Genomic DNA, 57,671 nt, shown 5'->3' on the forward strand with positions numbered 1-57,671 from the left:
GCCTATGACAAGACGCTGTATCGGCAACGGCACAAGGTTGAGAACATGTTCGCCAAGCTCAAGGACTGGCGCCGGATTGCAACCCGCTATGACCGCTGCGCCCACACCTTCTTCTCGGCCATCTGCATCGCAGCGGCCGTCGCCTTCTACCTCAATTAACGAGTCCTGAGCCTAGGTCATCGATGAGGACCACGAGCTTCTTGATCCCAGCTTCCTTGAGGAGACTCTCAAACTCCTTCTGGAAAGCGCGGATGTGAGTGACCGCGGTTTCCTTCTCCTCCTCAGGGTCGTCGAGGAAACCCTTCGCTTCTTCGACCGTCTCCTTCAGCTTCTCAACGTCGACCAAGTCGCCTGGACTGGAAACAAGGTCCGAGAGCTTGCCGAGCACCTCGGTCACTTGGTCCGGACTGGGCAGTCCCGCGCCGAAATTCCAGGCCAATTGCGCGCCACGGCGAGCAACCTTCATCCAGCGGACGCGCTTCAGCAGCTTTGTTGCGCCCTTCTTGATCTTCGACCCGTAAGTTTCCGAGTCCCGTAGCTCCTCGACGATGGTTTCCAAAAGGGCCGTCTTGGCGTCGTCAAAGCCTTGGAACCGCCAGCCGTCGAAATGCAGGCACAGCACACCGGATTGCTTCTTGAGCTGTGCTTCAGCCATCCGAAGGACGCTCGACTTCCCAGCGCCCCAGTCGCCATGAACGCCAACGGTAAGAGCTTTATTTGGCGTGGCTTCGATGAGGCGCACCACCGTCTGTGCGATGGCCTCAAAGTAGAGCAGATCGACCACAGTCTCATGATCAGGCACGACCACGAGTGCGGCCTCCACGGCACCACTGCTCGACATGGGATCCCCCCGGATACGGCACAGACGTCGGCAGGTCGCCAAGCTATGCTCAAGATTCATGGTTTGTTCGGATTACCAGACGGGCGGCCCAATCAGGGCCGCCCGCTAGGTATTGCATTATACTAGGACTTTATGCCGCGTTCTCAAGTCCGATTTGCGGAAGGCGAACCTCAATTGCGGAAGAACATCGCCTCACACTTCAGCCACACTGGTCTCAACGCGGAACGCTTCGTCTCAGTTGTACTCCCTCAGGCCTGGCATTCAGTGCACCTGCCTATGTGCACTGCTGAACCCTCGGTCTGACCTCGTTGTGGTCGAGGTCCTGAGAGGATCTGACCCATCGCCAGCTCAATAAGGAGTTCAGTTAGATCGAGAGCGAGGTGACAAACTTTTCGCGCTGCGCTGCCACTTTACGGGCTGAGGTGCCAAACTCAGCCCGTCTTCACACTCAACAACCACGGTCGGCATACTCAGCTGCACCCGGTTGTCGATCCGCACGTATCGCACTTCAAGCATGTCCCATTCCGCACCAGCGTGAAGTTCGCGCATTCGGGGCAGGATTCGCCCACATAGCCCTTCATCTTGGCCTCGGCGCGCTTGTCCGCGATGGACGGGGCGGCGGGCGAGAAGGCGAGCTTGGACATTTCGGCTTCGCCGACCTGCTGCTCGGCCGGAGCGGACTGCGCGAGTTCGCCCTTGAGGGCGGTCGCCCCCATGGTGAGGCCGGTGGTGCCGGTGCGTTGTCCGCCGCCCGTGCTTCCGCCGCCGCCGGGGATCAGCATGAGGCGGTCGGAGTTGCCGCGGGTGAAGCCGCGGGACACGACGGCGGTGGCGGGGGCGGGCTCCGGGGCCTTCGACTGGGCTTCGCCCGAGCCGATGGTGGTGGGGCCGGCTTCCGACGGGTCCACATGGGCGAGGTCGTTGCGGGCGAGATAGGAGACCGCAAGCTCCCGGAACACGTAGTCGAGGATCGACGTCGCGCTCTTGATGCGCTCGTTGCCCTGGACGAAGCCCGCAGGTTCGAAGCGCGTGAAGGTGAAGGCCTCCACGTATTCCTCCAGCGGCACGCCGTATTGCAGGCCGAGCGAGATCGCGATGGCGAAGTTGTTCATCATCGCCCGGAAGGCCGCGCCTTCCTTGTGCATGTCGATGAAGATCTCGCCGAGGCGTCCGTCGTCGTACTCGCCGGTGCGCAGGTACACCTTGTGTCCGCCGACCACGGCCTTTTGGGTGTAGCCCTTGCGGCGGTCGGGCATCTTCTCCCGGTCGCGGATGGCGACGACGCGCTCCACGATCTTCTCGACGATCTTCTCCGACAGGTTCGCGGCTTTCGCGGCGGCGGGCAGGGCGGTGAGCGCTTCCACCGCGTCCTCCGCGTCGTCCTCCTCATCGGCGATGAGGGCGGAGTTGAGCGGCTGCGAGAGCTTGGAGCCGTCGCGGTAGAGGGCGTTGGCCTTCAGCGCCAGCTTCCACGAGAGCATGTAGGCGTTCTTGCAATCCTCGACGGTGGCGTCGTTGGGCATGTTGATGGTCTTGGAGATCGCCCCCGAGATGAAGGGCTGCGCCGCCGCCATCATGCGGATGTGGCTTTCCACCGAGAGATAGCGCTTGCCGATCTTGCCGCAGGGATTGGCGCAATCGAACACCGCGTAGTGCTCGGGCTTCAGGAACGGCGCGCCTTCCAGGGTCATCGCGCCGCAGATGTGGATGTTGGCGGCCTCGATGTCGGCCTTCGAGTAGCCGAGGAACTGCAGCAGGTCAAAGGACAGATCGCTGAGCTTTTCCGCCGGGACCTTCAGGGTGTTGACCAGGAAGTCCTCGCCCACGGTCCACTTGTTGAACACGAACTTGATGTCGAAGGCCGATTTCAGGCCTTTCTCAATCGAGTCGATCTTCTCGTCCGTGAAGCCCTTCGTGCGCAGGGAGCCCGGGTTGACGGCGGGAGCCTGCTTCATGGAGCCGTGGCCCACCGCATAGGCCTCGATCTCGGCGATCTCGGATTCGCGGTAGCCGAGGACGCGCAGGGCATCCGGCACGGCGCGGTTGATGATCTTCCAATAGCCGCCGCCCGCGAGCTTCTTGAACTTCACCAGGGCGAAGTCGGGCTCGATGCCGGTGGTGTCGCAATCCATCACGAGGCCAATGGTGCCGGTGGGCGCGATGACGGTGGCCTGCGCGTTGCGGTAGCCGTGCTGCTCGCCCAGCTCCAGCGCCTGGTCCCAGGCCCGCTTGGCGTGCGCCACGAGGCTCTGGTCGGGGCAGGAGGCGTGATCGAGCGGAACCGGGTTGTTGGACAGGCCCTCATAGCCTTCCGCCACACCGTGCGCCGCGCGGCGATGGTTGCGGATCACGCGCAGCATGTGCTTCGCGTTGGCCTTGTAGTTCGGGAACGGCCCGAGCTCGCCCGCCATCTCGGCGGAGGTCGCATAGGACACGCCGGTCATGATGGCCGTGAGAGCGCCGCCGAGCGCGCGGCCGGCATCGGAGTCGTAAGGCAGGCCCATGGTCATGAGCAGGCCGCCGATATTGGCGTAGCCGAGGCCGAGGGTGCGGTACTCGTAGGAGAGCTGCGCGATCTCCTTGGACGGGAACTGCGCCATCATGACGGAGATTTCGAGCACCACCGTCCAGAGGCGGCAGGCATGCTCGAAAGAGTCCGCGTCGAAGGTCTTGGTGGCGCGGTCATAGAACTGCAGCAGGTTGGCGGAAGCCAGGTTGCAGGCGGTGTCGTCCAGGAACATGTATTCCGAGCAGGGGTTCGACGCCCGGATGCGGCCACCGGCGGGGCTGGTGTGCCAGTCGTTCATGGTGGTGTTGAAGTGCAGGCCGGGATCCGCCGACGCCCAAGCGGCGTGGCCGATCTGCTCCCACAGGTCGCGGGCCTTCAGGGTCTTGAGAACCTTGCCGTCCTTGCGGGCCTTGAGGTGCCAGTCGGCATCGTTCTCCACCGCGCGCAAAAAGTCGTCGGTGAGCGAGACCGAGTTGTTGGAGTTCTGGCCGGAGACCGTGAGGTAGGCGTCCGAATCCCAATCGGTGTCGTAGATCGGGAAGTCGATATCCGTGTAGCCCTGACGCGCGAACTGGATGACGCGCTTGATGTAGTTGTCCGGGATCATGACCCGGCGGGCCATCTTGATCTCTTTCTTCAGGGCCGGGTTTTTCTCCGGATCGAAGCAGGCGTCGCCCTCGGCCTCGCAGTTCACGCAGGCCTTCATGATGGCCTTGAGGTGCTTGTTGCCGAGCTTGGAGCCGGTCACGAGCGCGGCGACCTTCTGCTCCTCCTTCACCTTCCAGTCGATGTAGGATTCGATATCCGGATGATCGACATCGACCACCACCATCTTGGCGGCGCGGCGCGTGGTGCCGCCCGACTTGATGGCGCCGGCGGCGCGGTCGCCGATCTTGAGGAACGACATGAGGCCGGACGAGCGGCCGCCGCCGGAGAGCTTTTCGCCCTCGCCGCGCAGCTTGGAGAAGTTGGAGCCGGTGCCGGAGCCGTACTTGAACAGGCGCGCCTCGCGGACCCACAGGTCCATGATGCCGCCCTCGTTCACCAGATCGTCCTCGACGCCCTGGATGAAGCAGGCATGGGGCTGCGGATGCTCGTAGGCGGACTTGGACTTGGTGAGCTTGCCGGTCTTGTAGTCCACGTAGAAGTGGCCCTGGCTCGGCCCGTCGATGCCGTAGGCCCAGTGTAGGCCGGTGTTGAACCATTGCGGCGAGTTCGGCGCGACCATCTGGTTGGCCAGCATGAAGCGCAGCTCGTCGAAGAACGCCTGCGCGTCTTCCTCGGACGAGAAATAGCCGCCCTTCCAGCCCCAATAGGTCCAGCAGCCGGCGAGCCGGTCGAAGACCTGCTTGGAGGTCATCTCGGAGCCGAAGCGCTGATCCTCGGGCAGCTCACCGAGCGCCGCGTCGTCGGGCACGGAGCGCCACAGCCAGGAGGGAACGTCGTTCTCCTCGACCTTCTTCAGGCGCGCGGGCACGCCCGCCTTGCGGAAATACTTCTGGGCCAGAACGTCGGAAGCCACCTGGCTCCAGGTCTCCGGCACTTCGATGTTCTCAAGCTTGAAGACCACCGACCCGTCCGGATTGCGGATCTCGCTGGTGGCGAGCCGGAAACCCAGAGAGGAGTAGGGCGACTGCCCTGACTTGGTGTAACGCCGCTCAATCCGCATCGGTCTATTCCTTTAACTCGGGACAACAAGCCCCCTGCCGCGATTGTTGCCTCGCAGCGCCCCAGCCCACATTGTTCGACACGCCTCGCGATCCGTTTCTTAAGATCGCCTACGCGACTCGTCCGAGTTTCGGCTGCCTCCTCGGACGCCATGAAGCCCGCGGCGCAATCTTGCCGCGTGGCTCAAACGCAAGTCCCTTGGAGGTACTCAACCGGCCTTTTCAAACCGGCCGCCGGTCTCGGATCGGCACCTGGCCAAGCTAGTCGCGTTGTAAGCCCTACGTCAAGAACTAGTGTCAGGCGGCGTTGTTCCGAACTAGATGTTGTGTGTGGCTGTGAGAATTGTGGATAACCACGACCCCTCCAGCTAAGCCTCGGAGACTCCTTTCAGAATCCATTTCGACTTTTTGCAGCGGCCAAGCTTGTCCGGCTAAGATTCGAGGCTTCGGTGCCACTAGTGGCTGACAAATTTGTCGAGCCGGCTCCAATCGGCGGAACTGGTCTTGACGTTGCGGCGGATGCGGAGTCGCACACGTGAAAGCGAGGAAAACATGGGAAAAACGTCCCCCTGACGCCTTACGCTGAGGCATGAGGGAATCAGACGGAATCACTTGCATCGCGAGACTGGACTTCGGACAGGCGGGAAGCCATATTCCGCGCAACTTTCGAGAACCCCCGCAGCGGCAGCATCGATGAAACAGTTTTTGACGCAGTTCTTCACTTGGTGGAACGGCCAGACCCTCGGCACCCGATTCTACACCTGGCGTCAGGGCCAGTTCGTCGGCTCCGACGAGTTCGGCAACAACTACTACCGGGCTCAAGGGCATCGCGTTGACCCGAATGTGGGTTCCGAGCGTCGCTGGGTCATCTACAATGGCGAGGCCGACGCCTCCAAGGTTCCGCCTGGCTGGCGCGCCTGGCTCACCCATAATGCGGAACTGGCTCCGAGCGAGGAGACCTATATACCGCATCCGTGGGAAAGGCCGTACGTTCCCAACACGACCGGGACAACCGAGGCCTATCGCCCATCCGGCTCGCAGTTGTCGGAAGGCCGTCGTCCGGCTGCGACTGGCGATTACGTGCCGTGGTCGCCAGGGGAGTGAGGCGCGAAGCGTCTCGCACGACTCCATGCTGAACAGACCGCAAAAGCGGACCTGCGTCGAATGCGGTCTGGCCTACGGACACCCCGATTTTACCTACCACGCAGGCCAGGTGCAGAACGGTCCCGCCTACTGGTCGGACCGGGGCCTCCTGTGTTCGCACACCTGCTCCGTGGCTCACTTCATCCGCCGGGAGAAGGACGGGACGCCCATGACGGAGCCGGCGCCAGATCCATTCGGAAGAAACCGGTCTTAAGAGCGATCGTTCAGGAAACGCGCGAGATCCTTCGCCGATGAAAGGCCGCGCGTGCGCCTGCAACTCGCCGGGGCACTAGACGTTCGAGGGAACCTGCTCCCTGTGGTCGATCCAGCCCTGCCATGGGATCAGCGACCAGCCTTCGGGTGGAAATAGGATTGAAACCGGACCGCGCCGTCGGCGAACAGGCCGAAGGCTTGGATGACCTGCCCTTGATCAAGCTCGATGCCGCGCGCGACGCCAGCGCCTTTCAGAACGGCTCCGCGTTCGTCGGGCTCCGGATGCCGGTGGGAGCCGCCGTCCCCCAGCCGGCAGTTCTGGCACCGGATGGGGCCGAGGATCTGAGCGCCCCGACCGATCCGGTTCGATGAGGAAAGGGATCCGCCACCTAGAAGCCGTGCCTCGTCGCCGATCTCGATTCGCGAACCGGCCTCTGCCTTGACGGTAAACCCGCCTTCCTCCCCGATCTCGACGCCCGATCCCACCATCACGTCTGCGCCCGAAGCGACGATCCGCACGCCCGGGAACAGGATGGTTCCGGCTCCGATGCTCAAGCGTCCGCCATTCGAGGCTTCAAGGATGACGTTAGGCCACAGGATCACGTCCTCAGCCAGGGCCACTCCGGGCGAGATGAGAACCGAGGCGGGATCCGGCATCCTGATGCTTCCGCCCGCCAGGATCAAAGTCTCCTCGATGCTGAGGAACCCCATGGCCCGGCGCATGGAATCGATCTTGGACAGGGCTTCCGTCATGAACGTCCTCGCATGGCGCAGGCCACCAGGAGAGCGCATTTTTATCACCCGTGAAAGGCTACGCTTGTTCGTCTTGCCCTTTTTCCAACATGGTTCGCGTGTTATCGCGTTGCCAGGACGCGAAGACGGCCATGTCTGGCCAAACCGATAGGGCGTGGACGAGCGATATGAATTTCGGATGGACACGAGCCGCCTTGGTGCTAGCATCTTTCATCGGCGGCGTTGGAGCGGCTCAGGCGGACAGGATCAAGAATCCCACCGCGGTCTTTTCAGGCCTCGACAAGATCACCGGCCGCATCGTGTCGTTCGAGGTCGCGGTGGATGAAACCGTCCAGTTCGGCGCCCTTCAGATGCGCGCGCGCGTCTGCTTCACCAAGCCGGCGACGGAAAGCCCGAACACGACGTCGTTCGTGGAGGTCGAGGAGGTCGGTCAGCAGGGCAAGAACAACCGGGTTTTCTCCGGTTGGATGTTTGCCGCAAGCCCTGGCCTGCACGGGCTCGAGCACCCGGTCTACGATATCTGGCTGGTGGACTGCAAAGGCGGCACGGAGGTCATCGCCGAACCCAAGGAAGTGATCGAGGAGCCGCCTCCGGTGCAGGATGCAGCCCAGCGTCCGGGAGGCCCTGCGCAGCCGGGCAGCATCATCAGCCCCACGGGGGCTCAGGCCGCGCCGCCGCCGCCTCCGATCGAAACCGCGCCCCTTCAGCAGCAGCCAGCGCGCCGCGCCGCTCCCCAGAGGCAGACGGCGCCGATCATCAACAACGACCGCACCAACGATCGATAGCGGCGGCCGTTCGCGGCTGAGCGCCGAAGGGCTCTAGGCTGTGGCTGGTGTAAGGGCGGCCATTACCTGCTCGCCTGTCACCGTGGTTTCCCGCGGCCAGACATACCAGTCGCCTTCATGGTCCATGGAGGCTCTCAGCATCTGCTTGTAGTTCCGCCTGGAAACCTCGATCGCGCCGAACTGGGCCAGGTGAGGGGTCACGAACTGCGTGTCGAGAAGCGTAAAACCGCCGCGACGCAGGCGCGCCACGAGATGAACCAGGGCGACCTTCGAGGCGTCGCGCTCGGTATGGAACATGCTCTCGCCGAAGAACGCGCCCCGCAGGCGCACGCCATAGAGCCCGCCGACCAGACGCCCGCCCTGATAGACTTCGACCGTATGGCAGTAACCGGCGTCGAAGAGCTGACCGTAGAGGGTCTTGATCCGGCGGCTGATCCAGGTTTTCTCGCGGTCGAAGCCGGGCATGGCGCACCCGGCGATCACGCCGTCGAAATCCTCGTCTACCCGAACCTCGAAAAGGTCGGAGCGCACCGTGCGCGCGAGGCGCTTCCCCACATGGAAGCTGTCGAGAGGAATGATGCCCCTCTCGCGCGGCTCGACCCAGAACAAGGACGGATCATTCGCATCTTCCGCCATGGGAAAGATGCCGGCAGCATAGGCCTTGAGCAGGATCTCAGGCGTGATGTCGATCTGGTCTGCCCTCATTCCCCTATAGGTAGCACGGCTTTAAGCTTCCTCAATGCCACCCGTCTTCAGGAAATTCTCGAGCCAGTGAATGTCGTACTGGCCGTTCTGAATCTCCGGGTTGCGCACGAGGGTGCGGAACAGGGGCAGGGTGGTCTCGATCCCGTCCACGACGAACTCGTCGAGGGCCCGGCGCAGGCGCATGAGGCACTCGTTGCGGGTCCGTCCGTGCACGATAAGCTTTGCGACGAGCGAGTCGTAATGGGGTGGGATGCGGTAGCCCTGGTAGGCGGCCGAATCCACCCGCACTCCGAGGCCGCCCGGGGGATGGAAGTAGCTGATCGTGCCGGGGGATGGGCGGAAGGTGGAGGGATGCTCCGCATTCACGCGGCACTCAATGGCATGCCCGTCGATCTTGATGTCGCTCTGCTGCACGGAGAGCGGCGCGCCCGCTGCGACGCGGATCTGCTCGTTCACCAGGTCGATGCCGGTGATCATCTCGGTCACCGGATGCTCCACCTGGATGCGGGTGTTCATCTCGATGAAGTAGAACTCGCCGTCCTCGTAGAGGAACTCGATGGTGCCGGCGCCGGCATATTGCAGCTCCTGCATGGCCCTGGCGACGACCCCGCCGATCCGCTCGCGCATCTCGACGTTGAGGGCGGGCGAGGGGCCTTCTTCCCAGACCTTCTGGTGGCGGCGCTGGAGCGAGCAGTCACGCTCGCCGAGATGGATGGCGTTGCCCTTGCCGTCGCCCAGGACCTGGATCTCGATATGCCGGGGCTTCTCGAGGTACTTCTCGATATAGACGGCGTCGTCGCCGAAGGCGGCCTTGGCCTCCGTCCGGGCGGTCTGGAGCGCGTGGACGAGGTCGTCCTCCGTGCGCGCCACCTTCATGCCGCGTCCGCCGCCGCCGGCAGCGGCCTTGATGATGACCGGGTAGCCGATGTCGCGGGCGATGCGCTTGGCTTCGCCCTCGTCAGTCACGCCGCCCTCCGAACCCGGAACGCAAGGGATGCCGAGGCGCTTTGCGGTGCGCTTCGCCTCGATCTTGTCGCCCATGATGCGGATATGCTCGGCCTTGGGGCCGATGAACGCGATGCGGTGATGCTCGAGGACTTCAGCGAAGCGGGCGTTTTCTGACAGGAAGCCGTAGCCCGGATGAATCGCATCCGCGCCGGTGATCTCGCAGGCGGCGATGAGGGCCGGGATGTTGAGATAGCTGTCGCGGGCGGCAGGTGGGCCGATGCAGACGCTCTCGTCAGCGAGGCGCACGTGCATGGCGTCCGCGTCGGCGGTCGAATGCACCGCGACGGTGGCGATCCCGAGCTCCTTGGCGGCGCGCAGGATGCGAAGGGCGATCTCGCCTCGGTTGGCGATGAGGATCTTGTCGAACATCGCGATCACTCGATGACAAGCAAGGGTTCGCCGTACTCGACCGGCGTTCCGTCCTCGACAAAGATGGCCGTTACGGTTCCAGCGCGGGGAGCCACGATCTCGTTGAAGGTCTTCATGGCCTCGACCAGCAGCACCTTTTCGCCGGCCTGAACCTTGGAGCCGATCTCCACGAAGGATTTCGCGTCCGGCGACGGCTTGCGGTAAGCGGTGCCCACCATCGGCGACAGAACCGTGCCGGGATGGGTTCCGGCAGCCTTCGCGCCGGCTGCGGCCTCCGAGACCGCCGGCGGCGGCGCAACGACAGGGGCGGGGGCTGCGGCGGCAGGGGCCGAAACGGGAACCGTCACGGTCGCCGTTACGGTCCGGGCGACGCGGATGCGAAGGTCGCCTTTCTCCACTTCGATCTCCGTGAGATCGGTGTCGGCGATCAGGGTCGCCAGCTCACGCACGAGATCGGGATCGAAAGGGGTATCCTTGGCCATGGGGCTCACCTCTTATTCTTGAGGAACTAGTGTTTGGAGGGATTCGTTTGCTTTGCCCGCTCGACCATCGCGCGATGGACCGCATCCAGGCCGAGAAGGTAGCTCATGGGCCCGAAACCACAGATCACGCCGAGGGACACGGGGGCAATGAGCGAGCGATGACGAAAGCCCTCGCGGGAATGAACATTCGATAGATGCACCTCGACCGTCGGGACGCCGCTTCCGGCGATAGCGTCCCTGAGAGCAATCGAGGTGTGGGTATAGGCGCCGGCATTCATGACGACGCCCGCCCCTTGAGCTCCTGCCTCCTGAATCCAGTCGACCAGATGTCCTTCGTGGTTCGACTGGCGGAAGGTGATGGCCGCGCCCATGCTTCCTGCCTTCTCGCGCACGAGCCGTTCGATCTCGACAAGCGTGGTGCTGCCGTAGACCGTGGATTCTCGCTGCCCGAGCAGGTTGAGGTTCGGTCCGTTGAGGACGTGGACGGTGATCATTGCGAAAGGAGCGTTCCGGAAAGCTCCGTGGAAACGGAGCCGAAAGGCCCTCTTAGCCAAAAGGCGACCGGACGGAAAGGGGAAAACCAAGGCTTTCCAAAGCCGGGCTTCCCGCTGCCGTTAGGTGAGGGCCTTCAAACGTGCCGGTTGCGGCCCGTAAAACGCTTCGTTTCAGGCGACGGGCGCCGTACCGATCAGGGCTGTCAGCAGCTTGCCTTACCGCATTGGCGGACATTGGCGACGACCTGCTTCAGGGGCTCAACGCCCACTGCCCCGGGGATGATCTCGTCGCCGATGATGAAGGCCGGAGTGCCGGTCAGGCCGAGCTTGTCGCCGAGCCCCATGTTTTCCTGGAGGGCGCCTCGCACCTCCGGGCTCTCCATGTCCTTCTGGAGGCGGGCCACGTCGAGGCCCAGCTCCTTGGCGACCGCAAGGGCGCGCTCGCCGTTGACCCGACCGCGGCTATCCATGACCTTCATGTGGTAGTCGAAGAGCTTTTCGCCCTGAAGCTGCTTCCTGGCGGCGAGCGCCACCCGGCTCGCCTCGACGGAATCCGGCCCGAGAACCGGGAAGTCCTTGAGGACCACGCGCAGCTTGGAATCGCTTTTGACCAGGGACTGCACATCGGCCAAAGCCTTCTTGCAGTACCCGCAATTGTAGTCGAAGAACTCCACCAGGGTGACGTCGCCGGACGGGTTGCCGGCCACATAGGAGTGGGGCGCGTTGAGCAGGGTCTGCCGCGTCTCCTTGAGGGCCCCGGACTGGGCGACGCGCTGCGCTTCCGCCTGGCGTTTCTCGAGCTCTGCGATGACTTCCGTCAGAACCTCGGGATTCTTCAACAGGTAGTCCTTCACGACCTCGCCGATGGCTTGGCGCTGCTGATCGTTGAAGACCGGGCTCTGCGCGATGGCCGCTGGGGCGAACACAAGAGCGCCCATGAGGGCCGCGGCCTGACAGGATTTGAGAAACGAAAAACGCATGTGGGTCCTTTATGAAACTTGGGACGGGGGCTTCCCGGCCTCCGGGAGGCAGCTCTGTCCGAGCGCCTCTCGCGTCCTGTCGATGTCGTGGAGCTTGGCTGCCCACGATCCTAGCATGTCCGGGGCGAGTTAGCGAAATTGCCGGGCAGGCGTCAATTCACGGGTTCGTTGGCGTCGGTAAGGTTCTTGAGGCGAGGCCCGCGAGAGGCTACGAGCCCTGCCATGACAAAATCATCCTCCAGCCTCCCTCTTCCCGCCGTCGCCCGCCGCATGGACCGGGTCTCGTCCTTCTTGGCCATGGATGTGTTGAGCGCCGCCGCGGCAAAAGAAAGGCGCGGCGACAGCGTCGTCCATATGGAGGTGGGCCAGCCTTCGGCGCCCGCGCCCCGCGCTGCCCGCGAGGCCGCGAAGGCGGCCATCGAGACGGGGCGCATTGGCTATACGGAAGCGCTTGGCACCGCAGCCCTCAGGGAGCGCATCGCCTGGCACTACCGCGACGTCTATGGGGTAAGCCTCGCACCGGAGCGGGTCGTCGTCACCACAGGCTCTTCGGCCGGCTTTGTCCTGGCCTTTTTAAGCCTGTTCGATCCAGGCCAGCGCGTCGCCATCACGGCTCCGGGTTACCCGGCCTATCGCAATATTCTGGAGGCGCTCGATCTCGAGCCGGTCGTAATTCCGCTTACCAAGGCGGATGGCTGGATCATGACCGCGCAGGCCGTCGAGAAGGCGCATGCGGAAAAGCCGCTTCACGGTATCCTGGCCATGAGCCCGGCGAACCCATCCGGGACGATGATCGGCCGACAGGTGCTGGCCGCTCTCGGGGCAACCTGCCGCCGTCTCGGCCTGTGGTTCATCTCGGACGAGATCTATCACGGGCTCACCTACGGGGAGGCGGCCTCGACCGCTTTGACGTCCGACGACGACGCGGTCGTGATCAACTCGTTCTCCAAATACTACTGCATGACCGGCTGGCGGATCGGCTGGATCGTGGTGCCGGAGCGGCTGGTGCGGCCCATCGAGCGCTTGGCCCAGAACCTCTACATCTCGCCGCCCTACCTGTCTCAGGTGGCCGCGCTGGCGGCCTTCGACGCCGCCGAGGAGCTGGAGGCCGTCAAGGAAGGCTACGCCCGCAACCGGGCCTATCTCCTCGAGGAACTGCCGCGTCTCGGCATTACCGAGATGCACCCGGTCGATGGGGCGTTCTACATCTATGCGGACATTTCCAGGTTCACCAATGACTCCATCGGCTTCACCAAGAGGATGCTGGAGGAAGCGGGGGTGGCCGCGACGCCTGGGCTTGATTTCGACCCTGTCGAAGGCTCGCATTACCTACGCCTGTCCTTCGCGGGCTCCGAAAACGATTGTCGCGAGGCGGTTGCCCGCCTCGCGACTTGGTTGAAATAGATTTTATCGAGCTGGGGTAACGCCTTACGGGGCGTTCCTCACGATCCGCTCAAAACGGACTTGGCCTTGGACCACCAGCCGGCGCGCTTGGGACGATCCGGGTCCGGCGGCGTCAGCACGACGGCGACGGGCTCCGGCTCGGGCAAGGCGGGTTCCGAAACTTCTGCAACGTTCTCCGCCACAGGTTCAGGAACTGACGGCATGGCGATGATGCTCTCCTGAGTCGCCTCCGGCGCTGCGGCCGATGCGGGCTCTTCGGCTGCCATGACGGCGGCTACTTCGCGCTGAGCGGGGAAGTCCTCATCGTTTGCGAGTTCGACACCGCCGAGCTCGGCGGCCTCTTCGCGACCCCGGCCACGGCCGCCCCGGCGACCCCGGCGGCGACGGCGCGCTTGGCGCTCCTCGGCTTCGGCATCGCCTGCTTCGGGCGCCTCAGCGGATGCGACCACGGCCTCGGCGTCCTCGCCTTCCTCCTCGTCCTCATCCGACATTTCGGCAGCGTCGCCCTCCTGAGCCTCCCGGGTCTCTCCGGCAAAGCCCTCGCGATCACGGCCACGGCGGCGGCGGCGGCGGCGGCGGCGGCGGCCGTTTCCTTCGCTTTCCTCGCCCTGCTCCTCACGGGCGCCGGCTTCCTCGACAACCTCGGTCTCTTCTTCGTCCGTGTCGATGTCGATCTCGACATCCGCTTCGTCGGGCTCGTCGACCGGCACGATGGCGTCGATCTGGATGCCGGTCGCAGCCGATTTATGCTCCAGCCGGAGGGCTGGCTCGCCACGGTCGATGATGTAGGTGGTGGTGCCGGTCAGGCTCTCGTCCGCCACGATCGAGATCGCAACGCCGAAGCGGGTCTCCAGGTCGCGCAGGTGGATGCGCTTCTGGTTGAGGATGTAGAAGGCCGCCTCCATCCGGGTCCGGACGACGAGGTTGTAGCCCGCGTTTTTGATGAGCGTCTCCTCGATCGAGCGCAGCACGTGCAGGGCGACGGACGGCGTCGAGCGCACGAAGCCGGTGCCGGCGCAATGGGCGCAAGGCACGGAGGAGGATTCGAGCACGCCAGTGCGGATGCGCTGACGCGACATCTCCAGGAGGCCGAAGGGCGAGATGCGGCCGACCTGGATGCGGGCGCGGTCGTTCTTCAGGCACTCGCTCAGCTTCTTCTCGACGGCGCGGTTGTTCCGCTTCTCCTCCATGTCGATGAAGTCGATGACGATCAGGCCGGCCAGATCGCGCAGGCGGAGCTGCCGGGCGATTTCCTCGGCGGCTTCGAGATTGGTGCGGAGCGCCGTATCCTCGATGTTGTGCTCGCGGGTCGAGCGGCCCGAGTTCACGTCGATGGAAACCAGGGCTTCGGTCGGGTTGATGACCAAATAGCCGCCGGACTTCAGGGTGACGTGACTCGAGAACATGGCGTCGAGCTGAGCCTCGACCCCGTATTTGGCGAAAAGCGGTTGGGGATCGCGGTAGGGCTGAACGATCTTCGCATGGCTCGGCATGAGCATGCGCATGAAGTCCTTGGCCTCGCGGTAGCCGTCCTCGCCGGACACGAGGATATCGTCGATGTCCTTGTTGTAGAGGTCGCGGATAGCCCGCTTGATCAGCGAGCCTTCCTCATACACGAGGGCAGGGGCCGCCGAGTTGAGGGTGAGCTCGCGCACGCTCTCCCAGAGACGCATGAGGTATTCGTAGTCGCGCTTGATCTCCGGCTTGGTGCGGGAGGCGCCCGCCGTGCGCAGGATGATGCCCATCCCTTCCGGAACCTCGAGCTCCTGCGCGATTTCCTTGAGGCGCTTGCGATCAGCCGTATTGGTGATCTTGCGGGAAATGCCGCCGCCCCGGCCCGTATTGGGCATGAGAACGGAATAGCGGCCAGCAAGCGACAGGTAGGTCGTGAGAGCAGCGCCCTTGTTGCCGCGCTCTTCCTTGACCACCTGGACGAGAAGGACCTGCCGGCGCTTGATCACTTCCTGGATCTTGTACTGCTTGCGCGGCAGGCGAGGGCGCTGCGGGATATCCTCGAGGGCGTCACCGCCGAGCTGCTCGACGGTTTCCTCGTGGTCGTCCTCGCCCTCGTGATCCTCGCCTTCCTCCTCGTCTTCGTCTTCGTCTTCTTCGTCCTCATCGTCATGGTCTTCGCCGCCATGATCGTCTTCGTCATGCTCCTCGTCGGCGTCATCCGCCTTCGCGGCGTCGGACTCGGCGGCTTCGGTTTCCGCATTCGAGGGCTCGCCCTCGTTCGCGGGCTCGGAAGCTTGAGCCTCAACGGGCTCAGGAGCAGCCTCGATCACCGCAGCGTCGGAGGCTTCGACCTCGCCCTGCTCTGCAGGCGCGTTGCTCTGTGCGTCCCCATCGAGAGCCGGAGCGGCCTCCTGGGGAAAGGCTTCCTGGGAAGGGGCTTCCTCGGACGAGGCGCCGTCCTCGCTGATAGCGATGACTTCGGCGGAGGAGACCGTCTCATCGGTCTGATGCCGCCTCGGCGCAGAGCGGCGGCGGCGCTTGCGGCGGCGCTCTTCCTCGCGCTCCTCTTCACGCTGAGCCTCGACCTCGGCTTCGAGCAGGGCCTGACGGTCCGCAACCGGGATCTGATAGTAATCCGGATGGATCTCGCTGAAGGCCAGGAAGCCATGGCGGTTCCCGCCATACTCCACGAACGCCGCCTGGAGGGAGGGTTCGACTCGCGTGACCTTCGCGAGGTAAATATTTCCGCGTAACTGCTTCCGGTTAGCGGACTCGAAGTCGAATTCCTCGACTTTTTGACCACGTACCGTCACGACCCGGGTTTCTTCCGGGTGTGAGGTATCGATGAGCATCTTGTTTGCCATGTTGAACTCTCGACATGGCGATCGAGGGCAGGACCTGAGGCAGAAGCCGCATGGAGGGCGGGCAGCCGCGCCGCATGATTGGGCGGCGGGCTGAACTTGCGTTCGGAGTGCTGACGATCGCCATAGCGCGCCTCACTGGGGCGCATGCTGGGTTAAACTGGGCCGACGTCATGCCGGAGTGACCGGTGTATGAACGAGTGCGCGACTGATCGCACGAATCGGAAGGTGCTGTGACGACAGTCAGAACTGACTTCGCTGGCGCAACCATTCCACGACGGCCTTTCGAAATCGATGCGCCAGACTGAGCTGGCCATCGGCATAAGTGCGATGAAAACATCGCTGTTCGAGCCTGTCCGCGAGCCTGTCGAGGGTGACGGGGGTCCATAAGGATCGGTCAAGACAACCGTCTCCTCAAGATCCGCCGCCAGATTCGGCCATGCCGGACGGGGTTCAGCATCATTACAGAGCCTTGATGCCATTTGGCAAGATGCTGAGATACTGTGCCTCGGACGCAACACTGTCTCAACAATGGACCGATTGGCAAAGGGATTCGTTAACCAAGAGCCCCTTATGAGGTAGGAGGGACCACCGAACCGAGCGGCGGCCGATGCATCTCAAACCCTTCATACGCCTTGTGCAGGTATTCCTGACGGCGCTGCTTCTCCTCGCAGGGGGCGATGGCGCGTGGGCTGTGGGAGCCGAGCCCGGCAAAGCCGAAGCGCTCGCCATTGCGGCGGCGGTGGCTGTCGAGGTCGACGGGCCAAAGACTAGATTCAAGGTGACCTTGTCCAAAGCGGTTACGGCCCAGGCGTACCTGATGGAGCGCCCAGACCGCGTCATCGTCGATCTTCCCGAAGTTTCGTTCCATCTTCCGTCCGAGCTGGGCCGGAAGCGCGAGGGCCTGATTGCCTCCTACCGTTATGGGCTGTTCGCGCCAGGCCGTTCCCGGGTCGTGATGGATCTGGCCCAGCCGGCCACCATATCGGCCATTCATTCGGAGCCTGGCGCACCAGGCGGGGCAACCATCCTGGTCATCGAGCTGTCTCGCGCCGACCGGGACGAGTTTCGCCGCGCCGCGGCCGAGAGCGCCGGAGCTTCGCGGGCAACCGCGGAGCAGCCTGCCCCGAAAGAGGCTCAGGATGCGCGTCCGGTGATCGTGATCGATCCGGGCCACGGCGGCATCGATCCCGGCGCGGCGGCTCATTCGGGCGTGATCGAGAAGGATCTTGTTCTGTCCTTCGCCCAGCAGCTCAAGAAAAAGCTCGAGGGGCAAGGCCGCTACCGGGTGCTGATGACCCGTGACGAGGATGTTTTCATCTCTCTCGGCGACCGGGTACGCTCCGCGCGATCCGCCAAGGCCGATCTTTTCATCTCGATCCACGCCGATTCGATTTCCGGCGGTCAGGATGTGCGCGGATTGACCGTCTATACCGGGTCGGAGCGGGCGTCCGACGCCGAATCCGCCAGGCTTGCCGACCGGGAAAACAAGGCGGACGCCGCGGCCGGCATCGATTCGGGCGATAGCCCGGACGACGTGCTCGATATTCTCCAGGATCTGACGCTTCGGGAGACGCGTTCCTTCTCGCATGGGTTCGCGACCCGTCTGGTCGGAGAGCTCGATACAATCGCGCGCCTCAACAAGAATCCCCGCCGGGAGGCGGGCTTCCGGGTGCTTCGGGCCCATGACGTGCCCTCGGTTCTCGTCGAGCTCGGCTATTTGTCCAGCAAGCAGGACTTGGATCTTCTCATGTCCGAGCAGTGGCGCGGCAAAATGGTCTCTGCCATGACGGTCGCCGTTGACCGTTTCTTCGCGACGCGGCTCTCTCGCCAGGGGGCTGCCGCAGTTTTACCATAGATACGGTGTGGATAGCCGTAGCGGGGGCACGATTCCTCGGTTAACAGGGGCGCGGGCCGAAAGGCTCCGTCTTGCCTCGAACGGGGATCGGCATGGGCCGATCGGCATAACAGAGCGCCATTTGGCGTCGATAACGGAATAGCTTCGGATGCGCTTCGTCCTACGATTCTTTGGCTTCCTTTTCAGCATCGGGGCGATTTTCTTCCTGATCGGCGCTGTTGGCCTGGCCTATGGATACTGGGCCTTCTCAAAGGACCTGCCGGACCACGCGCAGCTTGCCAATTACGAGCCGCCGGTGATGACCCGCGTCCATGCGGCGGACGGCAGCCTCATCGCCGAATATGCGCGCGAGCGCCGCCTTCACGTTCCGATCCAGGCCACGCCCAAGCTCGTCATCGACGCGTTCCTGTCGGCCGAGGACAAGAACTTCTATCGCCATGTGGGCATCGACCCCGAGGGGCTCGTGCGCGCCGTTCTGGCCAATGTCCGGTCCGGCGGCAGGCGGGAGCAGGGCGCTTCGACGATCACCCAGCAGGTTGCTAAGAACTTCCTCGTGGGCAACGAGAAGAGCTACGAGCGCAAGATCCGCGAGGCCCTGATCGCCCTTCGGATCGAATCGACCTTCTCCAAGGACAAAATCCTTGAGCTGTACCTGAACGAGATCTTCCTCGGTACCCTGTCGCCTGGGCGCAACCTGCACGGCATCGCCGCTGCGGCGCTCGACTATTTCGGCAAGTCGATTCACGAATTGACCCTGGCCGAGGCCGCCTACATCGCGGCCCTGCCCAAGGGACCCAACAACTATCATCCTTTCCGCGAACGCCAGGCCGCCGTCGAGCGTCGCAACTGGGTCATCGACCGCATGGTCGCCAACGGCTACGCCACCCGCCAGGACGGCGACGTGGCCAAGAAGGAGCCGCTCAACGTCAAGCCGCGGAACGTGTCGCCCAACAGTATCGCGTCCGGCTACTTCGCTGAGGGCGTGCGCCGCGATATCGCCGATCGTTATGGCGAGGAGAAGCTCTACGAGGGCGGCCTCCTGATCAGGGCGACTCTCGACCCGAAGATGCAGGCCATGGCCCGCAAGGCCCTCGTGGACGGCCTCGTTCGCTTCGACGAAGCCCGTGGATGGCGCGGGTCGCAGCAGAAGATCGATCTTACGGGCCGCGAGTGGGGTCTGGCCCTGGCCGAGGTGCCCATGCTCGGCGACGTTCAGCCCTGGCGGATGGCCGTGGTGCTGGAGGTCTCCGGAGGACGTGCGCGTGTCGGTCTCCAGCCGAAGCGGGAGGCGTCCGGGCAGGTGGTGCGCGACCGCGAGATCGGCTTTGTCACGGCCGACGGCGCCAAGTGGACGCGCCGGCCGGTCGAGCGGGCCGTTTCTCCCGGCGACGTGGTGTACGTGGAGCCCCTTGAAGGCAAGGCCGGGCAGTACCGTCTGCGCCAGATCCCCGAGATCTCGGGCGCCATCGTGGCGATGGACCCCTATACGGGCCGTGTCCACGCCATGGTGGGCGGGTTCTCCTTCGACCAGAGCGAGTTCAACCGCGCGAGCCAGGCCATGCGGCAGCCGGGCTCCTCGTTCAAGCCGATCGTCTACGCCACGGCCCTCGACAACGGCTATACCCCGTCGAGCCAGATCCTCGATGCGCCGTTCGTGCTCGACATGGGACCGGGCCAGGCCGCCTGGGCTCCGTCGAACTACGACGGCAAGTCGGCGGGCCTGCGCACCCTCCGTTACGGGATCGAGCACTCCAAGAACCTGATGACGGTCCGGCTTTCCAACGAGGTCGGGATGCCGGCCATCTCGGAATATGCCCGCCGGTTCGGCGTCTACGACGACATGCTCCCGCTCCTGTCCATGTCCCTGGGCGCGGGCGAGACCACGGTCATGCGCATGACGGCGGCTTATTCGATGTTCGCCAATGGCGGGCGGCGCATCAAGCCGACCCTGATCGACCACATCCAGGACCGCTCGGGTCGCACAATCTACCGGCACGACGACCGCAAGTGCATCTCCTGCGACTCGGACAAATGGGACGGCGGCGCTCCGCCCAAGCTTGCCGACAACCGGGAGCAGGTGCTCGATCCTCTCACCGCCTACCAGATGACCTCGATCCTCGAGGGCGTTGTCCAGCGCGGCACGGCCCAGACCGTGAAAGCGGTTGGCAGGCCGCTCGCCGGCAAGACGGGAACCACCAACGACGCGAAGGACGTGTGGTTCGTGGGCTTCTCGCCCGACCTCGCCGTGGGTGTGTTCATCGGCTATGACCAGCCCAAGTCCCTCGGCAATGCGGCCACGGCGGGTCAATACGCGGCTCCGGTGTTCCGCGACTTCATGCAGATGGCCCTCAAGGACAAGCCTGCGACCCCGTTCCGCGTGCCGCCAGGCATCAAGCTGATCCGCGTGAATGCCTCCTCGGGCACGCGCGCCGGGTCGGGCGAGGGCGGGAACGTGATCCTCGAAGCCTTCAAGCCTGGTACAACTCCGCCCGATACCTACGTGCCGGTCGAGGTCGAATCCGCTCCGCAAGCGGAGTATCCGGGCGATCCCAGACAGCAGGTCGGCGCAGGCGCCAACGGATTGTACTGACCGCCTGTACGCTCCATATGCGGTGAAACCTTCAACCCATGAGACGTCGACCCACCGCCGTCGGTATGCCGGCTCGCGGTGAAGGCTGGTCCTTTGAGGATTGGCTCCTTTACACGATGCGGGGCTCCCCGTAAGACCCGCACTCCCAAGGCTCGGACTAAACACAGACCATGCGCGCCGAAATCGAACACCTCGTAGAAGAGACCAAGCAGTCAGTCGGGCTGCTGAGGAGGCATCTTTGACTGGGATCATGCCCAGCGACGCCTCGCCGAACTGAATTCGTTCACCGAACATCCGGACTTCTGGAACGACGCCGAAGGCGCCCAGAAGATCATGCGCGAGCGCACCTCCCTCGAGGACCAGATCGCTGCCATCAAGCGCCTGGAGCAGGAGCTCGAGGACTCGATCACCCTGATCGAGCTCGGGGACGCCGAGGGCGACGAGGCGACCGTCAAGGAAGGCGAGGAGACGATCCGCGGTCTTCAGGCCGAGGCGGCTCGCCTTCAGGTGGAAACGCTGCTCTCCGGCGAGGCCGACGGCAACGACACCTTTGTGGAAGTCCACTCGGGCGCGGGCGGCACCGAAAGCCAGGACTGGGCCAACATGCTCCAGCGCATGTATGCCCGCTGGGCCGAGCGCCGGAAGTACAAGGTCGAGCTTCTCGAAATCACCGACGGTGACGAGGCCGGCATCAAGAGCGCCACGCTCCTGATCAAGGGCCACAACGCCTATGGCTGGCTCAAGACCGAGTCCGGCGTGCACCGGCTGGTGCGGATCTCTCCTTACGATTCCAACGCCCGCCGTCATACGAGCTTCGCGTCGGTGTGGGTCTACCCGGTGGTGGACGACCGCATCAACATCGAGATCAAGGAATCCGATTGCCGGATCGACACGTTCCGCTCCTCCGGCGCGGGCGGCCAGCACGTGAACACCACGGACTCGGCCGTGCGCATCACGCACATTCCCAGCGGAATCGTGGTGGCCTGCCAGCAGGAGCGCTCGCAGCACAAGAACCGCGCTACCGCCTGGAACATGCTGCGCGCCCGCCTCTATGAGGCCGAGCTGAAGAAGCGCGAGGAAAAGGCCAATGCCGAAGCCGCCGCCAAGACGGAGATCGGCTGGGGCCACCAGATCCGCTCCTACGTGCTCCAGCCCTACCAGCTCGTGAAGGACCTGCGCACGGGAGCCCAGTCCACGAGCCCGCAGGACGTGCTCGACGGCGACCTCGATCCGTTCATGGAAGCGTCGCTCGCCCAGCGCATTACGGGTGGCGCGGGCCAGGAGGTCGAGGATATCGACTAAGACAAGAGGCCCACTCGGTTAGGAGCGGGCCTTCGTTATTGCAGGTGATCAGACCTACACGACGAAAAAATCGTAGGAATCGATCCTCGCCGCTCCTGTCAACTTCGCAAAGCGTACGGCCGCAGAGGGGCCGGAGCCGTCTGGATCGTAAGAGAGGGACCGCTCTCCTGCGTTAAAGATGATCCTGTCACTCGTATCCCGTGCGACTGACCCTTCTACGAAAGCGTCCCAGCCCAAAGGGCCCTTCTCGAGAGCGAAGATGGCTGAGGACAAGACGATTACATCAAGATCCCAGAGGTCGCTGAAATCTGTGATTTGATCGATGTCGTCGACGCCATTGAACCAAGTGTCGAAAACGAACCGGTCGCCGCCTTCACCCCCGGTCAGGGTATCGCTGCCTTCGCCCCCCTGCAGAGTGTCATTGCTTTCGCCACCGTTCAAAGCATCGTTGCCTAGACCTCCCTGCAGGACATCCCAGCCATTTCCGCCGTGTAAGGCGTCGTCGCCAATATCTCCGTGCAGCATGTCCTGGCCATGGCCGCCGTCCAGATCGTCATTGCCTGCACCTCCATGCAGGATGTCATCGCCAATTTCGCCCTTCAGGACATCGTTGTCGATGTCGCCGTACAGCATGTCATCGCCATACCCACCCCTTAGCGTGTCGCTACCCGTGCCACCTTGCAATGTGTCATCGCCATATCCGCCTCGCAGATCATCATTGCCAACATCTCCGTAAAGGACGTCGTTGCCGCCGAAACCGTAGATCTTGTCATCGCCATGGTCGCCATTAAGGATATCTTTGACAGCGACGCCATAGATAATGTCCGCCACCCCCTTGCCAATCTGGGTCAGGGTTTGATCAGTACTGCTCCAGCTCCACTTCGCAACCTGTTTCCCGTCTTGCGACGGGTTGCCATAGAGGGCGCGGATCGCCTGGATATCCAAGCGGCCAAGGCTAGGCGACATCATATTGATGTCGCCTCCCGTGTAGCTCATCACGGTATGCTTCACGTGGTCCAAGTCCGACTTCAACAATTGCTTGTTGTGAGCCATCTTATGAAAGGGGTGCTTGAGACCGAGCGCGTGGCCAATCTCGTGAAGCAGGATGTAGAATTTGAAAGACTTATACGTTGAAAGCTCTTTGTGGTACCGGTCGTTCAGGTAGATATTGCCGCCAACATCATCCCGAACGACGTCTTCCTCTAAGGAGTTTTTGTAGAGTTCCGGAAATTCCGCCCGCCCGCTGGAATTTCGTGAGAGCCACTTCCATTGAAACTTCAGCTCGGCATCGGCTCCTTTAACCTCAATGAACCGAATGCCACAGGCATCTCCCCACATCTTCAAGGCTTTGCGCGCCATGGCCTTGTCAGCGTTACCGAATTCCGTCGAACCCCGCTGCGGCCCGCCGAAGGTGTAGGTCAGAAAGACAGGTTGTTTACTGATCTTAAGGCTAGACAGAGCGTTCCAGCTCTGGCCCGAGAGGAGAGCTTTGTAATTCGGCATTTGGTTGAGCTTTAATTAAGAACAGTGTCACATGAAACTTTATAACGCTCTGACCTGAAGCCGCAATAGACTAATCCGTCGCAATCAGAGAGATCGGGCTGCCTCCAGCACCTCCTTGGCATGGTTTGGCACCTTCACCTTCTTCCAAACCTGCGCGACCCTCCCGTCGCCGTCTATCAGAACCGTGGTGCGCTCCACGCCCGTGTACTTGCGGCCGTACATGCTCTTCTCGACCCAGACGCCATAGGCTTCCAGCATGGCTTTGGCCTCATCGGACGCCAGAGTGAAGTCGAGACCGTACTTGGCGCGGAACTTGTTATGGCTCTTCAGGCTGTCGGGCGAGACGCCGATGATCTCGGTGTCTGCCGCCGCGAAATCCTGCCGCAGCGCCTGGAAATCCTGGGCTTCCCGGGTGCAGCCGCTGGTGTCGTCCTTGGGGTAGAAATAGAGCACGACCTTTCGGCCCTTGAGGTTATCCAGGGAAATTTCCTGTCCACCAGTCGCCGGTAGGGTGAAGGCAGGGGCCGGGCTTGCAATGGTCAACGTCATGGTTCGCCTTTCTTTCGGCGGGTTGTGATGTTTCGACAGGCCTTCGCGACCTGTCGCAGGAGATGGTCGCGGGTGGCGCACAAGAGGGCTAATGTCTTCATCTGATTCCCTCTCATGCGCGACAGTGCAAGAACCGGATTGTCCGACGTCACAAGAATGAAGCGACTCCTCAGCACACCTTCGCGCCGGCCCAGCCCGGCGAAGCGGAGCGCCCTCAGGCGCGCGCTTCGTGGTGCGCTCTACGTGAAGCTTGGCCTCGTTCTGCTCGCGGCGTTGGGGATCGGGCTGTTCTACCTCCGCCTGTCCGTGGGTCCGCTCAGCTTCGGCCGTCTCCCCGAGCAGGTCGCGGAAACCCTTGCGGCCCGTATCGGACCGGGCTGGGCCGTGACCCTGCGCGACACGGCTATCGAGCTCCACGGCGGTTCGCCGGCGCTGCGGGCGAACGGCCTCGATATCCGGGCTCCGGGGGGCGAACTCGTTCTGCAGGCGCCGTACGCTGTCGTGAGCGTCGATGGTCTCTCGCTGTTCGCGGGGAACCTCCAGCCGCGCTCGATCGAAATGCGGGACCTGCGGCTGCGGGTTCTCGTCAACCGTGACGGCTCGCTGTCCTTTTCTTCCGAGGGAGGCGAGGGTGGAGAAGCACCTGCCGGGCCACCTGCCGCGTCCCTTAGCCCCTCGACGGAGGCCGCAGCGTCCATGCAGCGCAGCATAGGCGGGCCCTCCCAGGTATCGGGGGTCGTCGGTTCCCTGTTTGATTTGATCATCGGGCCCAAAAGCGCTCTGAACTCCCTTGGGCAAGCCAAGCTGACAAACGCCAATCTCGTCTTCATCGACGCTGACCGGCGCGAACGGGCAAGGTTCAGCCGGGTCGACGCGGTGTTCGACTGGGCCGAGGGTGGCGGACGCCACTTCGCCACAACCCTCGACGGCCCGCAAGGGGTGTGGGAGCTCAACGGCGACGTGTTGTCCGATCATGATGGTGGGTACCGCGGCAGCGTCATCGCCGACCGCGCACCGATCCAGGATATCGTTCTGCTTGCCGGCATGTCGGCCATTCCGGCGACGACGGATCTCGAATTCTCCGGCCGGGTCGACGTGGCCTACGCGGCAGGCCGGGTGACCGAGCTGAAAGCCCGCCTCAACAGCACCGCCGGCACCCTCCAGATCGACGACAAGGATACGTCTCCGCTCGAGGTCGAACGGTCGAGTATCGAGGTGTCCTGGGACGAAGCCCAGAAGGCGCTCGACCTGCAGAACCTCGAGCTGAAGGGCGGCGACAACCATGTCCGCCTTCAGGGGCGCTTGGTCACCCAAACCGGTGCGGACAACTGGCGACTATCACTCAACGGTCGGGATGCAGTCCTGTCGGGCGCGCGCGTGGGGGATAAGCCCGTTCAGATCAGCGAAGTCGCCGCCGAGCTTTCCGGCCCGGACGGCATGGGCATCAGGTCCCTTAAGTTGAGGGGGCCCGATCTGTCGGCCGATCTCAGCGGTGTCTTGGGCGCGCCGGCCGATCCCCATGGCCTCAACCTCGACCTTGCGGCAACCAGGACGGATCTGCGCACCGCCCTACGCATCTGGCCCGAGGCGGTTGCGCCGCCCGTGCGCCGCTTCCTGGTGGCGAACCTCAACGGGGGCACGCTGGATTCCATCGGCCTCAAGGTGCGGATGTCCGGTGCCGACATCGCCAAAGCCGTGTCCGGCGGTCCGACGCCCGATGAATCGCTGAAGATCGACTTTGCGATCTCCGATGGCGTTCTCAAGGCTGCCGAGGGCCTGCCGCCCCTGTCCCACATGAACGTCACCGGCAAGGTCACGGGAACCTCGGTTTTCTTAAAGGCTCCTACGGGCCGGGTCGATATGGCGAGCAACTTTAGCCTGGCCGCCTCGGACGGCGCCTTCGCCCTCGACAACTACTGGAACGACAACGCCCTGGCGCGGATCAACTTTCGCCTAGCGGGGCCCGCCGACAGTCTCGGGGCGCTCCTTCAGCAGCCCATGATCCGAGAAATTGCCGGGTTTGATGTCGATCCCACGACCATGACCGGCAAGGCGGATCTTCGCATTGGGATTGGGCTTGCGGTCAATAACATCCCGGCCTTCACTGACCTGCCCCTGTCGGTGAACGGCACGGTCTCCGAGTTCGGCATCGACAAGCTCTTCGGCAAGGATCGGCTCGAAGGCGCGTCCCTGGCGGTCGCCTATGATAAGGGCAATCTCGCGATCAAGGGCGATGGCAAGCTGGGCGGCGGCGCCGCGTCCATCGACGTCCAGAAAACCCGCGACGGTGGAGAGGCCAACGTAACCTTCGCCCTCGATGAGGCGGCGCGAGCAAGACGTGGTATGTCGTTCGGCTCGCAGCTCACCGGGGTGCTGCCACTCAAGGCCACCCTGCCGCTTGGCAAGCCCGACAAGCCCGGTATTCGCATCGAGGCGGACCTCACCAAGACCGGCATCGATCAGCTCATCCCAGGATGGGTGAAGCCCGCCAGACGACCGGGTAAGGTATCCTTCACCCTGGTTGATGGGGCCAGTACCGAAATCCGCGACCTCCAGCTCGACAGCGGTTCTGCGCAGCTACGCGGAACGGCCACGCTGTCGAATGAGGGTACGCTTGAAAAGGCGGAGCTTACGACCTTCAAGCTGTCGTCCGGCGATGATATGCGGGCGCAGGTCGAGCGCAACAGCGGCGTCTACAAGGTCGTGGTTCGCGGCAATGTGGGCGACGCCCGCCCCTTCACGAAAATCGCGAGCTCCGCTCCCGCACCGGCCGGGCATAACGCACCCGCTCAGAAGGACAGCCGGGACTTCGATCTCGATCTCGCACTCAATATCCTGACCGGATACAACGAAGAGGCGATCACGAATGCGTCGATCAAGGCCTCCATGCGCAAGGACAGCCTCCGGAGCCTGGATGTCAAAGGCCGCCTTGGCCCGACGGACATCGTCGCGCGCACCACGCCCCAGGGAGGCGGCACCTCGATCATCTCCCTCCAGTCGCAGGATGCGGGTTCGCTTCTACGCTTCCTCGATGTCTATCGGCGCATGACCGGGGGCGATCTCATCCTTCAACTCGCCATCGGCGAGGGGCCGCAGGCTGGGATGATGATGCTTCGCTCCTTCGCCCTCAACAACGAGCCGGCCCTGCGCCGCATCATCCCAACGCAGACCCAGTTCGTGCCCGGTCAGGATCGATCCGGAAATCCGCAAGCGGTGCGCGTGGACGTGAACGAGGTCGTCTTCACCAAGGCCCGGGTGGATTTTACTCGAACCGCCGGACGCCTCGATTTCAAGGATGCGGCTATTTGGGGGAACCAAGTTGGCTTCACCCTCGGGGGCTTCATCGACTATGCCCGCGACCGCATGGATATTTCCGGAACCTTCGTGCCGGCCTACGGGCTCAATAACGCCTTCGCCCAGGTGCCGCTGTTCGGTCCATTGCTGGGAGGCGGGCAGTATGAGGGCCTGTTTGCGGTCAATTTCCGCGTATCTGGGCCGTCCGATTCCCCGACCGTGGCGGTCAATCCCCTGTCGGCTGTGGCGCCGGGTTTCCTGCGCAAGCTCTTCGGGGTCGGAGGCGGGACGCCACAGGCGGATTCCCTGCCCGTGACGCCCGAACGCTGATCGACCTTAGACGGCCCTGAGCAGGACGTGCTTCTTCTTGCCGAAGGATAGCTTGATCACGCCCTCGGCCGTCATGTCCGACGCCGTCAGCAGGCCGCGATCGTCGGTGACAATCTGATCGTTCACCTTGAGGCCGCCGCTCTTCACCTGCCGCCGCGCCTCGCTCGTGGAAGGGACGAGCTTGGCATAATCGGGACCGAACGCCGCCAGAACCCCAATCCCGGCGTTGAGTACGTCGGTAGTGATCTCGATGGTCGGCAGGCTTTCAGCGAGGGCTCCCTGCTCAAAGGTCTTGCGTGCCGTCTCGGCGGCGAGCTCTGCGGCCTCGCGGCCGTGGAGCAGGGCGGTCGCCTCCGTGGCCAGAACCTTCTTGGCCTCGTTGATGTCGGCTCCCTGGAGAGCCTCAAGCCGCGCAACCTCGTCCATCGGCAGGATCGTGAACAGCTTCAGGAATCGGCCGACATCCGCATCCTCGGTGTTGCGCCAGAACTGCCAGTAATCATAAGGGCTCAGCATGTCGGCATTGAGCCAGACCGCGCCCGAGGCCGTCTTGCCCATCTTGGCGCCCGAGGCCGTCGTCAGCAGCGGGCAGGTAAGGGCGTAGAGCTGCGCGGTGCCAAGACGGCGGCCGAGATCGATGCCGTTGACGATGTTGCCCCACTGGTCCGAGCCGCCCATCTGCAGGACCGTGCCGTAGCGCTTGTGAAGCTCCACGAAGTCATAGGCCTGGAGGATCATGTAGTTGAATTCCAGGAACGACAGCTCATGCTCGCGCTCCAGGCGCATCTTCACACTGTCGAAGGCCAGCATGCGGTTGACCGAGAAATGGCGGCCCACATCGCGCAGGAACTCGATGTAGTTGAGCTTCATCAGCCATTCGGCGTTGTCCGCCATCATGGCGTCGGTCTTGCCATCCCCGAAGGAGATGAAGCGGGAGAACACCCCCTTGATGCTGTCCTTGTTGTCCTCGATCTGCTCGACCGTCAGGAGCTTGCGGCTTTCGTCCTTGCCCGAAGGATCGCCCACCCGGGTCGTGCCGCCGCCCATGAGCGTGATCGGCCGTCCAGCACCCGTCTTCTGCAGCCAGTGCAGCATCATGATGGAGAGCAGATGCCCGACATGAAGAGACGGTCCCGTGCAGTCATAGCCCACATAGGTCGTAAGACGACCCTCGAGGGCGGCTGCATCGATGCCCTCGAGGTCCGAGGTCTGGTGGATGTAGCCTCGCTCGGTGAGCACTTTCAGGAATTCGGAACGTGGCGCGTTCATCGCGTCTCTCGTCTGTCGGTGTGTCAGGAATGAGCGCGTTTATCAGCTTCGCTCTGTAATTTCACGAGGAAATCGCGCCGGGCCGACCCTTGGCGGGCCAACAACGAAAAACGGCGGGCTGTGGGCCCGCCGCCTTGTGAGACTGGTGGCAGATAAGCTCACGCCGCCTCTTCGGCCGTTCCCAGGCGCTTGTCGAGATATTCGCCCACAGCGCCCATGAGCTCGTCGACCTTGCCGTCGAAGAAGTGGTTGGCGCCGTCCACGACCGCGTGCTCGAGCTTGACGCCCTTCTGGGTCTTCACCTTCTCGATCACGCTGACCACGTCCTTGACCGGGGCGACCCGGTCCTCGGAGCCGTGGACGAACAGGCCGGAGGACGGGCAGGGGGCCAGGAACGAGAAGTCGTAGCGGTTCGCCATAGCGGCGATGGAGATGAAGCCCTCGATCTCCGGGCGGCGCATGAGAAGCTGCATACCAATCCAGGCCCCGAAGGACACGCCGGCGATCCAGCAGGCGCGGGCGTCCGGGTTGATCGACTGGGCCCAGTCGAGGGCCGCGGCGGCATCCGAGAGTTCGCCCTGGCCGTGGTCGAAGGCGCCCTGGCTGCGGCCGACGCCGCGGAAATTGAAGCGCAGGACCGAAAAGCCGCGGTTCACGAAGTCATAGTACAGATTGTAGACGATCTGGTTATTCATCGTGCCGCCGAACTGCGGATGCGGGTGCAGCACGATGGCGATGGGAGCCCCCTTTTGCTTCGCAGGCTGGTAGCGCCCCTCGATGCGACCGGCGGGACCCGTAAAGACGACCTCAGGCATGAATGCGAACCTCTTTTCGACCTCTCGGTTATGAGAGGGAAAACCCGACGGGCCTTGACTTTCGGCCTCAAGTTTCTCTAAAAGTCTTTAGAATTATTCTAAAGTTACTTCGTTTCAGGGCAGGCTCGTTCGGATCAAACGGGCCGGTGCGACCTGACATGGATGTGGTTGTGGTGCTTTAGCACGGCAACCGGGGGCAATTGCAAGGATTTCGTGAGGCTTAGCGGGCGATTATGGCGACAGACCAGCGCACATATCTCGATTACAACGCGACCTCGCCCTTGCGGCCCGAGGTTGCCGACGTGGTCGTGCGCGCGCTCCAGTTGTCAGGAAACCCTTCCTCGGTCCACAGCGAGGGGCGGGCCGCCCGGGCGGCGATCGAGGCGGCGCGCGAGAAAGTAGCCCGGCTGATCGGCTCGAAAACCAAGAACGTGATCCTCACGAGCGGCGGGACCGAAGCGAGCAATCTGGTGCTGAGCCCGTCCTTCCGCCGATTGGGCCAGCCCGGCGCGGACCGGCTCCTGATCGGTGCGACCGAGCACCCTTGCGGCCTGGACGGCCATCGATTCCCAGCAGACGCTGTGGAGCGCATTCCCGTCGGTGCGGATGGGGTCTTGGATCTTGCCTGGCTCAGAACTCGCCTGGAGCAGGCTGAAGGGCAGCGGTTTCTGGTGTCGGTTCAGCTGGCGAACAACGAGACCGGCGTCCTGCATCCTGTCGCCGAGGCAGCGCGCCTCGTCCACGAGCACGGCGGCCTCATCCACACGGATGCGGTCCAGGCCGCCGGCAAAGTTCCGGTCGATATGGCCGAGCTTGGGGTCGACGTGCTGACGATCTCGGCCCATAAGATCGGCGGGCCGAAGGGAATCGGCGCCGTTGCCCTGGCATCCGACCAGTTGGAAATCCCCGACCGGCTGATCCGAGGCGGTGGTCAAGAGAAGGGCTATCGGGCCGGCACGGAGAACGTGGCGGCCATCGCAGGCTTTGGGGCCGCGGCCGAGATCGCCCTGGCGAATCTAGCCGGAGAGGCGGCCCGGCTCGAGGCCCTCAGGGACGAAGCGCAGGCGCATCTGCGCCGCATCGCCCCTGATGCGGTGATCTTCTCGGGCGAAGCGGAGCGGTTGCCCAATACGCTTGCCTTTGCCATACCCGGCCTGAAGGCGGAGACGGCGCTGATCGCGTTCGATCTCCACGGAATTGCCCTGTCGTCTGGTTCGGCTTGCTCGTCCGGAAAGGTCAGGCGGTCGCATGTGCTCGACGCCATGGGGGTGGAACCCGCCCTCGCCGAGGGAGCCATGCGTTTAAGTTTGGGGTGGATGACCACAAAAGAGGACGTGATCCGCTTTGCGGAAGCGTGCGAAAGAGTGGTCGGCACCCTATATAAGCGGAAGGCGAGTGCGGCTTAAGCCGGCTACGCTCGATTTTCCATGTCATCAACCCGCGGCCCTTGAAGCCGTGAGCGGTGGGAGAGACAGATGCCTGCAGTGCAGGAGACGATCGATCAGGTCCGATCGATCGACGTCGACCAATACAAGTACGGTTTCGAGACCGTCGTCGAAATGGAGAAGGCTCCGAAGGGCCTCTCCGAGGATGTGATCCGCTTCATCTCGGCCAAGAAGGGCGAGCCCGAGTGGATGCTCCAGTGGCGTCTCGATGCCTATAAGCGCTGGCTCACCATGCAGGAGCCGGACTGGGCGCGCGTGTCGTACGACAAGATCGACTATAACGACATCTATTACTACGCGGCGCCGAAGAAGAACCAGGCGCCGAAGTCCCTCGACGAGGTGGACCCGGAGATTCTCCGCACCTACGAGAAGCTGGGCATTCCCCTGCGCGAGCAGGAAATCCTAGCCGGCGTCGAGCCGGAGCGCCGGGTCGCCGTGGACGCGGTGTTCGATTCCGTGTCCGTCGCCACGACCTTCAAGGCGGAGCTTGCCAAGGCGGGCGTGATCTTCATGCCGATCTCTGAGGCGATTCGGGAATATCCAGACCTCGTGCGCCAGTATCTGGGCACGGTCGTGCCGGTGACGGACAACTTCTTCGCCACCCTGAACTCGGCCGTTTTCACCGATGGTTCGTTCGTCTACATTCCGCCGGGCGTCCGCTGCCCGATGGAGCTGTCGACCTACTTCCGCATCAACGAGAAGAACACCGGCCAGTTCGAGCGCACGCTCATCATCGCCGACAAGGGCTCCTACGTGTCCTATCTCGAGGGATGCACGGCCCCGAAGCGGGACGAGAACCAGCTCCACGCGGCCGTGGTCGAGTTGATCGCGCTCGACGATGCGGAGATTAAGTACTCCACGGTGCAGAACTGGTATCCGGGCGATGCGGAAGGCCGGGGCGGCATCTACAACTTCGTGACCAAGCGCGGCGATTGCCGTGGCCGGAACTCGGTCATCACCTGGACCCAGGTGGAGACGGGCTCGGCCATCACCTGGAAGTACCCGTCCTGCATCCTGCGCGGCGACAATTCCCGCGGCGAGTTCTACTCGATTGCGGTGTCGAACGGCATGCAGCAGGTCGATTCCGGCACCAAGATGATCCATCTGGGCAAGAACACCACAAGCCGGATCATCTCCAAGGGCATTGCGGCGGGCAAGTCCGAGAACACCTACCGGGGTCTCGTGTCGGCGCACCGCAAGGCGACCGGCGCGCGCAACTTCACGAACTGCGACTCGCTTCTGATCGGCAACGAGTGCGGCGCTCACACGGTGCCCTACATCGAGTCGAAGAACGCCACGGCCGTGTTCGAGCATGAGGCGACGACGTCGAAGATCTCGGAAGACCAGATGTTCTATTGCCAGCAGCGCGGCCTCTCGGATGAGGAGGCGACGGCGCTGATCGTGAACGGCTTCGTGAAGGACGTGCTGCAGCAGCTCCCCATGGAGTTCGCCGTGGAGGCGCAGAAGCTGATCTCGATCTCGCTCGAAGGCTCGGTCGGTTAACAAACGGAACAAGACGTGGATGCCCGGGACAAGCCCGGGCATGACGCCAAAGGCTCAGGGCCCGTCATGGCTGGACTTGTTCCGGTCATCCACGCCTAACAAACGGAATTCAGTCATGCTCGAAATCAAAAACCTCGTGGTCCAGATCGAGGACAAGCGCATTCTCAACGGCCTCAACCTCACCGTTAACAACGGCGAGGTCGCAGCCATCATGGGACCCAACGGATCGGGCAAGTCGACCCTGTCCTACGTGATCGCCGGCAAGGAGGATTATGAGGTCCTCGACGGCGAGATCCTGCTGGACGGCGAGAACGTGCTCGAAATGGGACCGGACGAGCGCGCAGTTGCGGGCGTCTTCCTGGCGTTCCAGTATCCGCTGGAAATCCCCGGCGTCGCGTCCATGACCTTCCTCAAGGCGGCTCTCAACGCACACCGCCGGGCGCGGGGCGAGGGCGAGCTGACCACGCCGGATTTCATCAAGCGCGTGAATGCGACCGCCACCCAGCTAGAAATCCCTAAGGACATGCTCAAGCGCGCCCTCAACGTCGGATTCTCCGGCGGTGAGAAGAAGCGCATGGAGATCCTGCAGATGGCGCTGCTCGAGCCGTCCTTCTGCATCCTGGACGAGACGGATTCCGGCCTCGACATCGACGCCCTGCGCATTGTGTCCGAAGGCGTGAATGCGCTTCGTTCGCCGGATCGATCCTTCCTGGTCATCACCCACTACCAGCGCCTGCTGAACTACATCGTGCCGGACTCGGTCCACGTCATGTCGGCGGGCCGCATCGTGAAGTCGGGTGGCAAGGAGCTGGCTATCGAGCTCGAGGCGAACGGCTACGCCGATTACCGGGAAAGCGAGGCCGCCTGATATGGCCGAAATCAAGCTGATGAAGACGCCGGCCGAGACCGGGCTGGCGCAAGCCTACGAGACGGTGAAAACGACGCTTCCAGGCGACGCCCAGTCGCGTGCCCAGGCGTTCGAGCTCTTCACCAAGAACGGATTGCCCCACCGCCGCGTGGAGGAGTTCAAGTACACGGACCTGCGGGCCCTCATGCGCGAGGCCGCGCCTTTCGCGGGCACGCCGTCGGCCGACGAGGCCAAGGCTGCGTTGCAGGACACGAAGGCCCTTTCCGGCGTGAAGGCAATTCAGGTGCCGTTCGTCAATGGCCATTTCGTGCGCGACGCGGTTGATCTCGGCGGGCTTCCCGAAGGCGTTGAGATTGTCCCGCTGGCCGAAGCCCTGGCCTCGGGCCATGAGTGGCTTGCCAAGCTGAGCCCTGTGTCCTGGGCCAATCAGAACCCGGTCTATCAGCTCAACACCACCTTCATGGCCGATGGGGTGATGCTGCGGATTTCCGGCGAGGTTGACACACTGATCCACCTGCGTTTCGTCACGGCCAGCGCCTCGGCGGTCGCGACCGCGACCCGGGTGCTCGTGCTCGTGGAGGATGGCGCTTCCGTCACGCTTCTCGAAAGCCACGAGAGCACCGACGGGGCCAACCACCAGCCGAACGACGTGGTGGAGATGATTGCCGGCGATCGAACGAACGTTCGCCATGTGCGGCTGAACGCCGAGGGCGACAAGGCTCTTGCGCTCTCGACCTTGGCGCTCAAGGTCGGCGCCGAGGCGGAGTTCTTCAGTCTCAACGTGGTGGCAGGCGCCGCCACCTCGCGTCACCAGGTGTTCGGCGTTCTCAATGGCGAGAACACCAAGGTCCGGATCAACGGTACGACCATGCTCAAGGGCGGTCAGCATGCGGATTCGACCCTCGTGGTCGAGCATGCGGCTCCCCATTGCGAGAGCCGCGAGCTGTTCAAGACCGTGATCGACGGGGAAGCCACTGGCGTGTTCCAGGGCAAGATCATCGTTCCGCACCATGCGCAGAAGACCGATGGCCGCATGATGTCGGCGGCGCTTCTGTTGTCCGATGGCGGCACGATGAACAACAAGCCGGAACTCGAGATCTTCGCGGACGACGTCCAGTGCGCCCACGGGGCGACCTGCGGCCAGCTCGACGAGGACCTCATGTTCTATCTCATGGCCCGCGGCCTTCCGAAGAAGGAAGCCGAGAGCCTGATGGTCCAGGCGTTCCTGGGCGAGGCGATCGAGTTCGTCGACAACCAGGATGTGCACGACGCGCTCGTGAATGTGCTGGAGGGTTGGCTGAGGGCGCGAGCCTAAATCGAACGCCGTCATGCCTGGCACAAGCCAGGCATGACGAGAGAGAAACGGTTCAGATCATGAACGCACCGTTCACAGCTTATGACGTCGAAGCCGTCCGGAGGGACTTTCCACTCCTGGCGCAACAGGTTTATGGCAAGCCGCTGGTCTATCTCGACAACGCGGCCTCGGCCCAGAAGCCCCAGGCCGTGATCGACGCCATGGTGAAGACCATGGAAACCGGCTACGCGAACGTTCATCGCGGCCTGCATTTCATGGCCAACGCCGCGACGGAGACGTTCGAAAACGCGCGCGAGACCGTGCGCGCCTTCCTGAATGCGGAATCCGTCAACGAGATCATCTTCACCAAATCGGCCACCGAGGCCTACAATCTCGTGGCGGATTCCTTCGGCCGCATGGAGATCGGGGAGGGGGACGAGATCATCCTCTCGATCATGGAGCATCACTCCAACATCGTGCCCTGGCACTTCCTGCGCGAGCGGAAAGGGGCCGTGATCAAGTGGGCTCCCGTCGACGACGAGGGCAATTTCCTCATCGACGAGTTCGAAAAGCTGCTCTCGCCGCGCACGAAGATCGTGGCCATCACGCACATGTCCAACGTGCTGGGCACCGTGACGCCCATCAAGGACATCATCCGCATCGCCCATGCCCATGGGGTGCCGGTGCTGGTGGATGGGGCTCAGGGAGCAGTCCATCTCGACGTGGATGTGCGCGACCTCGAAGCGGATTTCTACGTGCTCACGGGCCACAAGGTCTACGGGCCAACCGGGATCGGCGTCCTGTACGGCAAGCGCGAGTGGCTTGAGAAGATGCCCCCCTACCAGGGCGGCGGCGAGATGATCGGCGAGGTCCGCCGGGACACGATCACGTACAACGATCCCCCGCACCGGTTCGAGGCCGGCACTCCGGCAATCATCGAATCCGCCGGTCTCGACGCGGCCCTTCGTTATATGATGATGCTCGGCCGGCAGAACATCCAGGCGCACGAGGCCGCCTTGTCCGCCTATGCCCATGAACGGCTCGGGGCCATGAACTCCCTGCGGATCATCGGCCGGGCCAAGGGCAAGGGCGCCATCATCGCCTTCGAGATGAAGGGGGCCCACGCCCACGACGTGGCGACGATCATCGACCGCCAGGGTGTGGCGGTGCGGGCCGGAACCCATTGCGCCATGCCGCTCCTGGAGCGCTTCGGCGCGACCTCGACCTGCCGGGCGTCGTTCGGCCTCTATAACACCATGGAAGAAGTGGATAAACTCGCCGACGCCTTGCAGAAGGCCGAAGCCTTGTTCGCCTGAGGAAAAAGACCTGTGAACGCAGCAAACCCCATCAACGAAGCGCCCAACGCGCCTCAGGTCTCACCGAGCTCCGGGATCCCACCGGAAGAGCTCGACCGGATGACCGACGACATCGTCGCGGCCCTGAAGACCGTCTACGACCCGGAAATTCCGTCCGACATCTACGAACTCGGGCTGATCTACCGGGTGGATATCGACGACGATCGCAACGTCGAGATCGACATGACCCTGACCGCCCCAGGCTGTCCGGTGGCGGGCGAGATGCCCGGCTGGGTCGAGAACGCCGTTGCGGCGGTCCAGGGCGTCCAGAGCGTCAAGGTCAACATGGTGTTCGATCCACCGTGGGATCAAAGCCGCATGTCCGACGAGGCCAGGGTCGCGCTCGATATGTGGTAAGCTTGTCGGGTCAGAGAGGCACCCCTTGGGATGTCAGGAGGCCCGATATGACCAGTCAGGGTTCTGAAGCGCATCATACCCGCTGCTGCATCGTTGGCGGCGGCCCCGCTGGGATGATGCTGGGTTATCTCCTCGCCCGTGCTGGCGTGGAGGTCGTGGTGCTCGAAAAGCACGCCGATTTCCTGCGTGATTTCCGGGGCGACACGATCCATCCATCGACCCTCGAGGTCATGTACGAGCTTGGGCTCCTGGACGAGTTCTTACGCCGTCCCCATGAGAGGATCGAGCGGGTCAGCGTCGATGTGGGGGGCGTGCCGCTCCAGGTGGCGGATCTCACGCACCTGCCGACCCATTGCAAGTTCATCGCCCTGATGCCGCAATGGGATTTCCTGGACTTCCTGGCTGATCACGCAACGCCTTATCCGAACTTCCACCTGATGATGCAGGCCGAAGCCGTAGACCTCATCCAGGCCGACGGGCGGGTAACGGGCGTGCGGGTGAAGACCCCGCAGGGGATGCTGGACGTCAATGCCGACCTCGTGGTCGGCGCCGATGGCCGCCGGTCGATCATCCGCGAAAAGGCGGGACTGACGGTCATGGACATTGGCGCGCCCATGGATGTCCTGTGGATGCGGATCTCGCGTGTCCCGACCGATCCGGGTCAGTTGCAGGGACGTATCGCTCCCGGCCAGCTGCTGGCTCTCATCGATCGGAATACGTATTGGCAATGCGCCTATGTCATCGCCAAGGGCTCCTTCGACCAGATCCGCCAGAAGGGCCTCGATGCTTTGCGCGGCGCCATCGCCAAGCTAGCCCCGTATATCGCCGATCGAGTCGACGAGCTGCGAAGCTGGGATGACGTCAAGCTGCTGACAGTCGCGGCTGACCGGCTCCAGCAATGGTCGAAGCCCGGTCTCCTGTGCATCGGCGACGCCGCACATGCCATGTCGCCCATCGGCGGCATCGGAATCAATCTGGCCATCCAGGATGCGGTTGCGGCGGCGAACATCCTCGGGCCGGTGCTCAAGCAAGGGCCGGCGGATGAGGCTCAGCTGGCCCTGGTTCAGAAGCGGCGGGAGACGCCCACGCGGTTGACACAGAGGCTACAGGTGCTGATCCAGAACCGGATGATCCGAGGCGTTTTGGGAAGCCAGGGATCAATCGCAGCGCCTTGGTTCGTGCGGCTGTTCTTCAGCTGGCCGTTCTCCCGACGCCTCCCGGCTCGGGTCATCGGGATGGGATTCAGGCCCGAGCACGTGCACCTGCCTGCCTCATGAGGCAGCTGAGGTTATCCCAGGCTCGCCGAGGCTGGGACCTTCGTTTCGCGGCTCGACAGGAACGGTTGCCGGGATGCCCGACACCATCGCCCGGGCGATTTCCTGCTCACCCAGAACGACGCTGGATGCGCCGTACTTGGCAAGATGCTGTTTTTCGGCGTCCGAATGGGCGCGTGCAATGATCGGCAGGGATGGGTGGAGGCCTCGCGCCTGTTCCACCACCTGACTGCTCTCGAACGCGTCCGGGATGGCCACGAGGAGGCAACGCGCCGCCCCGATATTGGCCGCGGCCGCCACCTCGGGGTCGGCCGCGTTCCCGCTGATGACCGGAACGCCCTCTCGCTGCAGATCCGGTATCTTGTCCTCATTGCTTTCGATCACGATGAACGGCGTGTTCGTCGCCTGCAGCTTGGCGCTGATAAACGTCCCGACCCGGCCGTAGCCCACGAGCACAACGTGGTCCGTCAGGGACGTCACGGGAATTGGTTCGCGGAAGGGCGGAGCGGCCTGCGCCTCGGCGCCTGCCTGTACGGCCTTGGCTGCGTCGCGTTTGACGAACCATCTGTCCAGTAGGGTGAACAGGAACGGATTGACCAGGATCGATAGGATGGCCCCGGCCAGAACGAGGTCGCGCCCCCGCTCCGGAAGAATCTGAAGGTCCACCCCGAGTCCGGCGAGGATGAAGGAGAATTCGCCGATCTGGGCGAGGCTTGCGGCGATGGTCAGGGCCGTCGATTGCTGATGGCCGAAAAGGCGCACGATCACGAGCGCCGCCAGGGATTTACCGACGACGATGATCAGGAACGTCGCCATGACCGGACCGAAATCGCGGATAATAATCGTCGGGTCGAACAGCATGCCCACCGAGACGAAGAACAGAACCGCGAAGGCGTCCCGGAGCGGAAGGGATTCGGAGGCGGCTTGATGGCTGAGCTCGGATTCGCTCAGCACCATTCCGGCAAAGAAGGCTCCTAGGGCGAAGGACACCCCGAACAGCTCCGCGGCCCCGAACGCCACCCCGAGGGCGATCGCCAGCACCGACAGGCGGAACAGCTCACGGGATCCGGTATGGGCAACGTAATGGAGGATCCAGGGAATCAGCCTCCGGCCGACGATCAGCATGATCGCCACGAACGCCGCCACCTTGCCCAGCGTCAGCGCCAGGGATAGCCAGATCGACGAGGTATCGGCGGTCTCGTTCGTCAAAGCGTTGGCGATGGCGGGAAGGAGGACGAGGGTCAGCACCATGGCTAGATCCTCGACAATGAGCCAACCTACCGCGATATGGCCGCGCTCCGTCTCCACGAGACGACGCTCCTGGAGGGCGCGCAGCAGGACCACGGTACTGGCGACCGAAAGGGCCAAGCCGAAGACGACGCCCGCCCCCATGGACCAGCCCAGCCACCAGGCCAGGAGCATGCCCAGCAGGGTCGCGCTGGCGATCTGGACGACCGCTCCCGGAATCGCGATGGCCCGGACCGACAGCAGGTCCTTCAGGGAAAAATGCAGCCCAACTCCGAACATGAGCAGAATGACGCCGATCTCGGCAAGCTGGTTGGCGAGGCCCTGGTCGGCCACATAGCCGGGCGTGAAGGGGCCCACCAGAACGCCTGCGAGCAGGTAGCCGACGAGGGGGGAGATGCGGAGTCGATGCGCCAAGGCGCCAAGAGCGAATGCCAGTACGAGGCCGACAACGATGGTTGATATCAGCGGCGTATGATGCGGCATCTGCTCTCCTTTGCAGTTCGGGGGGCAGCCCCTTAGATTGGAAAAAAGCCAGCCCCGTCAACCGAATCAAGGTTGCAATGTTCAGATAATCTCGACGTTTGGCGACGCATCTCCTATCTTAGGGACAACGCACTCGTTCTGCCCGGGCCTTGAACCCGGCCGTCAGGAGAGAATTTTATGGCACTACCAGGTTTCAAGGTCGTGAGCTTGACCGACGCGGCGGCCAACCGTGTGAAAGACATCATGGCCAAGGCCGACCAGCCCATCGTGGGCGTGCGCGTCGGCGTGAAGAACGGCGGCTGCGCCGGCATGTCCTACACGATGGAATACGCGACGAGCATCTCGCCCCTCGACGAAGTGATCGAGGACAAGGGCGTGACGGTCCTCATCGACCCCAAGGCCGTGCTGTTCCTGCTCGGGACCGAGATGGACTTTCAGACCACAAAGATGTCCTCGCAGTTCGTGTTCAACAACCCGAACCAGACATCGGCCTGCGGCTGCGGCGAGTCGGTGGCGATCACGCCGGCCACGCCACCGGCGCTTCAATCCGCGCAGTAAGGCATGGATGCGGAGGTCATCTCCGAGGTCTTCCGCGCCTTCGGGCCTGTCCGCATCCGCAGGATGTTCGGCGGGAAGGGAATCTACTGGGGCGACCTCATGTTCGCCCTGGAGGCCGGGGACGAGCTTTATCTCAAAGCCGACCAACAGTCCGAGGCGCTTTTTCGGAGCCTCGGGTCGCGGCCCTTCGTCTATGCCGGACGGGACGGCCGAACTGCGACGATGAGCTATTGGCTCATGCCGGAATCGGCTCTCGACGATCCCGACGAGGCGGCGGAGCTGGCCGGGCATGCCCTCGACGCGGCTCGCCGCGCAAAGGCTGCGGCGGGCAGGAGGGCCCGTTAAGCCTCTCCTGGATTTTCGCCGCGGCGGTCGCTCGGCCTATTTCTGCTTCTTGATCAGGGTCGGCCGCAACAGGAAGGCCGGAACGTGATCGCCAAGCCCGATCACGGGAGCATCCGAATCGTGATCATGGCGCGGACGGCTGTGGGGGGCCTTGCTCGGCTGCCTGTCTCGGTCGCGTGCGGGCCGCGGGGCGCTCTGCTCGTGAGACGCCTGCGCGGCCTCGCGAGGTTCTCTGGGCTCCCTGGCTTCCCTCTCCCTCGGCGGCCTTGGCTCGGCGGCGTCGTCCGGCCGGGAGCGGCCTCCGCCTTTGCGGCCACGTGAAGAGCGATCTTCACGACCGCGACGGCGGGACGGGCGCGAATCCGAGGCAGGCCGCTCCGCAAGGCTCGGCCCTTCCCATTCGACCGGCTGGCCAATGAGCTTTTCAATGGCCGTCAGAGACTTCTCGTCGCCGGGCCCCACCAGGGTGAAGGAATAGCCGGTTCGACCGGCGCGGCCTGTCCGGCCGATCCTGTGGACATAGTCTTCGGCATGGTGCGGGATGTCATAGTTGAAGACATGACTTACCGCCGGGATGTCCAGACCGCGAGCCGCCACGTCGCTGGCGACCAGGATCGGCATTTCGCCCGTCCGGAAGCTGTCGAGGGCCGCCATCCGGGCGTGCTGGTCCATGTCGCCGTGGAGAGCGGCGGCGGCGAAACCGTGCTTCTGCAGCGAGCGGTGGAGCGTGGCCACATCCCGCTTGCGGTTGCAGAACACGATCGCGTTCTTCAGGTCGGTCGCGCCTCTGATCAGCTCGCGCAAGGTCTCGCGCTTCTCGAAATCCTGGGAGCCGGTGGCCACCAGCCGCTGGGTGATCGTGGCAGCCGTCGATGCCGGCCGGGCGACCTCGATCTTGACCGGGTTATGAAGGAAGGCATCCGCGAGGCGCTGGATTTCCGGCGGCATGGTGGCTGAGAAGAACAGGGTCTGGCGGGTGAAGGGCACAAGCTTCACGATCCGCTCGATATCCGGAATGAACCCCATGTCGAGCATGCGGTCCGCCTCGTCGATGACCAGCAGCTCGACTCCGGTCAGGAGGAGCTTGCCGCGCTCGAAATGATCGAGCAGGCGGCCGGGGGTCGCGATCAGGACATCGACGCCGCGGGTGATCTTGGCATCCTGATCCCCGAACGAGACGCCGCCGATCAGCAGGGCCACGGACAGGCGGTGGTTGATCCCGTACTTGTCGAAGTTGTCCTCGACCTGGGCGGCGAGCTCACGGGTCGGCTCGAGAATCAGCGTACGGGGCATGCGCGCCCGTGCCCTGCCGGTCTCGAGGAGCGTCAGCATGGGCAGAGTGAAGGCCGCGGTCTTTCCGGTGCCGGTCTGAGCAACGCCAAGCACGTCGCGACGCGCGAGCACATGGGGAATGGCCTGCGCCTGGATAGGCGTCGGTTCCGTGTAGCCGGAAGCTTCGACGGCTTGTTGAACTTTATCGCTAAGTCCGAGTTCGGCGAACGACATGAATGGTACAACCGTTGAGGGCAGGGCGCGCTCTTAAGTGCCGGCCGCTCTATACGGCAACAAACAGGCGCAAGACTGGTTTCACCCGAGATAGTCACTCAGGTTTATTGTGCGGCGGGACCATAGAACAAGCGCTAGGCTTGTCAATCTTAAGGGAAATAAAGACCGATGGCCGAAACACTTGTGCTTGTTCCGGGGCTTGCGAATACGTCCGGCCTCTTTGCGGCGCAGATCGCAGCCTTGTCGCCGGAGCGCGAGGTGATCGGCGTGGATCATGGGCAGGACGATTCGCTTGCGGCAGTCGCCTCCCGCCTGCTGAGCCAGGCCCCGCAGCACTTCGCGATCGCAGGTCTTTCCATGGGCGGCTACGTTGCCCTGGAGGTTCTTCGCCAGGCGCCCGAGAGGGTACGAAGGCTCGCGCTTCTCGACACGAGCGCTCGCCCCGACACCCCGGAGGCGCGCCAGGACAGGGAGCGCCTTATAACCTTGGCGGAGGTCGGCCGCTTCGAGGATATCCTGTCCAAGCTGTGGCCACGCCTCGTTCATCCTGACCGGCAAGCGGACCGGGAGCTCAAGGCCGAGGTCCTTTCCATGATGCGGGAGACAGGCGCGGAGGCCTATATCCGCCAGCAGCGGGCGATCATGGCTCGGCCCGATTCCCGGAGCCTGCTGCCTGGAATCGAGATCCCGACCCTCGTTCTCGTGGGCGAGGGAGACGCCATCACTCCCCCGGACATCGCCCGGGAGATGGCCGAGATGATCGAGTGGGCTTCCCTAGTGGTGATTCCCGGTGCCGGACACCTCTCCGCCATGGAAAAGCCCGATCTGGTTACCCAGGCCATGCGGCTCTGGCTCAGCCGTTAACCAGAATTCGAGCCTTCGCTTGCGGATGAATGAGACGTATGGTCAATCAAACGTTACCTTAACGGATGGCAGGGCCCGCCATTTTTCATGTGACTGAAAATACTAGGCTATTTTTGGTCGGGCCGTTAGTTTGAGAGGGGCGGGAGCTCATTGCCCGAGCGCGATAACAGCCCCGGAAGGTCATCGCCACCCGTTCTGTCGCGCTTGAGTCTTGGGCTGTGGCAGGAATGTGACAGACGTTGGGCGGCGGCTGGACTAATAGCGTAGCCGGACCTTACGAATGAACGGACCAAACAAATGAAAAAGATTCTCCTCTCCTCGGTTGCTCTCCTTGGCCTCACCGCTGGCGCGATGGCTGCCGATCTTCCGTCCCGCCGCGCTCCGGCTCCGATGATCGCCGCTGTTCCGGTCTTCACCTGGACCGGCTTCTACGTCGGTGCGAACGCCGGCTACGGCTGGCAGAACAGCGAAGACAACGCGATCTTCGTTCCGGCCGGCACCTTCGGCCCCGGCACGGCTGGCGGCACGATCACCTACGCGGATGACAGCGGCGAAGGCTTCGTCGGCGGCGGTCAGATCGGCTACAACTACCAGATGGGCTCGTTCGTGTTCGGCGTCGAGGCCGACCTGCAGTGGGCCGACCTCGGCGGCAGCGGCGGCACCGCCTTCGTGCCGGCCGGCTTCCCGGCCAGCTTCGTGCCGGCGGGCACCGCGGGCGGCATCGACTGGTTCGGCACCGTGCGCGCCCGCGCTGGTGTGGCCTTCGGCCAGGCGCTGGTGTACGCCACCGGCGGTTTCGCTTACGGCGGCGCTGACGACAACAACGACCGCTTCGGCCTGGTCAACGACGACGACGTGCGCACCGGCTGGACGCTCGGCGGCGGTGTCGAGTACGCCTTCACCAACAACCTGACGCTCGGCCTCGAAGGCCTGTGGGTCAACCTGGATGGTGACAACAACGAGACCTTCATCGGCACCACTGGCGCCGGCGCAACCCCGGTTTTCGTTCCGGGCGAGGACGACGACAACGAGTTCTTCGTGGCTCGCGCCAAGCTGAACTTCAAGTTCGGCTCGTACTAAGATCAGTCGCTTCGGCGATTGGAAAGGCCCGGGGAAACCCGGGCCTTTTTTGTTTTGGGCGTTGGCGTCAGGATTCGTCCTCCGGTGTGGAGGTTTTCCTCAGCCGCATGTCATGGCCGGTCTCGTGCCGGCCATCCACGTGTTGAAGCCATGGCGTAAGGCCTGGGTCCCCGGGACAAGCCCCGGGGTGACGAACGAGGGTGATCTGAGGTGGGGCGTCATAATGGGGCGGCGCAGCCGAGCCTGGGACCCATACGCGCTAGCGCTTCAGAACATGGCGGCATGTGTCTCGCCTCATCCGGCATCGTCAGCGGCTATGGATCCCGGGCTCCGCAATGCGGCCCGAGGATGACGGCGGAGGATGTCTTAGCCGGATGCGTCATCCCGGATGCCGAAGGCGACCCGGGATCGTCTTCAGAATAGAGCGCCGGTTCCTTCTCCCTGCGGCGAGGGCTGCCAGTACTACGCTCTTCGCACGATCCTGGGCTCCACTTACCCGGCTCCGAGATGACAGGCGTAGCGAGAACCAGCTAATTCTACTCAACCGGAAATGAAAAAAGCCGGAGCCTTGTGGGCTCCGGCTGAGGTTGGTTGCGGATTCCGCAACCGGGAGGAAAGTCGTTTCCTGCTTAGCAGGAATAGTACATCTGGAACTCGACCGGATGCGGGGTCATCTCGAAGCGGGCGACCTCGGTCATCTTGAGCTCGATATAGCTGTCGATGAAGTCGTCGTTGAAGACGCCGCCGGCCTTGAGGAACGCGCGGTCCTTGTCGAGGTTGGCGAGGGCTTCGCGGAGCGAGCCGCAGACGGTCGGGATCTTCTTGAGTTCGCGCGGCGGCAGATCGTAGAGATCCTTGTCCATCGCCTGGCCCGGGTCGATCTTGTTCAGGATGCCGTCGAGGCCGGCCATGAGCAATGCCGCGAAAGCCAGGTAGGGGTTCGCGGTCGGATCGGGGAAGCGAACCTCGACGCGCTTGGCCTTCGGAGAGGTCGTCCACGGAATGCGGCAGGACGCGGAGCGGTTACGGGCCGAGTAGGCCAGCAGAACCGGAGCCTCGTAGCCCGGGACGAGACGCTTGTAGGAGTTCGTCGACGGGTTGGTGAAGGCGTTCAGTGCCTTGGCGTGCTTGATGATGCCGCCGATGTACCACAGGCATTCCTGGGACAGGTCGGCATACTTGTTGCCCGCGAACATCGGCTTGCCGTCCTTCCAGATGGACTGGTGGACGTGCATGCCCGAGCCATTGTCGCCGTAGACCGGCTTCGGCATGAAGGTCGCCGTCTTGCCGTAGGACTGGGCAACGTTGTGGATGCAGTACTTGTAGATCTGCATCTCGTCGGCGGTGCGGACCAGGGTGTTGAACTTCGTGCCGAGTTCGTGCTGGGCGGAAGCCACCTCGTGGTGGTGCTTCTCGACCGTGACTCCCATGGCCTTCATGGCGGCCAGCATCTCGCCACGCATGTCCTGGGCCGAATCCAGCGGCGGCACGGGGAAGTAGCCGCCCTTCATTTGAATGCGATGGCCGAGGTTACCGCCCTCGTAATCCGTGTCGCCATTGGTCGGCAGCTCGGACGCGTCGAGCTTGAAGCCCGTGTTGTAGGGATCGGCCGTGAACTTCACATCGTCGAAGATGAAGAATTCAGCCTCGGGGCCAACGAACACCGTGTCGCCGATTCCCGTGGACCTCAGGAACGCTTCCGCCTTCTTGGCGATGCCGCGCGGGTCGCGCTCATAGGGCTCGCCGGTGGCCGGCTCGAGGATGTCGCAGACGATCGACAGGGTCGAGGCCGAGAAGAAGGGGTCGATCTGGGCGGTCGTCGGATCGGGCATGAGCGTCATGTCCGACTCGTTGATCGCTTTCCAGCCGGCGATCGACGAGCCGTCGAACATGACGCCGTCGGCGAACAGCTCTTCGTCGACCATGGAGACGTCGAAGGTGACGTGCTGCCACTTGCCGCGCGGGTCCGTGAAACGGAAATCGACATATTGGATGTCGTTGTCCTTGATCGCCTTCAGCACGTCGTTGGCTGTCTGCATGGTCTCTTAGTCCTCTTCTGCCCTTATTAGGAGATATCCCCGGCCCTGAGCCGCGGTGTGCGAAGCAAGCCTAGATCGCGTCGGACCCAGTCTCGCCGGTTCGGATGCGGACGGCCTCTTCAACCGTCGACACGAATATCTTTCCGTCACCAATGCGGCCGGTTTGCGCGGCCTTGCGGATCGCCTCGATGGCGTTCTCGACCATGTCGTCGCCGAGCACGATCTCGAGCTTCACCTTCGGGAGAAAGTCGACGACGTATTCGGCGCCGCGATAGAGCTCGGTGTGGCCCTTCTGGCGGCCGAAACCTTTGGCCTCAATGACAGTAATGCCCTGAAGGCCGACCTCTTGGAGAGCTTCTTTGACTTCATCGAGCTTGAAGGGCTTGATGATGGCTTCGATCTTCTTCATCCGGATGAACCGTTTCAATTCGAGGTTTGCCGCTTTTAGCACCAGGCCGAGATGCCTTCCATCGGTTCATTTTCCGAACCGGGGTAGATTTGCCGCTAAGGAAGGCATGTTGTGATTAAAGTTTAGGCAGATGCGCCTTTTGTAGTCTTGGCCGTAAAAACATGCGCGAAAGGCCCGTCATGAACCGTGTTGAGCCCGTTTTGACCCCGTCCGAGATCAAACAGGCGGAGGTTCGAGCTATCGCCGAGGGCATATCCGGCCTTGAGCTCATGCGGCGGGCTGGGCGGGCAGTAGCGGATTGGGCCGAACGGATGGCGTCGAAAGATGCACATATCCTGGTTGCCGCCGGCCCAGGGCAGAACGGTGGCGACGGGTTCGTCGTGGCGGCGCTTCTCGCTCAGAGAGGCTACCGCGTCTCCCTGGCGCTTCTTGGACAGATGGATCGTCTGACAGGAGACGCGGCCGAGGCGGCGAAGGATTGGGCTGGGTCGGTGATCCCTGCCGAGGAAGCGCCTTTCCACGAGGCGGATGTCATCATCGACGCCCTGTTCGGCACCGGGCTTTCCCGTGATCTGGAAGGCCTGGCGCGCCGTACTGTCGAGCGGATGGACGCGGCAGGCAAACCCATCCTCGCCGTGGATCTGCCGTCGGGTCTCGACGGAGAGACTGGACAGGCCAGGGGAGCCGTCGTGAGGGCGTCACGGACGGTAACCTTCGGGGCGCGCAAGCCGTGCCATCTGCTGATGCCCGGACGGAGTTACTGCGGTCCTGTCGAGGTGGACGATATTGGAATCGGCTCGGCGGTCCTGGCCGAAAGTGGGCGGCTCTTTGCCAATCAGCCTGCTCTCTGGGGAGGCGTTCTGCCGAGGCCGGGGCTTGATTCCCACAAGTACGAGCGAGGGCATACCCTTGTGGCCTCGGGAGGGGCCGCGCGGACAGGCGCGGCGCGGCTTGCCGCAAGGGCAGCCCTGCGCATCGGATCCGGTTTGGTCACCATCGCCTCACCCCCGGAAGCCATCGGGGTGAATGCCGCTCAACTGACGGCCGTGATGTTGAAGGGCTGCGATGGTCCCGAGGGCCTTCACGCAATCCTGACGGATGAGCGATTCAATTCCCTGGTGTTGGGTCCTGCCCTTGGGGTTCATGCCGCGACCCGAGCGATGGTCGCCGTCGCCGTCCAGGCTAGGCGAAGCCTCGTACTCGATGCAGACGCGCTCACCTCGTTCGAGGGGTTTGGGTCCGAACTGCGCCAGGCATTCCGTCATGGGCCGACCGTGCTGACGCCTCACACCGGCGAGTTCAGCCGTCTGTTTAAGGATCATCCGGATATTCTTGATCCGCCTTCCAAAGTGGAGCGGGCGCGCCGCGCGGCCGCCTATACGGGCGCCGTTGTGGTCTTGAAAGGTCCCGACACCGTTATCGCGGCGCCGGGCGGGCGGGCGGCCATCAACGAGAACGGGACGCCGTATCTGGCAACGGCAGGTTCGGGCGACACCCTGTGCGGAGTCATCGCAGGGCTCATGGCCCAGGGGCTTCCAGCGTTCGAGGCGGCCTGCGCGGGCGTTTGGATCCACGCCGAAGCAGGCGCGAGCTTCGGCCCTGGGCTGATTGCCGAGGATCTTGCGGATCTCTTGCCCGGGGTTCTGCGGGAACTGCTCAGGTAACTTCGATCCAAGTCCACAAACCGCTGTCGAACCGCTCCATGACGGTGGAGGCCAAGAGCCACTTGCCCGGGTTGTCGGCCACAACGGCGATTCGAACCGTCTTGTTTTCCGGAACCTGCACCGTATCGAGAAAATACGGCTCCCAGCCGTCATCCAGCGGATGCAGAAGCCGGAAAACGTGGCCGTGAAGGTGCATCGGTTGGGCGAACGGGGTCTGGTTGACGAGGGCGAGCACGACAGGACTTCCCCGCTTTACCTTCAACAGCGGGGCCGAGGTGAGGGCGCCGGCAGCACCGTTCACTGTCCACGCAGCCTTGCCGTCCTTGGAAGCGTCCTTGATGACCAGGTCCTTTCGCGCCGCGTTTTGCAGTTTGATGACGTCCGGCAGCCTTTTGTTGGGCTCCAGAGGTTTGATAGCGGGCAGAGCCGGTCGCTTTTGGTCGGTTGTGACGAGATCGACCAAAGGGATCCCATTGCCGATCAGGGCCTGGATCGCGCCTTTGGCGCCGGCCTCGGCAGGAAGGTCGACCAGAAGATCGTACCGGGTTCCGGGCGGGAAGGGCAGGGAGGCCTTCAGCGGCTCGAACGTGTCGGTCGGCTGGCCGTCGATGCCGATAACGTAGGGCTTCAGTCCGTCGAATCGCAGGCGCATGATCCGGGCATTGCAGACATTGGCGAGCCGTAGCCGCACCCGTCCTCCCTGCGGCGCTTCGACCCGGTGAGGCGTGGCTTTGCCGTTCACGCTGAGCCAGTTGCCGAGCCGGCCGGCGGGATTGGCTCCAGATGATGCGTCGAACGGCGCAAGCGAGCCGTCTTCGTTGAGGCTCCAGTCGTCGATCATCAAAGCCACGTCCTGATCGACCTGCGGTGGATTCGGCTCCTCTACTATAAGAAGACCCGTGAGCCCCCGCTCAAGGGGCTCGGCGCTCCCGCCCGGAATGCCGGGACGAATGATGTATGTGCCGGCGTCGGGGGGCGTCAGGGCGTATTGGAATGTCTGGCCTGGCTGAACGGGGTCCTGCGTCAGGCCGCCCACGCCATCCATGGCATTTGGCCCTCGAACCCCATGGAAGTGCAGGGAAATCGGTTTCGGCGTCTCGTTCCGGACGTTAAGGCGCAGCTCCACGCCCTGCTTGAGCCGTAAGGTTGGCGAGATCTCTCCATTGAAGCACCAGAGTTCGGCATCCTGGGAGGCGTCCGGGCGCAGCCGGCGTGGCGCCGCCTTGGCGGTCCATGTCGGGGTCAGGCCGTTGCCGCTCAGGCCTTTGCCGGCATCCTGAGGCTGAGGCGCTTGGGCGAAGCCGCTCCGCGGAAGGCTTGTCAGCGTCGTGGCGAGACCGGCGATCGCGGCGCGGCGGGTGATCATGAACGAGCCCTTTTCGGGAATGAGGATGGCGTCATGGCGTACAGGCTTGAACGTAAACGGCCAAGTTTGGTTGCTTTCCTTCACAGAACGTGAACTTTTTTGATGCGTCACCCGTCAGGCGTGTTATAGAGCCGCGTCCGGTCGAGGGGTGCGTACGTCGCGCCGCCTCACGCGCGGGCGTGGCGGAATTGGTAGACGCACTGGATTTAGGTTCCAGCGACGCAAGTTGTGGGGGTTCGAGTCCCTCCGCCCGCACCAATCCGTCGGGTTGGCATCCGGATGGCTCCTCTGGGTCTGATTGACGGCGTTGTGCCGCATCGACCGGGGCCTGGGACAAAGAATTTTTTCGAACGAGCGAAGGCGAAGAATACCATGCAGGTGACGGAAACACTGTCCCAAGGCTTGAAGCGAGAATTCAAGGTCGTGCTGCCCGCAACCGAGCTGGAGCAGCGCCTGAACAATGAGCTGGTGACCCTCAAGGACCGCGTGCGTCTCAATGGCTTCCGCCCCGGCAAGGTGCCGGTGGGTCATCTGCGTCGGGTCTACGGCCGCTCCGTGATGGGCGACGTCGTCCAGAACGCCGTGAACGAGGCGAATCGCAAGATCGTCGAGGACAACAGCCTGAAGCTGGCCTTCGAGCCGCAGATCAAATTCCCCGAGGACCAGGGTGAGATCGAGAAGGCCATGGACGCCAAGGGCGATCTGGCTTTCACGGTCGCTCTCGAGGTCCTGCCGACCTTCGATCTGGTCGACGTCTCCGACGTGACCGTCAAGCGCCCGGTGGTCGAGGTCACGGACGCCGAGATCAACGAATCTCTCGAGCGCATGGCCAAGCAGAACCGCACCTTCGAGCCCAAGGCTGAAGGCAAGGCGGAGCAGGGCGACCGGGTCGTGGTCGATTTCGTGGGCCGCGTCGACGGCACCGAATTCGAGGGCGGCAACGGCCAGGATATCCGGGTCGAGCTGGGTTCCAACACCTTCATCCCCGGCTTCGAGGATCAGCTCGTTGGCCTTTCGGCCGGCGACACCAAGCTCGTCAAGGTGACCTTCCCGACCAACTACCTGGCGGCTCACCTGGCCGGCAAGGATGCCGAGTTCGATGTGACCGTGAAGGAGATCGAGGCTCCGGGCGAGCTGAAGATCGACGACGAGCTCGCCAAGGGCTTCGGCATGGAGTCTCTGGACAAGCTCAAGGACGCGATCCGCGACGCGATCCGGAAGGACTTCGACGCCCAGTCCCGCCGCAAGGTCAAGAAGGAACTCCTCGATTCCCTCGACTCGAAGTACAGCTTCGAGCTGCCTCCGAGCCTGGTGGAGCAGGAATTCGCGGCCGTGTGGTCGCAGGTTGAGGGCGACATGAAGTCCAACAACCGCACCTTCGCCGATGAGGACACTACGGAAGAGGAAGCCCGGGCCGAATACCGCAAGATCGCGGAGCGTCGCGTTCGTCTCGGCTTGGTCCTTGCGCAGATCGGCGAGAAGTCCGATATCAAGATTTCCGACGATGAGGTCACCCAGGCTCTCATCGAGCGGGTCCGCCAGTATCCCGGCCAGGAAAAGCAGGTTTGGGAGTTCTACCAGAAGAACCCGCAGGCCCTCGCTGAAATCCGGGCCCCTCTCTTCGAGGAGAAGGTTGTCGACCAGATCCTGTCCCAGGTGAAGGTGGTTGACGAAACCGTCTCGAAGGAGGCCCTGTTCAACGACGGCGACGATGCTGATTCCGAGGCGGAAGGCGGCAACAAGGCCGGCAAGGGCGAGTAACGCAATCTCAAGCGTCTCGCTGCTTGCATCATCTTAACGGTCGCGCATCCGCGCGGCCGGACTTTGGAGCAGTGAGACGATGAGAGATCCGATTGCGTTGTATAACAACACGCTCGTCCCGATGGTGGTCGAGCAGTCGAACCGCGGTGAGCGCGCGTTCGACATCTATTCGCGCCTGTTGCGCGAGCGGATTATCTTTCTCACCGGGCCGGTCGAGGATTATTCCGCCTCGCTGATCGTGGCGCAGCTTCTGTTCCTCGAAGCCGAGAACCCCAAGAAGGAAATCTCCTTCTACATCAACTCGCCGGGCGGCGTCGTGACCTCCGGCCTGTCGATCTACGACACGATGCAGTTCATCCGTTGCCCCGTCTCGACCCTCTGCGTCGGTCAGGCAGCCTCCATGGGCTCCCTCCTCCTGACGGCAGGGCAGGCCGGCCAGCGCTTCGCCCTTTCTAACGCCCGAATCATGGTTCACCAGCCGTCGGGCGGCTATCAGGGGCAGGTCACTGACATCATGATCCACGCCCGCGAAAGCGAGGCTCTCAAGCGCCGCCTCAATGAAATCTACGTGAGGCACACGGGCCGCGACATCGCGGCTGTGGAGCAGGCCCTGGAGCGGGACAATTTCATGACGGCCGACGCGGCCAAGGAATTTGGCCTTATCGATCAAGTGCTTGAAAAGCGCCCCGAGCCGGCGGCGGCCCCGGTCTAATCCCTAAAACCTGGGGACAAATTCCTCTCTCATGCGTCTTTTTGGCGTGCGTCTGCGTTTCTATTGATCACACGCCCTTCGCGTGTTTGCATGGGGATTCGGGAGGGGAGATAATTTGAAGGCCCGAATTCTAGGCGTCGGAACCTTTCGTTAGCTCCGGCGCTCATAAACTAAAGGGGTGCCGGGCCGGCGTGGGCCGATCCTGCACCGATTGGAGATGTGATAATGACCAAGGCTGGCGGCAACGACTCCAAGAGCACGCTGTACTGCTCCTTCTGCGGCAAAAGCCAGCATGAGGTTCGCAAGCTGATTGCCGGACCGACCGTGTTCATCTGTGATGAATGCGTCGAATTGTGCATGGATATCATCCGCGAGGAGTCGAAATCGTCCCTCGTGAAGTCCCGTGACGGCGTTCCTACTCCCAAGGAAATCAGCCGCGTTCTTGACGACTACGTGATCGGCCAGGAGCACGCCAAGAAGGTGCTCTCGGTGGCGGTCCATAACCATTACAAGCGGCTTGCCCACGCGACGAAGCACAACGACGTCGAGTTGGCCAAGTCCAACATCCTGCTCATCGGCCCCACGGGCTCGGGCAAGACCCTGCTGGCCCAGACCCTGGCCCGCATCCTGGATGTGCCCTTCACCATGGCCGACGCCACGACCCTGACCGAAGCCGGTTACGTGGGCGAGGACGTGGAGAACATCATCCTCAAGCTGCTCCAGGCCTCCGACTATAATGTGGAGCGGGCCCAGCGCGGCATCGTCTATATCGACGAGATCGATAAGATTTCCCGCAAGTCCGACAACCCGTCGATCACCCGCGACGTGTCGGGCGAAGGCGTGCAGCAGGCGCTGCTGAAGATCATGGAAGGCACTGTCGCCTCCGTGCCTCCCCAAGGCGGTCGCAAGCATCCCCAGCAGGAGTTCCTGCAGGTCGACACCACGAACATCCTGTTCATCTGCGGCGGCGCCTTCGCGGGGCTGGAGCGGATTATCTCGGGTCGCGGCAAGGGCACCTCAATCGGCTTCGGCGCGTCCGTCCAGGCGCCCGATGACCGCCGGACCGGCGAGATCTTCCGCGGCGTCGAGCCGGAGGACCTGCTCAAGTTCGGCCTGATCCCTGAGTTCGTCGGCCGTCTCCCGGTGCTCGCGACCCTTGAGGACCTGGACGAGGATGCCCTCAAGAAGATCCTCCAGGAGCCCAAGAACGCCCTTGTGAAGCAGTATCAGCGTCTCTTCGAGATGGAGAACGTGAACCTGACCTTCCAGGACGAGGCGCTGTCCATGATTGCCCGCAAGGCCATCGAACGGAAGACCGGCGCCCGCGGCCTTCGGTCTATCATGGAGGGGATCCTTCTAGAGACCATGTACGACCTGCCGGGCCTCGACTCGGTGGAGCAGGTGGTCATCGGTCCGGAGGTCGTGGAGGGTAAGGCCAAGCCTCTCTTCATCCATGGCGACCGCGGCGAACAGACCGCAAGCGCGAGCGCCTGACGAGACCTGAATGACCCTACGCGAGGCAGGCCCACTTCTTGAAACATTGTGCCTGCCTCGCCACATACTCCTTAACGCGATCGTCGTCTGCTCATCGTCCGAGGGAGGGCGTCGCGTACCGGACGCAGCAATCCAAAAGAGCTTGAGCGTTCCGGTCTTCCGTCCGCAAACCTGCTCATCCGAGGGGATTTACGGGCGCTCTCAAAAGGATTTCGTCCTATGACACAATCGAAGCCACGTCAGCCTGTCGTCCCAGGCTCGACTGGGACCTATGCGGTTCTGCCTCTGCGCGACATTGTCGTCTTCCCGCACATGATCGTGCCGCTTTTCGTCGGCCGCGAGAAGTCGATCCGCGCGCTCGAGGAAGTGGTCAAGGGGGACCGTCATATTCTCCTGGCGACCCAGATCGACGCGACCGATGACGATCCGGCCACGGATGCGATCTACAAGGTTGGAACTCTTGCAAGCGTCCTGCAGCTTCTGAAGCTTCCCGACGGCACCGTGAAGGTGCTGGTCGAGGGCGCCAGTCGCGCGCAGGTGAAGGCCTATACCCAGACCGCAGAGTATTACGAGGCGGAGGCCGAAGTGCTGCCTGACGCGCTCGGGGACCAGATCGAGGCCGAGGCTCTGGCCCGGTCCGTCGTGTCCGAGTTCGAGAACTATGTGAAGCTCAACAAGAAGGTCTCGCCGGAGGTTGTCTCCGCCGTCACCCAGATTGAGGAGCCGGCCAAGCTCGCTGACACCATTGCTTCGCATCTGGCGATCAAGATCGCCGACAAGCAGGCTATCCTGGAAATCCCGACCGTCGCCCAGCGCCTTGAGAAGGTGCTTGGCCTGATGGAAAGCGAAATCTCGGTCCTGCAGGTCGAAAAGCGGATCCGCACCCGCGTGAAGCGTCAAATGGAGAAGACGCAGCGCGAGTACTATCTCAACGAGCAGATGAAGGCGATCCAGAAGGAGCTCGGCGACGACGAAGGTCGCGACGAGTTGGCCGAGCTCGAGGAGAAGATCGAGAAGACCAAGTTCACGAAGGAAGCCCGTGAAAAGGCATTGGGCGAGCTCAAGAAGCTCCGCCAGATGTCGCCCATGTCGGCCGAGGCGACCGTCGTGCGCAACTATCTCGACTGGTTGCTCGGGATCCCGTGGAACCGCCGCTCCAAGATGAAGAAGGACCTGAAGGCCGCTCAGGACATTCTCGATACCGATCATTACGGGCTTGAGAAGGTCAAGGAGCGCATCGTCGAGTACTTGGCCGTCCAACAGCGCGCCAACAAGCTCACCGGTCCGATCCTCTGCCTCGTCGGCCCTCCGGGCGTCGGCAAGACCTCGCTTGGCAAGTCCATCGCCAAGGCGACTGGACGCGAGTTCGTCCGTATGTCGCTCGGCGGCGTGCGCGACGAGTCCGAGATCCGCGGTCACCGCCGGACCTATATCGGTTCGATGCCCGGCAAGATCGTTCAGTCGATGCGCAAGGCCAAGACGTCCAACCCGCTCATTCTGCTCGACGAGATCGACAAGATGGGCATGGACTTCCGCGGCGATCCGTCGGCGGCCCTGCTCGAGGTTCTCGACCCTGAGCAGAACAGCACGTTCAACGACCACTACCTCGAGGTCGACTACGACCTGTCGAGCGTGATGTTCGTGACGACGGCCAACACGCTGAACATCCCGGCCCCGCTTCTCGACCGTATGGAAGTGATCCGACTTGCGGGTTACACCGAGGAGGAGAAGGCCGAGATCGCCCGCACGCACTTGATCCCGTCCGCCATGAAGAAGCATGGCCTCGAGACCAAGGAGTGGGCCATCGGCGACGAGGCTCTGCTCATGCTGATCAGGCGCTACACCCGCGAGGCGGGCGTGCGTAACCTGGAGCGCGAGATCGCCAACCTCGTCCGCAAGGCCGTGAAGGAGATCCTCATCTCCAAGGTCACGAAGGTCGAGGTGACGACCGCCAACCTGCCCGACTTCCTCGGCCCCCCGCGCTACCGCTACGGCGAGGTCGAGGCGGAGGACATGGTCGGCGCGGTGACAGGCTTGGCCTGGACCGAGGTCGGCGGCGAGCTCCTGACGATCGAAGGCATCATGATGCCCGGCAAGGGCAAAATGACCGTGACTGGCAACCTGCGCGACGTTATGAAGGAATCGATCTCCGCTGCGGCGTCCTATGTCCGCTCCCGGGCCGTCGATTTCGGCGTCGAGCCGCCGCTGTTCGATCGTCGCGACATCCACGTGCACGTGCCGGAAGGCGCGACGCCCAAGGATGGCCCTTCGGCCGGCATCGCAATGGCGACCGCCATCGTGTCCGTCATCACGAGTATCCCGGTTCGCCGCGATATCGCCATGACGGGCGAGGTGACGCTGCGGGGCCGAGTGCTGCCCATCGGCGGATTGAAGGAAAAGCTCCTGGCGGCCCTTCGCGGCGGCATCAAGAAGGTCTTGATCCCCGAGGAGAACGCCAAGGATCTTGTCGACATTCCGGCGAGCGTAAAGAACGGCCTCGAAATCGTTCCGGTCTCCCTCATGGATCAGGTGCTCCAGCATGCCCTCGTGCGCATGCCTGAGCCGATCGAATGGGACGAGGCCACGTTCCTCAAGGGCCCGAAAGGACCTGCCGTCGAGGACGATTCGGTTGGGGTCGTTGCCCACTAAAACTGACGTAACGTCATGGTCGAGAGAGCCCCCGGATGATGCATCCGGGGGCTCTTTTTTTGACCTCCAACCTCAAAAACCCGCTGATTTCAGCCAGTTCGGGTCTTGCCTACGGACGAGCTTTGCGCCACAGGGGTGGTCCCTGTAACGGTGGCACGTTAAGTCTTGAGGCCGCCGTGAGCATTGGAGGATATAAGCATGAACAAAGGCGAGCTCGTTGCGGCCGTCGCCGATAAGGTGGGTCTGACCCGTGGCCAGGCTGGTGAGGCGATCGACGCCGCCATCGAGGCCATCACGGGCGCTCTGAAGAAGGGCGATGAGGTCAAGATCGTTGGTTTCGGCAGCTTCGTGGTGACCAACCGCGCCGCTGGTGAGGCGCGCAACCCGCGTACCGGCGAGAAGGTCAAGGTTCCGGCCTCGAAGACCCCGAAGTTCCGCGCTGGCGCGGGCCTGAAGGAAGCCGTGAACACGAAGTAACCGCTTTTTCAGCGACGATTGCTTCCAAAGAAGGCTGACGGCGCTTGCGTTGTCGGCCTTCTGTTTTTATGTGAGGCGGGTCAGGGCGATTAGCTCAGTTGGTAGAGCATCTCGTTTACACCGAGAGGGTCGGCGGTTCGAGCCCGTCATCGCCCACCATTCCTTTGTTTCTTCCGTCGATTTGACGATAGGGTGCAAGGAACGCTTGACAGGGATCGGAGGCCCCCGTAAACCGCCTCCACACCGCTTCGGCGGTCCGATGCGCGGGCGTAGCTCAGTCGGTTAGAGTGCCGGCCTGTCACGCCGGAGGTCGCGGGTTCGAGCCCCGTCGCCCGCGCCACTTTCCCCAGACAACACAAGCGGATATGTCCCTCTCCAGGGTGCGGTTTGTCATGGGGCCTTGGTCTCTATCATCATGTGAAATTGACGGCGGCCTCCCGACCGGCTTTCCAGGGCAGCGCCTGTCGCACACAAAACCTTTCCCGGTCGCCAGTTACAACTCAGCCGGATCGCTGATGCGTTCGACAGCGCCGGAAAAGCGTCGTCGGATCGACCTGAGCCGGCAAAATAGGCCGCCGGTGCACGATCGGCCCAAGCTCTTTGGCGCTTTACATCCTGGGAACGGGCCACACAGGCTACAGCAGGTTGCACGCCAGTTTAGAAACGTTCTTTCGCCGCACTGCAAACACTTGTCAGGGAAGGGGATCTCGGCTAAGCCTCGCCGGCAATCCACGCTTTTGTCGCAGGGCCTTTCCTATTAACGTTTGCGGCTTAAATGCTTGGTTTGAGGCCGGTTTTTTCACCGCGCTCCGTTCCTTTAGGTGTCGTATGACGAATCTCCTCGCCGACTACCTGCCGCTCGTAATCTTCATCGGCGTGTCGCTCGTGATCGGGCTGGCTCTGCTCGTGGCGCCCTTCATCGTGGCCTACAGCAATCCCGACACGGAAAAGCTCTCCGCCTACGAGTGCGGGTTCAACGCCTTCGACGATGCCCGCATGAAGTTCGACGTGCGGTTCTATCTCGTCGCCATTCTTTTCATCATCTTCGACCTCGAGGTCGCCTTCCTGTTTCCCTGGGCCATCACATTCGGGACCTTGGGCTGGTTCGGCTTCATCTCCATGATGATCTTCCTGGGGGTTCTGACGGTCGGCTTCGTCTATGAGTGGAAAAAGGGAGCCCTCGAATGGGATTGATCTCCGAGACGGGCGGACCTCTGGTCGCCGAGAGACCTCGCGGCGTG

At 63.2% G+C, this 57,671-nt stretch carries 45 protein-coding genes and 3 tRNA genes (1 of these 48 running past the window's edge); 30 read left to right on the top strand and 18 right to left on the bottom strand.

Features of this window, described 5'->3' with window-relative positions:
- On the top strand, nt 1-159 hold a 159-nt coding region (locus tag DRB19_RS09035), incomplete at its 5' end, for a transposase (protein WP_162815631.1).
- Here the strand turns inward: DRB19_RS09035 and DRB19_RS09040 are convergent.
- Together DRB19_RS09040 and DRB19_RS09045 are read right to left on the bottom strand one after the other, a co-directional pair.
- A complete protein-coding gene (locus tag DRB19_RS09040; RefSeq protein ID WP_162815632.1) occupies nt 152-841 on the bottom strand; it encodes a KAP family P-loop NTPase fold protein in 690 nt (229 codons plus the stop codon). The two genes, DRB19_RS09035 and DRB19_RS09040, sit on opposite strands and share 8 nt — an antisense overlap.
- Nucleotides 842-1,311: 470 nt before the next feature.
- Nucleotides 1,312-5,019 (bottom strand): vitamin B12-dependent ribonucleotide reductase, encoded by a 3,708-nt coding sequence (locus DRB19_RS09045; RefSeq protein ID WP_114185718.1) that lies wholly within the window; start codon nt 5,017-5,019, stop codon nt 1,312-1,314.
- A 691-nt stretch (nt 5,020-5,710) separates the two neighbouring features.
- Between DRB19_RS09045 and DRB19_RS09050 the strand changes: the two genes are divergently transcribed.
- Nucleotides 5,711-6,121: an NADH:ubiquinone oxidoreductase subunit NDUFA12 gene (locus tag DRB19_RS09050; protein ID WP_114185719.1), complete on the top strand. Its 411-nt coding sequence runs from the start codon at nt 5,711-5,713 to the stop codon at nt 6,119-6,121.
- Nucleotides 6,122-6,502: 381 nt separating this feature from the next.
- On the opposite strand, the gene DRB19_RS09060 is transcribed toward DRB19_RS09050, so the two are convergent.
- Nucleotides 6,503-7,126, bottom strand: a complete 624-nt coding sequence (locus DRB19_RS09060) for a hypothetical protein (protein WP_114185721.1) — start codon at nt 7,124-7,126, stop codon at nt 6,503-6,505.
- A gap of 167 nt (nt 7,127-7,293) precedes the next feature.
- On the opposite strand from DRB19_RS09060, the gene DRB19_RS09065 reads away from it, so the two are divergent.
- Nucleotides 7,294-7,911: a DUF2155 domain-containing protein gene (locus DRB19_RS09065; protein WP_114185722.1), complete on the top strand. Its 618-nt coding sequence runs from the start codon at nt 7,294-7,296 to the stop codon at nt 7,909-7,911.
- A 33-nt stretch (nt 7,912-7,944) separates the two neighbouring features.
- Here the strand turns inward: DRB19_RS09065 and aat are convergent, their stop codons facing one another.
- From aat to DRB19_RS09090, 5 genes are all read right to left on the bottom strand, one after another.
- Nucleotides 7,945-8,616 (bottom strand): leucyl/phenylalanyl-tRNA--protein transferase, encoded by a 672-nt coding sequence (gene aat / locus DRB19_RS09070; protein WP_114185723.1) that lies wholly within the window; start codon nt 8,614-8,616, stop codon nt 7,945-7,947.
- A gap of 21 nt (nt 8,617-8,637) precedes the next feature.
- Entirely contained in the window at nt 8,638-9,993 is a 1,356-nt protein-coding gene (gene accC, locus DRB19_RS09075) for an acetyl-CoA carboxylase biotin carboxylase subunit (protein ID WP_114185724.1), read from the bottom strand.
- A gap of 5 nt (nt 9,994-9,998) precedes the next feature.
- Entirely contained in the window at nt 9,999-10,475 is a 477-nt protein-coding gene (accB, locus tag DRB19_RS09080) for an acetyl-CoA carboxylase biotin carboxyl carrier protein (protein ID WP_114185725.1), read from the bottom strand.
- Between the two features lie 26 nt (nt 10,476-10,501).
- Nucleotides 10,502-10,969, bottom strand: coding sequence for a type II 3-dehydroquinate dehydratase (aroQ, locus tag DRB19_RS09085; protein WP_114185726.1), 468 nt, complete (start codon nt 10,967-10,969; stop codon nt 10,502-10,504).
- Between the two features lie 203 nt (nt 10,970-11,172).
- Nucleotides 11,173-11,949, bottom strand: a complete 777-nt coding sequence (locus DRB19_RS09090; RefSeq protein WP_114185727.1) for a DsbA family protein — start codon at nt 11,947-11,949, stop codon at nt 11,173-11,175.
- Between the two features lie 222 nt (nt 11,950-12,171).
- Here DRB19_RS09090 and DRB19_RS09095 point away from each other — a divergent pair, with 222 nt between their 5' ends.
- Nucleotides 12,172-13,353 (top strand): pyridoxal phosphate-dependent aminotransferase, encoded by a 1,182-nt coding sequence (locus DRB19_RS09095; protein ID WP_114185728.1) that lies wholly within the window; start codon nt 12,172-12,174, stop codon nt 13,351-13,353.
- A 38-nt stretch (nt 13,354-13,391) separates the two neighbouring features.
- Here DRB19_RS09095 and DRB19_RS09100 read toward each other — a convergent pair whose 3' ends face one another.
- Nucleotides 13,392-16,172, bottom strand: a complete 2,781-nt coding sequence (locus DRB19_RS09100) for an Rne/Rng family ribonuclease (protein WP_114185729.1) — start codon at nt 16,170-16,172, stop codon at nt 13,392-13,394.
- A gap of 607 nt (nt 16,173-16,779) precedes the next feature.
- Here DRB19_RS09100 and DRB19_RS09105 point away from each other — a divergent pair.
- The 3 genes from DRB19_RS09105 (at nt 16,780) to prfB (ending at nt 21,919) form a co-directional block, all read left to right on the top strand.
- Nucleotides 16,780-18,027, top strand: coding sequence for an N-acetylmuramoyl-L-alanine amidase (locus tag DRB19_RS09105; protein WP_114185730.1), 1,248 nt, complete (start codon nt 16,780-16,782; stop codon nt 18,025-18,027).
- A gap of 148 nt (nt 18,028-18,175) precedes the next feature.
- Nucleotides 18,176-20,617 carry a penicillin-binding protein 1A gene (locus tag DRB19_RS09110; protein WP_114185731.1) on the top strand — a complete coding sequence of 814 codons (2,442 nt, stop codon included), beginning with the start codon at nt 18,176-18,178 and terminating at the stop codon, nt 20,615-20,617.
- A 170-nt stretch (nt 20,618-20,787) separates the two neighbouring features.
- Nucleotides 20,788-21,919 (top strand): peptide chain release factor 2 gene (gene prfB, locus DRB19_RS09115; RefSeq protein WP_114185732.1). Its coding sequence is split into 2 segments (ribosomal slippage): nt 20,788-20,856 and nt 20,858-21,919, totalling 1,131 coding nucleotides; the frame shifts between segments, so codons are not numbered across the junction.
- A 54-nt stretch (nt 21,920-21,973) separates the two neighbouring features.
- Here the strand turns inward: prfB and DRB19_RS09120 are convergent.
- Together DRB19_RS09120 and DRB19_RS09125 are read right to left on the bottom strand one after the other, a co-directional pair.
- On the bottom strand, nt 21,974-23,422 hold the full coding sequence (locus DRB19_RS09120) for a matrixin family metalloprotease (protein ID WP_114185733.1): 1,449 nt from the start codon (nt 23,420-23,422) through the stop codon (nt 21,974-21,976).
- An 84-nt stretch (nt 23,423-23,506) separates the two neighbouring features.
- Nucleotides 23,507-23,971, bottom strand: coding sequence for a peroxiredoxin (locus DRB19_RS09125; RefSeq protein ID WP_114185734.1), 465 nt, complete (start codon nt 23,969-23,971; stop codon nt 23,507-23,509).
- Between the two features lie 156 nt (nt 23,972-24,127).
- Between DRB19_RS09125 and DRB19_RS09130 the strand changes: the two genes are divergently transcribed.
- A complete protein-coding gene (locus tag DRB19_RS09130; protein ID WP_114185735.1) occupies nt 24,128-27,595 on the top strand; it encodes a YhdP family protein in 3,468 nt (1,155 codons plus the stop codon).
- 6 nt (nt 27,596-27,601) lie between these two features.
- Here the strand turns inward: DRB19_RS09130 and tyrS are convergent, their stop codons facing one another.
- Both tyrS and DRB19_RS09140 read right to left on the bottom strand, forming a co-directional pair.
- Nucleotides 27,602-28,864 carry a tyrosine--tRNA ligase gene (gene tyrS / locus DRB19_RS09135; protein ID WP_114185736.1) on the bottom strand — a complete coding sequence of 421 codons (1,263 nt, stop codon included), beginning with the start codon at nt 28,862-28,864 and terminating at the stop codon, nt 27,602-27,604.
- Nucleotides 28,865-29,022: 158 nt separating this feature from the next.
- The gene (locus DRB19_RS09140) at nt 29,023-29,679 is read right to left on the bottom strand and encodes an alpha/beta hydrolase (RefSeq protein ID WP_114185737.1); all 657 of its coding nucleotides are present in this window, start codon (nt 29,677-29,679) and stop codon (nt 29,023-29,025) included.
- 233 nt (nt 29,680-29,912) lie between these two features.
- Between DRB19_RS09140 and DRB19_RS09145 the strand changes: the two genes are divergently transcribed.
- From DRB19_RS09145 to DRB19_RS09175, 7 genes are all read left to right on the top strand, one after another.
- Complete coding sequence (locus DRB19_RS09145) at nt 29,913-31,085, top strand: cysteine desulfurase family protein (protein WP_114185738.1); 1,173 nt, start codon at nt 29,913-29,915, stop codon at nt 31,083-31,085.
- Nucleotides 31,086-31,154: 69 nt separating this feature from the next.
- Nucleotides 31,155-32,627, top strand: coding sequence for a Fe-S cluster assembly protein SufB (sufB, locus tag DRB19_RS09150; RefSeq protein ID WP_114185739.1), 1,473 nt, complete (start codon nt 31,155-31,157; stop codon nt 32,625-32,627).
- Between the two features lie 115 nt (nt 32,628-32,742).
- On the top strand, nt 32,743-33,495 hold the full coding sequence (gene sufC / locus DRB19_RS09155) for a Fe-S cluster assembly ATPase SufC (protein WP_114185740.1): 753 nt from the start codon (nt 32,743-32,745) through the stop codon (nt 33,493-33,495).
- Between the two features lies 1 nt (nt 33,496).
- A complete protein-coding gene (gene sufD, locus DRB19_RS09160) occupies nt 33,497-34,810 on the top strand; it encodes a Fe-S cluster assembly protein SufD (RefSeq protein WP_114185741.1) in 1,314 nt (437 codons plus the stop codon).
- Between the two features lie 59 nt (nt 34,811-34,869).
- Nucleotides 34,870-36,105: a cysteine desulfurase gene (locus tag DRB19_RS09165; RefSeq protein ID WP_114185742.1), complete on the top strand. Its 1,236-nt coding sequence runs from the start codon at nt 34,870-34,872 to the stop codon at nt 36,103-36,105.
- 99 nt (nt 36,106-36,204) lie between these two features.
- Nucleotides 36,205-36,501, top strand: coding sequence for an SUF system Fe-S cluster assembly protein (locus tag DRB19_RS09170; protein WP_245439362.1), 297 nt, complete (start codon nt 36,205-36,207; stop codon nt 36,499-36,501).
- Nucleotides 36,502-36,548: 47 nt separating this feature from the next.
- Nucleotides 36,549-37,778 (top strand): FAD-dependent oxidoreductase, encoded by a 1,230-nt coding sequence (locus tag DRB19_RS09175; protein ID WP_114185743.1) that lies wholly within the window; start codon nt 36,549-36,551, stop codon nt 37,776-37,778.
- Here DRB19_RS09175 and ybaL read toward each other — a convergent pair.
- Nucleotides 37,773-39,506, bottom strand: coding sequence for a YbaL family putative K(+) efflux transporter (gene ybaL, locus DRB19_RS09180; RefSeq protein WP_114185744.1), 1,734 nt, complete (start codon nt 39,504-39,506; stop codon nt 37,773-37,775). The two genes, DRB19_RS09175 and ybaL, sit on opposite strands and share 6 nt — an antisense overlap.
- A gap of 177 nt (nt 39,507-39,683) precedes the next feature.
- On the opposite strand from ybaL, the gene DRB19_RS09185 reads away from it, so the two are divergent.
- Nucleotides 39,684-40,064, top strand: coding sequence for a HesB/IscA family protein (locus tag DRB19_RS09185; RefSeq protein WP_114185745.1), 381 nt, complete (start codon nt 39,684-39,686; stop codon nt 40,062-40,064).
- 3 nt (nt 40,065-40,067) lie between these two features.
- Nucleotides 40,068-40,409 (top strand): TfoX/Sxy family protein, encoded by a 342-nt coding sequence (locus DRB19_RS09190; protein WP_114185746.1) that lies wholly within the window; start codon nt 40,068-40,070, stop codon nt 40,407-40,409.
- A 36-nt stretch (nt 40,410-40,445) separates the two neighbouring features.
- On the opposite strand, the gene DRB19_RS09195 is transcribed toward DRB19_RS09190, so the two are convergent.
- The gene (locus DRB19_RS09195; RefSeq protein ID WP_114185747.1) at nt 40,446-41,915 is read right to left on the bottom strand and encodes a DEAD/DEAH box helicase; all 1,470 of its coding nucleotides are present in this window, start codon (nt 41,913-41,915) and stop codon (nt 40,446-40,448) included.
- Between the two features lie 168 nt (nt 41,916-42,083).
- Between DRB19_RS09195 and DRB19_RS09200 the strand changes: the two genes are divergently transcribed.
- On the top strand, nt 42,084-42,779 hold the full coding sequence (locus tag DRB19_RS09200) for an alpha/beta fold hydrolase (protein WP_114185748.1): 696 nt from the start codon (nt 42,084-42,086) through the stop codon (nt 42,777-42,779).
- Nucleotides 42,780-43,076: 297 nt separating this feature from the next.
- Complete coding sequence (locus tag DRB19_RS09205) at nt 43,077-43,859, top strand: outer membrane protein (RefSeq protein WP_114185749.1); 783 nt, start codon at nt 43,077-43,079, stop codon at nt 43,857-43,859.
- A 629-nt stretch (nt 43,860-44,488) separates the two neighbouring features.
- On the opposite strand, the gene glnA is transcribed toward DRB19_RS09205, so the two are convergent.
- Together glnA and DRB19_RS09215 are read right to left on the bottom strand one after the other, a co-directional pair.
- The gene (gene glnA / locus DRB19_RS09210; protein WP_114185750.1) at nt 44,489-45,898 is read right to left on the bottom strand and encodes a type I glutamate--ammonia ligase; all 1,410 of its coding nucleotides are present in this window, start codon (nt 45,896-45,898) and stop codon (nt 44,489-44,491) included.
- Between the two features lie 70 nt (nt 45,899-45,968).
- Complete coding sequence (locus DRB19_RS09215; RefSeq protein ID WP_114185751.1) at nt 45,969-46,307, bottom strand: P-II family nitrogen regulator; 339 nt, start codon at nt 46,305-46,307, stop codon at nt 45,969-45,971.
- Between the two features lie 179 nt (nt 46,308-46,486).
- Here DRB19_RS09215 and DRB19_RS09220 point away from each other — a divergent pair, with 179 nt between their 5' ends.
- Nucleotides 46,487-47,971 (top strand): NAD(P)H-hydrate dehydratase, encoded by a 1,485-nt coding sequence (locus tag DRB19_RS09220; RefSeq protein ID WP_114185752.1) that lies wholly within the window; start codon nt 46,487-46,489, stop codon nt 47,969-47,971.
- Here the strand turns inward: DRB19_RS09220 and DRB19_RS09225 are convergent.
- On the bottom strand, nt 47,964-49,337 hold the full coding sequence (locus DRB19_RS09225) for a multicopper oxidase family protein (RefSeq protein ID WP_114185809.1): 1,374 nt from the start codon (nt 49,335-49,337) through the stop codon (nt 47,964-47,966). The two genes, DRB19_RS09220 and DRB19_RS09225, sit on opposite strands and share 8 nt — an antisense overlap.
- A gap of 173 nt (nt 49,338-49,510) precedes the next feature.
- On the opposite strand from DRB19_RS09225, the gene DRB19_RS09230 reads away from it, so the two are divergent.
- The 10 genes from DRB19_RS09230 to DRB19_RS09275 all read left to right on the top strand — a co-directional run.
- Nucleotides 49,511-49,595, top strand: a tRNA-Leu gene (locus DRB19_RS09230).
- A gap of 114 nt (nt 49,596-49,709) precedes the next feature.
- Nucleotides 49,710-51,098, top strand: coding sequence for a trigger factor (tig, locus tag DRB19_RS09235; protein ID WP_114185810.1), 1,389 nt, complete (start codon nt 49,710-49,712; stop codon nt 51,096-51,098).
- Nucleotides 51,099-51,177: 79 nt separating this feature from the next.
- Nucleotides 51,178-51,810 carry an ATP-dependent Clp protease proteolytic subunit gene (locus DRB19_RS09240; RefSeq protein WP_114185753.1) on the top strand — a complete coding sequence of 211 codons (633 nt, stop codon included), beginning with the start codon at nt 51,178-51,180 and terminating at the stop codon, nt 51,808-51,810.
- A 225-nt stretch (nt 51,811-52,035) separates the two neighbouring features.
- Nucleotides 52,036-53,304: an ATP-dependent Clp protease ATP-binding subunit ClpX gene (gene clpX, locus DRB19_RS09245; protein WP_114185754.1), complete on the top strand. Its 1,269-nt coding sequence runs from the start codon at nt 52,036-52,038 to the stop codon at nt 53,302-53,304.
- Nucleotides 53,305-53,523: 219 nt separating this feature from the next.
- Complete coding sequence (lon, locus tag DRB19_RS09250) at nt 53,524-55,953, top strand: endopeptidase La (protein ID WP_114185755.1); 2,430 nt, start codon at nt 53,524-53,526, stop codon at nt 55,951-55,953.
- Between the two features lie 198 nt (nt 55,954-56,151).
- Nucleotides 56,152-56,430: an HU family DNA-binding protein gene (locus DRB19_RS09255; protein ID WP_114185756.1), complete on the top strand. Its 279-nt coding sequence runs from the start codon at nt 56,152-56,154 to the stop codon at nt 56,428-56,430.
- A gap of 83 nt (nt 56,431-56,513) precedes the next feature.
- Nucleotides 56,514-56,589: transfer RNA gene (locus DRB19_RS09260), tRNA-Val, on the top strand.
- A gap of 104 nt (nt 56,590-56,693) precedes the next feature.
- Nucleotides 56,694-56,770 (top strand) — tRNA-Asp (locus DRB19_RS09265).
- A gap of 488 nt (nt 56,771-57,258) precedes the next feature.
- The gene (locus DRB19_RS09270; protein ID WP_114185757.1) at nt 57,259-57,624 is read left to right on the top strand and encodes an NADH-quinone oxidoreductase subunit A; all 366 of its coding nucleotides are present in this window, start codon (nt 57,259-57,261) and stop codon (nt 57,622-57,624) included.
- Nucleotides 57,615-57,671, top strand: partial view of a NuoB/complex I 20 kDa subunit family protein gene (locus DRB19_RS09275; RefSeq protein ID WP_114185758.1) — the beginning only. It continues 528 nt past the right edge of the window; the window shows 57 of its 585 coding nt (coding positions 1-57); its start codon is at nt 57,615-57,617; its stop codon lies off the right edge, out of view. Before DRB19_RS09270 ends, DRB19_RS09275 begins: the two co-directional genes overlap by 10 nt.

Source organism: Microvirga aerophila (assembly GCF_003332305.1).
GTDB classification, from domain to species: Bacteria; Pseudomonadota; Alphaproteobacteria; order Rhizobiales; family Beijerinckiaceae; genus Microvirga; species Microvirga aerophila.

Excerpts from the sequence above, each read along its gene's own strand:
- DRB19_RS09040 (WP_162815632.1), bottom strand. The coding sequence starts at position 841 with ATGTCGAGCAGTGGTGCCGTGGAGGCCGCACTCGTGGTCGTGCCTGAT.
- DRB19_RS09045 (WP_114185718.1), bottom strand. The coding sequence starts at position 5,019 with ATGCGGATTGAGCGGCGTTACACCAAGTCAGGGCAGTCGCCCTACTCC.
- DRB19_RS09050 (WP_114185719.1), top strand. The coding sequence starts at position 5,711 with ATGAAACAGTTTTTGACGCAGTTCTTCACTTGGTGGAACGGCCAGACC.
- DRB19_RS09060 (WP_114185721.1), bottom strand. The coding sequence starts at position 7,126 with ATGACGGAAGCCCTGTCCAAGATCGATTCCATGCGCCGGGCCATGGGG.
- DRB19_RS09065 (WP_114185722.1), top strand. The coding sequence starts at position 7,294 with ATGAATTTCGGATGGACACGAGCCGCCTTGGTGCTAGCATCTTTCATC.
- aat (WP_114185723.1), bottom strand. The coding sequence starts at position 8,616 with ATGAGGGCAGACCAGATCGACATCACGCCTGAGATCCTGCTCAAGGCC.
- accC (WP_114185724.1), bottom strand. The coding sequence starts at position 9,993 with ATGTTCGACAAGATCCTCATCGCCAACCGAGGCGAGATCGCCCTTCGC.
- accB (WP_114185725.1), bottom strand. The coding sequence starts at position 10,475 with ATGGCCAAGGATACCCCTTTCGATCCCGATCTCGTGCGTGAGCTGGCG.
- aroQ (WP_114185726.1), bottom strand. The coding sequence starts at position 10,969 with ATGATCACCGTCCACGTCCTCAACGGACCGAACCTCAACCTGCTCGGG.
- DRB19_RS09090 (WP_114185727.1), bottom strand. The coding sequence starts at position 11,949 with ATGCGTTTTTCGTTTCTCAAATCCTGTCAGGCCGCGGCCCTCATGGGC.
- DRB19_RS09095 (WP_114185728.1), top strand. The coding sequence starts at position 12,172 with ATGACAAAATCATCCTCCAGCCTCCCTCTTCCCGCCGTCGCCCGCCGC.
- DRB19_RS09100 (WP_114185729.1), bottom strand. The coding sequence starts at position 16,172 with ATGGCAAACAAGATGCTCATCGATACCTCACACCCGGAAGAAACCCGG.
- DRB19_RS09105 (WP_114185730.1), top strand. The coding sequence starts at position 16,780 with ATGCATCTCAAACCCTTCATACGCCTTGTGCAGGTATTCCTGACGGCG.
- DRB19_RS09110 (WP_114185731.1), top strand. The coding sequence starts at position 18,176 with ATGCGCTTCGTCCTACGATTCTTTGGCTTCCTTTTCAGCATCGGGGCG.
- DRB19_RS09120 (WP_114185733.1), bottom strand. The coding sequence starts at position 23,422 with ATGCCGAATTACAAAGCTCTCCTCTCGGGCCAGAGCTGGAACGCTCTG.
- DRB19_RS09125 (WP_114185734.1), bottom strand. The coding sequence starts at position 23,971 with ATGACGTTGACCATTGCAAGCCCGGCCCCTGCCTTCACCCTACCGGCG.
- DRB19_RS09130 (WP_114185735.1), top strand. The coding sequence starts at position 24,128 with ATGAAGCGACTCCTCAGCACACCTTCGCGCCGGCCCAGCCCGGCGAAG.
- tyrS (WP_114185736.1), bottom strand. The coding sequence starts at position 28,864 with ATGAACGCGCCACGTTCCGAATTCCTGAAAGTGCTCACCGAGCGAGGC.
- DRB19_RS09140 (WP_114185737.1), bottom strand. The coding sequence starts at position 29,679 with ATGCCTGAGGTCGTCTTTACGGGTCCCGCCGGTCGCATCGAGGGGCGC.
- DRB19_RS09145 (WP_114185738.1), top strand. The coding sequence starts at position 29,913 with ATGGCGACAGACCAGCGCACATATCTCGATTACAACGCGACCTCGCCC.
- sufB (WP_114185739.1), top strand. The coding sequence starts at position 31,155 with ATGCCTGCAGTGCAGGAGACGATCGATCAGGTCCGATCGATCGACGTC.
- sufC (WP_114185740.1), top strand. The coding sequence starts at position 32,743 with ATGCTCGAAATCAAAAACCTCGTGGTCCAGATCGAGGACAAGCGCATT.
- sufD (WP_114185741.1), top strand. The coding sequence starts at position 33,497 with ATGGCCGAAATCAAGCTGATGAAGACGCCGGCCGAGACCGGGCTGGCG.
- DRB19_RS09165 (WP_114185742.1), top strand. The coding sequence starts at position 34,870 with ATGAACGCACCGTTCACAGCTTATGACGTCGAAGCCGTCCGGAGGGAC.
- DRB19_RS09170 (WP_245439362.1), top strand. The coding sequence starts at position 36,205 with ATGACCGACGACATCGTCGCGGCCCTGAAGACCGTCTACGACCCGGAA.
- DRB19_RS09175 (WP_114185743.1), top strand. The coding sequence starts at position 36,549 with ATGACCAGTCAGGGTTCTGAAGCGCATCATACCCGCTGCTGCATCGTT.
- ybaL (WP_114185744.1), bottom strand. The coding sequence starts at position 39,506 with ATGCCGCATCATACGCCGCTGATATCAACCATCGTTGTCGGCCTCGTA.
- DRB19_RS09185 (WP_114185745.1), top strand. The coding sequence starts at position 39,684 with ATGGCACTACCAGGTTTCAAGGTCGTGAGCTTGACCGACGCGGCGGCC.
- DRB19_RS09190 (WP_114185746.1), top strand. The coding sequence starts at position 40,068 with ATGGATGCGGAGGTCATCTCCGAGGTCTTCCGCGCCTTCGGGCCTGTC.
- DRB19_RS09195 (WP_114185747.1), bottom strand. The coding sequence starts at position 41,915 with ATGTCGTTCGCCGAACTCGGACTTAGCGATAAAGTTCAACAAGCCGTC.
- DRB19_RS09200 (WP_114185748.1), top strand. The coding sequence starts at position 42,084 with ATGGCCGAAACACTTGTGCTTGTTCCGGGGCTTGCGAATACGTCCGGC.
- DRB19_RS09205 (WP_114185749.1), top strand. The coding sequence starts at position 43,077 with ATGAAAAAGATTCTCCTCTCCTCGGTTGCTCTCCTTGGCCTCACCGCT.
- glnA (WP_114185750.1), bottom strand. The coding sequence starts at position 45,898 with ATGCAGACAGCCAACGACGTGCTGAAGGCGATCAAGGACAACGACATC.
- DRB19_RS09215 (WP_114185751.1), bottom strand. The coding sequence starts at position 46,307 with ATGAAGAAGATCGAAGCCATCATCAAGCCCTTCAAGCTCGATGAAGTC.
- DRB19_RS09220 (WP_114185752.1), top strand. The coding sequence starts at position 46,487 with ATGAACCGTGTTGAGCCCGTTTTGACCCCGTCCGAGATCAAACAGGCG.
- DRB19_RS09225 (WP_114185809.1), bottom strand. The coding sequence starts at position 49,337 with ATGATCACCCGCCGCGCCGCGATCGCCGGTCTCGCCACGACGCTGACA.
- tig (WP_114185810.1), top strand. The coding sequence starts at position 49,710 with ATGCAGGTGACGGAAACACTGTCCCAAGGCTTGAAGCGAGAATTCAAG.
- DRB19_RS09240 (WP_114185753.1), top strand. The coding sequence starts at position 51,178 with ATGAGAGATCCGATTGCGTTGTATAACAACACGCTCGTCCCGATGGTG.
- clpX (WP_114185754.1), top strand. The coding sequence starts at position 52,036 with ATGACCAAGGCTGGCGGCAACGACTCCAAGAGCACGCTGTACTGCTCC.
- lon (WP_114185755.1), top strand. The coding sequence starts at position 53,524 with ATGACACAATCGAAGCCACGTCAGCCTGTCGTCCCAGGCTCGACTGGG.
- DRB19_RS09255 (WP_114185756.1), top strand. The coding sequence starts at position 56,152 with ATGAACAAAGGCGAGCTCGTTGCGGCCGTCGCCGATAAGGTGGGTCTG.
- DRB19_RS09270 (WP_114185757.1), top strand. The coding sequence starts at position 57,259 with ATGACGAATCTCCTCGCCGACTACCTGCCGCTCGTAATCTTCATCGGC.